The following is a 57,671-nucleotide window of genomic DNA, read 5'->3' on the forward strand; positions in this document are numbered from 1 at the left end:
GCGTGCTGCTTTAATTGGTATACGGGTTCATGAACTCCATTAACACTACTCCACTCACCAGGAGTGCCCATACGAGCACTGAGTCGTGGAATCATTAAGTCTTTCCATTGACCTTGCTTGTCGATATGCCAATGTTTAAGCATCAATGCGTGTTCTTCGTCAAATTGCACGGGAGTGCTTTCTTCTACGATAATAAGACCAACCAACCCCATCCCAAGTTGTTTAACGCTATTCATATGTGGGTGATACCAAAATGTGCCGGCATCTGGCGGCGTAAACTCATAAATGAATGTTTCACCTGGCATGATTGGTGGCTGACTTAAAAAGGGAACTCCATCCATTTCGATAGGAATTCTTAAGCCATGCCAATGAATAGTCGTCGGCTCTGATAGCTTATTCGTAAAACGAATTGTGACCTTTTCACCCTGTCGACATCGAATCGTCGGAGCTGGAATCTGTCCATTAAAGGCTAAAACATTGGTATCAAATCCCGCGACTAACTCAGCCATTGAAGGTTCAGCAGTTAAGTCATAGACATACTTACCTTGCCCACCAACAGACTGCTTCATAGAACAAGCGGGCAAAACAGTTAGTGCGGATATAGCGAGAGATGATTGAATAAACTTACGACGGGAAATATCCATATTTGTTGCCTTTTAGTAATAACGACCAAAATGTAACAAAATATTGAGAATAATTCTCATAAAGAAGTGGGGATTGTGCTGTTGGTTGTTTATAAAAGAGGCAGGGATAAGTGAGCACTTACCTTTCTAAGGCCAAATATCATCCAAGGCAAGAAGTGACAGCTTAAATATCACACATATAGAAAGCCAAAAGACCTCTATCTTCGACTCGATCTTCAAACTATTACGGAAGCGTTAAGGTTCGAATATCAACATATCCAAATAGGAAAAATTGGGTAAAAGCATTATGAGTCGGCGCTCAAAGTATTCCACCGGGATGACGTTCCATCTCCCAATATTGCTTCGAAGAAGCAACAGGCGTAAAAAAGCCCCAACATTTCTGCTGAGGCTTTGTATATAGAAGGGTTGGAGGTTTAGACTCCCAACATGCGCTGTTTTGGTAAGTCGGGGAATCCGCTGCTCTGCTAATCGCATATATTAGATTCAGAAAGCAAAAAGGCTCTAGCATTTCTGCTAGAGCCTTAAATATGGCAGGGGTGGAGAGATTCGAACTCCCAACACGCGGATTTGGAATCCGCTGCTCTGCCAATTGGAGCTACACCCCTAAAACTTTTTACTACTTCAGATTCGAAAAAACCTCGCACTAGGCGAGGTTATCGAATAAGTGGCGGAGTGGACGGGACTCGAACCCGCGACCCCCGGCGTGACAGGCCGGTATTCTAACCAACTGAACTACCACTCCGCAGTGGTCAACTCACTAAGTGAGCGTCCATATCTCCAGGTCGGTCAACCTAAAGATTTAATTTAAAGCCTGGCGATGTCCTACTCTCACATGGGGAAACCCCACACTACCATCGGCGCTATTGTGTTTCACTTCTGAGTTCGGCATGGAATCAGGTGGGTCCACAATGCTATGGTCGCCAAGCAAATTTTAAAATTCGGAAAACTGATTTAAAAGTCTCTTTCAAACTCATTCAAGGTCTGTCTTTGAGTCCACAAAACCCCTTGGGTGTTGTATGGTTAAGCCTCACGGGCAATTAGTACAGGTTAGCTCAATGCCTCGCAGCACTTACACACCCTGCCTATCAACGTCGTAGTCTACGACAACCCTTTAGGACACTTATAGTGCCAGGGAAAACTCATCTCAAGGCTCGCTTCCCGCTTAGATGCTTTCAGCGGTTATCGATTCCGAACTTAGCTACCGGGCAATGCCATTGGCATGACAACCCGAACACCAGAGGTTCGTCCACTCCGGTCCTCTCGTACTAGGAGCAGCCCCTTTCAATTTTCCAACGCCCACGGCAGATAGGGACCGAACTGTCTCACGACGTTCTAAACCCAGCTCGCGTACCACTTTAAATGGCGAACAGCCATACCCTTGGGACCGACTTCAGCCCCAGGATGTGATGAGCCGACATCGAGGTGCCAAACACCGCCGTCGATATGAACTCTTGGGCGGTATCAGCCTGTTATCCCCGGAGTACCTTTTATCCGTTGAGCGATGGCCCTTCCATTCAGAACCACCGGATCACTATGACCTGCTTTCGCACCTGCTCGAATTGTCATTCTCGCAGTCAAGCGGGCTTATGCCATTGCACTAACCACACGATGTCCAACCGTGTTTAGCCCACCTTCGTGCTCCTCCGTTACTCTTTGGGAGGAGACCGCCCCAGTCAAACTACCCACCAGGCACTGTCCGTAATCCCGATTCAGGGACCAACGTTAGAACATCAAAACTACAAGGGTGGTATTTCAAGGACGACTCCACCACATCTAGCGACGCGGTTTCATAGTCTCCCACCTATCCTACACATGTAGGTTCAATGTTCAGTGCCAAGCTGTAGTAAAGGTTCACGGGGTCTTTCCGTCTAGCCGCGGGTACACTGCATCTTCACAGCGATTTCAATTTCACTGAGTCTCGGGTGGAGACAGCGTGGCCATCATTACGCCATTCGTGCAGGTCGGAACTTACCCGACAAGGAATTTCGCTACCTTAGGACCGTTATAGTTACGGCCGCCGTTTACCGGGGCTTCGATCAAGAGCTTCGACCGAAGTCTAACCCCATCAATTAACCTTCCGGCACCGGGCAGGCGTCACACCGTATACGTCATCTTACGATTTTGCACAGTGCTGTGTTTTTAATAAACAGTTGCAGCCACCTGGTATCTGCGACTCTCGTCTGCTCCATCCGCAAGGGACTTCACTGATAAGAGCGTACCTTCTCCCGAAGTTACGGTACCATTTTGCCTAGTTCCTTCACCCGAGTTCTCTCAAGCGCCTTGGTATTCTCTACCCGACCACCTGTGTCGGTTTGGGGTACGATTCCTTACAATCTGAAGCTTAGAGGCTTTTCCTGGAAGCATGGCATCAATGACTTCACTACCGTAGTAGCTCGACATCGTATCTCAGCGTTAATGAAAGTCCGGATTTACCTAAACTTTCCGCCTACGTACTTGAACCTGGACAACCGTCGCCAGGCCCACCTAGCCTTCTCCGTCCCCCCATCGCAATTGTAAGAAGTACGGGAATATTAACCCGTTTCCCATCGACTACGCCTTTCGGCCTCGCCTTAGGAGTCGACTTACCCTGCCCCGATTAACGTTGGACAGGAACCCTTGGTCTTCCGGCGAGGGAGTTTTTCACTCCCTTTATCGTTACTCATGTCAGCATTCGCACTTCTGATACCTCCAGCAGCCCTTACAGACCACCTTCAACGGCTTACAGAACGCTCCCCTACCCCACATACCCTAAGGTACGTAGCCGCAGCTTCGGTGTATAGCTTAGCCCCGTTACATCTTCCGCGCAGGCCGACTCGACCAGTGAGCTATTACGCTTTCTTTAAATGATGGCTGCTTCTAAGCCAACATCCTGGCTGTCTGAGCCTTCCCACATCGTTTCCCACTTAGCTATACTTTGGGACCTTAGCTGGCGGTCTGGGTTGTTTCCCTCTCCACGACGGACGTTAGCACCCGCCGTGTGTCTCCCGGATAGTACTTACTGGTATTCGGAGTTTGCAAAGGGTTGGTAAGTCGGGATGACCCCCTAGCCTTAACAGTGCTCTACCCCCAGTAGTATTCGTCCGAGGCGCTACCTAAATAGCTTTCGGGGAGAACCAGCTATCTCCAGGTTTGATTGGCCTTTCACCCCTAGCCACAAGTCATCCGCTAATTTTTCAACATTAGTCGGTTCGGTCCTCCAGTTGATGTTACTCAACCTTCAACCTGCCCATGGCTAGATCACCTGGTTTCGGGTCTAATCCTAGCAACTGTACGCCCAGTTAAGACTCGGTTTCCCTACGGCTCCCCTAAACGGTTAACCTTGCTACTAAAATTAAGTCGCTGACCCATTATACAAAAGGTACGCAGTCACACCACGAAGGTGCTCCTACTGCTTGTACGTACACGGTTTCAGGTTCTATTTCACTCCCCTCACAGGGGTTCTTTTCGCCTTTCCCTCACGGTACTGGTTCACTATCGGTCAGTCAGTAGTATTTAGCCTTGGAGGATGGTCCCCCCATATTCAGACAGGATATCACGTGTCCCGCCCTACTCGATTTCACTGATTATGATGTGTCGGTTACGGGGCTATCACCCTTTATTGCGAGACTTTCCAGACTCTTCACCTGCATCATTAAAAGCTTAAGGGCTAATCCAATTTCGCTCGCCGCTACTTTCGGAATCTCGGTTGATTTCTCTTCCTCGGGGTACTTAGATGTTTCAGTTCCCCCGGTTTGCCTCCTGTTGCTATGTATTCACAACAGGATACGTGCTTGTGCACGTGGGTTTCCCCATTCAGAAATCCCAGACTCAAAAGGTTATTACTACCTAATCTGGGCTTATCGCAAGTTATTACGTCTTTCATCGCCTCTGACTGCCAAGGCATCCACCGTGTACGCTTAGTCACTTAACCATACAACCCGAAAGGGTCTTAGTGTATGGCAACTAACCAAGGTTTTTGGTTGTCATCAAGAAGGGTTAATTCTTGATGACTGTTTGCCGGACTCAATTGTGAATCAAACTAACGTTTGATTCGAATACAAGACACTTGAATGTGTTTGTTGTGTTTATCAATAAAGATAAACATTGAGAACTTTTAAATTTGATTGAATTACTCGTAAGTAATCAATCAGTCAGCTTTCCAAATTGTTAAAGAGCATGAGACTTTAAGAACCAGTGTTCTAAAATTCACATTTTCTAAAGACTCTCAGGGTCAAACACACCAACCAACGACAAAAGAAGTGGTTTGGATATGACTATAACCAAGAATATTTAGAGAATGGTGGGCGATACCGGGCTCGAACCAGTGACCCCCTGCTTGTAAGGCAGGTGCTCTCCCAACTGAGCTAATCGCCCACGATAGTTTTAATTCCTTCGCGGAGAAAGAATGGTGGGTCGTGCAGGATTCGAACCTGCGACCAATTGATTAAAAGTCAACTGCTCTACCAACTGAGCTAACGACCCAATGGTATCCCGTAGGGGAGTCGAACCCCTGTTACCGCCGTGAAAGGGCGGTGTCCTAGGCCTCTAGACGAACGGGACACTGGATATTGAAGAACTTGGGAGTTCTTCGTCTCTTTACTTTTCTAAACCTAATCAATCTGTGTGGACACTCATCGTGGTATCTTCGTATAAGGAGGTGATCCAGCCCCAGGTTCCCCTAGGGCTACCTTGTTACGACTTCACCCCAGTCATGAACCACAAAGTGGTGAGCGTCCTCCCCGAAAGGTTAAACTACCCACTTCTTTTGCAGCCCACTCCCATGGTGTGACGGGCGGTGTGTACAAGGCCCGGGAACGTATTCACCGTGACATTCTGATTCACGATTACTAGCGATTCCGACTTCATGGAGTCGAGTTGCAGACTCCAATCCGGACTACGACGCACTTTTTGGGATTCGCTCACTATCGCTAGCTTGCTGCCCTCTGTATGCGCCATTGTAGCACGTGTGTAGCCCTACTCGTAAGGGCCATGATGACTTGACGTCGTCCCCACCTTCCTCCGGTTTATCACCGGCAGTCTCCCTGGAGTTCCCGACATTACTCGCTGGCAAACAAGGATAAGGGTTGCGCTCGTTGCGGGACTTAACCCAACATTTCACAACACGAGCTGACGACAGCCATGCAGCACCTGTCTCAGAGCTCCCGAAGGCACACCTGCGTCTCCGCTGGCTTCTCTGGATGTCAAGAGTAGGTAAGGTTCTTCGCGTTGCATCGAATTAAACCACATGCTCCACCGCTTGTGCGGGCCCCCGTCAATTCATTTGAGTTTTAATCTTGCGACCGTACTCCCCAGGCGGTCTACTTAACGCGTTAGCTCCGAAAGCCACGGCTCAAGGCCACAACCTCCAAGTAGACATCGTTTACGGCGTGGACTACCAGGGTATCTAATCCTGTTTGCTCCCCACGCTTTCGCATCTGAGTGTCAGTGTCTGTCCAGGGGGCCGCCTTCGCCACTGGTATTCCTTCAGATCTCTACGCATTTCACCGCTACACCTGAAATTCTACCCCCCTCTACAGCACTCTAGTTCACCAGTTTCAAATGCAGTTCCGAGGTTGAGCCCCGGGCTTTCACATCTGACTTAATGAACCACCTGCATGCGCTTTACGCCCAGTAATTCCGATTAACGCTCGCACCCTCCGTATTACCGCGGCTGCTGGCACGGAGTTAGCCGGTGCTTCTTCTGTTGCTAACGTCAAGATGCGCAGCTATTAACTACACACCCTTCCTCACAACTGAAAGTACTTTACAACCCGAAGGCCTTCTTCATACACGCGGCATGGCTGCATCAGGCTTTCGCCCATTGTGCAATATTCCCCACTGCTGCCTCCCGTAGGAGTCTGGACCGTGTCTCAGTTCCAGTGTGGCTGATCATCCTCTCAGACCAGCTAGGGATCGTCGCCTTGGTGAGCCATTACCTCACCAACTAGCTAATCCCACCTAGGCATATCTTGACGCGAGAGGCCCGAAGGTCCCCCTCTTTGGCCCGTAGGCATTATGCGGTATTAGCCATCGTTTCCAATGGTTATCCCCCACATCAAGGCAATTTCCTAGGCATTACTCACCCGTCCGCCGCTCGACGCCCATTAAATCCTCCGAAGAATCAATAATGTCGTTTCCGCTCGACTTGCATGTGTTAGGCCTGCCGCCAGCGTTCAATCTGAGCCATGATCAAACTCTTCAATTTAAGATTTTGTGACTCAACGAATACTGACTTCAAAACTAATATTCATTCGAAAATGAACATGTAATTCTAAAGCTATTACCATTCCAACAGAATGGTAATGAATTGACTGTGCCGAATAACTACAAGTAGTTAAACGTATTGGTCACTCAGTTCATTGAAATCAATTTTGATTCCGAAGAATCTGTTTTATCTAACGATAAAACGTTTTGATATTCATCAACGAGTGCCCACACAGATTGATAGGTTTAAATTGTTAAAGAGCTTTTCCTTTTTGAGCTTCGCTCAAATCGGACGGCCATTTTAGCGATTTAAGTTTTAGTGTCAACCACTATTTTCAAAACTTTTTTCAAGCGCTTAGCTTGGCTAATTTGACCTGCTGATTCGTTTTGGTTTCTTACGAAGCCTTCCCGTTTCAACGAGGTCGCATTATAGAGATTTCGATCACACTGGCAAGCCCTTTTTGAAGTTTTTCTTACTTTTTTGATTGTTCGAGCGTTTTTTGTTCAAAACACCCCATTTTCACTAGTATTCCCCTTAATTAAGGGCTTAAGGTGCCTATATAAAGGAGGATTTATGAGTTCAATACGCAGTTATAAAGGAATATCCCCTCAGATTGGACAAGGTGTCTATATAGATACAAGTTCTGTACTGGTTGGTGATATCAAAATCGGTGACGACTCTAGTGTGTGGCCTTTAGTTGCAGCTCGAGGAGATGTGAACCACATTCATATTGGAGATAGAACGAATATCCAAGACGGCAGCGTTTTGCACGTCACCCATAAGAATGCAGAAAACCCAGAGGGTTATCCTCTACTAATAGGTAATGATGTCACTATCGGGCATAAAGTAATGCTGCATGGCTGCACCATTGAAGATCGTGTACTTGTTGGTATGGGAGCTATCGTGCTCGATGGCGTGGTTATTAAAGAAGATGTGATGATTGGTGCTGGTAGCTTGGTTCCGCCTAATAAGGTACTTGAAAGCGGTTATCTATATGTCGGAAGTCCAGTAAAACAAGCACGCCCATTAAATGATAAAGAGCGTGCCTTTTTACAGAAGTCAGCTGACAACTATGTTCAGAATAAAAACGACTATCTAAACTCTGTGCTGCCAGTCTAAAGCACTTTGATCTGAATCCGATTAGAGGAGTCATACTCCTCTTCTTCTATTAACTCTTCAGCTAGCTCTTCAATATCAAAACGTAACTCTGAAAAGATAACTAAAGCTTGATCGCCTTCTTCTATATCTTTACCTGCCAATCGAGACAGCTCTTCAATAGACATAACACACTCAATCAGTGCGCCAGACTGCTGTGCTGGGAAGATGATTGATTGATTTTCTTCATCCCAATCTTGGATATCAGGAAATAGAATTGATTGATTCATTTTTTATAAATACCTCATTACATCTCTAGGTTTTTACGTAGTTCTCTTAAAATCTGTTTTGTTCCCGGACGAAGGCCACGCCAAAGCATGAAGCTCTCAGCGGCCTGTCCTACCAACATACCCAAACCATCATAAGCAGCATGAACACCATTATCTAATGCCCACTGATTGAATACCGTGTTGCCCGATCCGTAAACCATGTCATAAACGGCACTATTCGAATTGAAGATAATCTCAGAAACTTCAGGAAGCTGACCACTTAGGCCAGACGAAGTCGAATTAATGATGACATCAAACCCTTCATTAACATCGCTTAACCCCATTCCTTTGATGTTTCCATGTGAAGAAAACATCTCGGCCAGAAGTTCAGCCTTTGAACTGGTTCGATTAGCGACTACCAACTGTTGTGGCTTTTGGTCGAGAAGAGGTTGAATCACTCCTCGAGCAGCACCACCAGCGCCAAGCAGAAGAACGCGAGCCCCTTCGAGCATAACTTGATGTTGAAGAAGGTCTTGAACTAAACCCTCACCATCGGTGTTATCACCAATGATCTCTCCATCATCAAGCTTCTTAAGTGTGTTTACAGCACCTGCTAGTTCAGCTCTTTCAGTCAGGCGATTAGCGAACTGATAAGCATCTTCTTTAAATGGCGCTGTGACATTACACCCTCTACCACCTTCACTAAAAAAAGCTTGAGCAGCAATGATGAATTCACCTTGTTCTGGCTGGAGAGCTGTATAGGTAAGTTGTTGGCTGGTTTGGCGAGCAAATAATGTGTGAATGAATGGCGATTTGCTTTGCCCAATAGGATTACCGAAAACGGCATAACGATCTACTTGCTGTGTCATATCCTTACCTAACAGAAATAATAAAAAGGGTCATCTATATAGATGACCCTATCACTATCCCTATAAGGAAGGAAGAACTACCAAACTCGAGGTTTGAGGTAGTCACTATAAAGCAGAGCTTCTGGTGAGCCTGCTTGTGGTTCATAGCGATATTCCCAACGAGCCAACGGCGGCATAGACATCAATATAGACTCTGTGCGCCCACCGCTTTGCAGACCAAACAGGGTACCACGGTCGTAAACTAGGTTAAATTCAACATAGCGACCACGACGATAAAGTTGGAAGTCACGCTCGCGCTCACCGTAAGACGTCTCTTTACGTCGTTCTACAATTGGTAGATAGGCGGCTGTAAAGCCTTCACCGACAGCCTGCATATAAGCAAAGCTCTTATCGAAACCCCACTCATTCAGATCATCAAAGAACAGACCACCAACACCGCGTGTTTCGTCTCGGTGAGGTAGATAGAAATACTTATCACACCACTCTTTGTGTTCTTGGTAAACGTCCTCACCAAATGGTGCGCACAGATCTTTAGCGGTTTGATGCCAAGATTGGCAATCTTCATCGACAGGATAGAATGGTGTTAAATCAAAACCACCACCGAACCACCAAATCGGGTCTTCCCCTTCTTTTTCCGCAATAAAGAATCGAACGTTCGCGTGCGAGGTTGGGATGTATGGGTTTTTAGGGTGGATAACTAATGAAACGCCCATCGCTTCAAACTTACGTCCCGCTAATTCAGGACGGTGAGCGGTTGCTGAAGCTGGCATCGCCTTACCTGCTACGTGAGAGAAGTTAACCCCACCTTGCTCAAAGACCGCACCGTTGGTCATCACGCGAGTTCGACCACCGCCACCTAAGCGATCGCCAGGTTCGCGCTGCCATGCATCTTCTTCAAACAGTGCAGTACCATCAGCTTGCTCAAGCTGTTGGCAAATCGAATCTTGTAGGCTCAGTAAAAACTGCTTTACTGCTTCTTTATCAATTGCTGACATCTTTCTTCCTCTGCAGGGTTTAACCCTGTCTTAATATTTTCGACGTTTTTGCATCTCTAATTTCGCTTGGCTTCTCACGACCACCCGTTTGACCTTCGAGAATAGCCACCAAATGTTGACCCAGTTGCTGTTGAACTTCTTCAGTCGTCATACAAGGTGGTTCACCTGTCAGGTTAGCACTGGTCGAGGTTAACGGCTTACCGAATTCATTACACATTCTTTGAACCAAAGGGTGATCCGTCACGCGTACCGCGATCGAATCAAATTGACCGCTTACCCAGTCAGTAACTTTACTGCTGGTTGGCATAATCCAAGTGACCGGGCCTGGCCATGTCGCTTTAACCGTCGCTAATTGGTCATCGGTTAGTTGGCTTTCGTCAATATAAGGCAACAACTGCTCGTAACTTGCAGCAATTAGGATCAACCCTTTTTCCATCGGTCGTTGTTTTAAGTCGAGCAGTTTCTTAATGGCTTGTGGATTATCGGGATCACAACCGACCCCAAAAACGCCTTCTGTCGGGTAAGCAATGACTTCACCTTGTTGTAATGCCTGCAAAGTATGTTGAAAGTTATCCAAGGGTTGCCTCATTAATTCTGTTATCGAACTCGCTAAGTGTACAAATTATCATTCACTGTGACTAAAGCTATTTGTTTATAAAATGTATCAATTAACAACTTAGACTGACGCAAACGTTTTCCTTAAGCAATTTTACCCGTATAATGCGCGCAAAATATCTAATCACTAATTAAATCGTACCTGAAGGAGTTTGAGATGACTGTCGGTATTATCATGGGTTCTAAATCTGATTGGCCAACAATGAAGCTAGCTGCAGAAATGTTGGATCAGTTTGGCGTGGCGTACGAAACAAAAGTGGTTTCTGCTCACCGCACACCTCAGTTGCTTGCTGACTACGCAACCAGTGCGAAAGAGCGCGGTATTAAAGTGATTATTGCTGGTGCTGGCGGTGCTGCGCATCTTCCGGGCATGGCTGCAGCTTTCACAAGCGTACCTGTTTTAGGTGTTCCTGTTCAGTCTAAAGCACTGAAAGGCATGGACTCACTGCTTTCTATCGTACAAATGCCAAAAGGTATCGCGGTAGGTACTCTGGCTATCGGTGAAGCTGGCGCAGCCAATGCAGGCATCCTAGCCGCTCAAATCATTGGTACACACAATGAAGAAGTGATGGCGAAAGTAGAAGCGTTCCGCTCTGAGCAAACAGAAACGGTTCTTGCTAATCCAAACCCTGCAGAGGACTAATTCCCATGCATGTTCTTGTGTTAGGCGCGGGCCAACTTGCTCGCATGATGTCCCTAGCTGGGGCACCGCTGAATATTGAAATTTCTGCTTTTGATGTTGGCAGCAAAAATATTGTTCACCCATTAACGCAAGCGATTCTAGGCAACGGCTTAGACAATGCGATTGAGCGTGCGGACGTCATTACTGCAGAGTTCGAACATATTCCTCACGACGTGCTTGAGGTATGTGAACGCAGCGGTAAGTTCTTACCGACAACAGAAGCAATCAAAGCTGGCGGTGACCGTCGTCTTGAAAAAGCCCTGTTAGACGAAGCAAACGTGAAAAATGCTAAGTACTACGTGATTAACTCTCGCGAAGACTTTGACGCTGCGATTGCTCACGTAGGCTTGCCAATGGTCTTGAAGAGCACACTTGGCGGCTACGATGGCAAAGGCCAGTGGCGCTTAAAGACATTAGATAATGTTGAGTCAACTTGGACAGAAATGGCTGAGTGCATTGCAGCAACAGACAACCAAGCGATTGTGGCTGAAGAGTTCGTTCCGTTTGACCGCGAAGTATCACTTGTCGGTGCTCGTGGCGCCAATGGCGAGATCCAAGTGTACCCACTGGCTGAAAATGTTCACACCGACGGCGTATTGAGCTTATCGACAGCGATTGATGACATTGAACTGCAAGAGCAAGCAAAAACCATGTTCACCGCTGTTGCAGATCGTTTGGATTACGTTGGCGTGCTAGCGTTAGAGTTCTTTGATGTTAAAGGTTCACTGCTGGTTAACGAAATTGCACCACGTGTTCATAACTCGGGCCACTGGACGCAACAAGGCGCAGAGACTTGTCAGTTTGAGAACCATCTACGTGCCGTATGTGGGATGCCATTAGGCAGCACTAAACTGATTCGCCCAACTGCAATGATCAACATCCTTGGCGAAGATACTCTACCTGAAGCAATTCTTGCTCAAGGTGGCTGTCATGTTCATTGGTATGGCAAAGAGAAGCGTGCAGGTCGTAAGATGGGCCACATTAACGTGAGCGCTGACTACAACGCAGAGCTGCAAAGAGCGTTATGCTCACTGGCAGACATTCTCGACAAACAAGCATATCCAGCTGTGCATGAGTTTGCTGAGCAGATGAAGTAAACCTACATTGTGGATTTGATATAAAAATGGCGCTCAGTGAGCGCCGTTTTTTTGTCTATAACATCAGGTTATTGAGATTGAATGTGGTGACACTTGCGATCAGCACATTGTTTCTTGGTTCCATTGGCTGTTTTCTTCTCAAGTAACAACGGGAACTGACACTCTTCACAACGACCGATAATAGGTGGTTGGTTTACGGCGAACTTACACTTTGGGTAGTTATCACAAGCATAGAAGGTTTTGCCATAGCGAGATTTACGCTCAACCAAATGGCCTCTGCCACACTCAGGACAAGCAACAAGTGGCTGCTTTTCAGGTTGTTCTTTTGGTTGATCCAAAGATTCGATGTGATTACACGTTGGGTAGCTACTACAACCAATGAACATCCCAAAGCGGCCTTGCCTTAATACCAATTCGTTTTGGCATTTAGGACACGGCACACCCAGCTCTTTCACCACGTGTCCATCGTTTTGATGCAACGGCTTGATGTAATCACAGCTCGGATACTGCTTACAGCCTAAAAATGGGCCGTGCTTGCCATGGCGAAGCTGAAGCTCTCCACCACACTGTGGACATGGTTCATGCTCTAGTGCATGTTCATGTGCTGAAAAAAGCTGATTATCAATCTTACTACTCATGACAAGCCTGTATTAATGCAAGATACCTTGCTCTTTGGTGTACAACAGCTCTTCCATTTGCGTGTAAGCACTTTCATTACCCGGTACATTAAATAGCACCATTAAGATAATCCATTTCAGATCATCCAATTCAAATTCGTTGGTCTCAAGTCCCATCACACGATCAATCACCATTTCACGAATCTCTGTCGTGAGTACGTTGATCTGTTCAAGGAACAGTAAGAAACCTCGACACTCCATATTAATACGTGAAATCTCTCGACTGGTATAAATACGCATCGAGGTATTGGAACACACACTAATCGCCGCTTGGTTCTCGGTATCTTGCAATGCAGCAAGATCTTCTAACCAATGGAGGGCCTTATAAATATCATCTTGGTGAAACCCTGCTCGAAGAAGTTCATCTTCCAGCTCATCTTGATCCACCTGCAATTCAGAATCGCTATGGATGTAGGTTTCAAACAAGTACATCAGTATGTCCATCATCATAGCTTAGCCTCTCCCCTTTCGAATATAGCCACCGGAAACTGCAACAACATGCCCTGAGAGCTCAAGCTCTAAAAGCTGCATCATGACCTCATGCACAGGTATATGGGTTCTCTGTGCCAAAATATCAACGGGTGTCGCCTCTAATCCTACGTTAGCTAACAGCTGTGGAAATGGCAATTGTTCATTTTCACTCTCATTCGGCGTAGGCTCGAACAAACTGGGCTGCTGATCTATAGACCAGTCTAACAGACTCTTTATTTCGATCAGAACATCTTGAGCATTTTGCACCAAACATGCACCAGCTTTAATTAAGCTATTGCCGCCACGGCTGGTAGGGCTATGAATAGAGCCTGGCAGCGCAAACACCTCTCGACCTTGCTCCATGGCATAGCGAGCTGTAATCAAAGAGCCACTCTTTTCAGCTGCCTCAACCACCAAAGTTCCGAGCGATAACCCACTTATAATACGGTTACGTCGAGGGAAATGTTCAGGTCGTGGCTTTGCGCTTGGGCGAAACTCTGAAATCAGCGCCCCATTTTCACAGATCCTATCGGCTAAGTTTCTGTGCCGCGCTGGGTAAATTGAATCCAAACCTGAACCTAAAACCGCGAAAGTCTCCCCTCCTTTATCCAGAGCACCATCATGAGCGTAACCGTCAATACCCAACGCTAAGCCACTGGTGACAATTAAACCGTTTTGGACAAACTCTTTGGCGAAGGACTTCGCGGTTTGCAACCCGTCGAGGCTGGCATTACGACTGCCAACCATAGCGATTTGAGGCTCAATCAGTTTTTCAACGTGACCTTTAACGAAAAGCACGCTCGGCGCAGAGGCGGTCTCATTCAGCAGTTTGGGATAATGCGAGCAATTCGGGGTAATGATGTGATGGTTGGGTTGTCTTGCTTGCCACGCTAGGCAAGCCTCCATTTCTCTTGGGGCTTGCTCTCTAAAATAGGAGATTTGCTTGGCAGACAAGCCAATCGCTTGCAGTTGCTGGCTTGAGTAGCCAACAATATTAGAAGGGGAATCAATGCTCAGCAGTCGAGAAAGTCGCTTGCCACCCAATTGCGGTACAAAACTTAGAGTTAGCCAAGCACTCAGTTGTTGCTCATTCACTCGGTACCCTTAACCTCTTCCGTCAACGCAAGATCCAAAGGCGATACCGCCAGAATGTCATTACTAACCGGCTTGGAGCTTTGAGTGATCAAGGCCAAACTAAAATACTCGTAAGGGCGAATGACCATCAAACTACCCAGTGACGTACTTGGCAATTGCACCTTATCGCTCGCAGCTGATTCTTTATAGCTGTATTCACCTTGCTTACCAAACACCACAGCCCCGCTCTCACTAAGGGTGAACATAGAGCCCTGGCGAAGGTTGTCTTGTGAGCCTTTGTTAATAACGACGACCTGATTCTTTGCACTGTATTGGCTGCCATCTAACGAACCCAAGATATTAGCAAACTGACCCGCCGCACTAGGCGCTGGATAAAATGTGGTTGAGAGCTTCACCTGATCAACGCCAAGCTCGGGTAACACAAGGTCATTAAGTAACACCTCTTGCAGTTGAGTCTCTATCTGTAAACTACTGAACTCAGCATCCACCTCTTTCAGGCGCGCCGTGGCGACCAAACGCAAAGAGGTCATACTCGCTTGAGGTTGTTGTCGTTGATAAGTTTCGACAGAACGGTAAATACCCCATTTTTGATGTTGTTGGTTACCCGAAATAAATAGTCGGTCTTCACCTGATAAGAAACGCTTGCCATCACTCGTCCCTAATACTCGTTGCGCCGATTGAATATCTTGCTGCTCAACCAAGCGATCAGATTGTAGATACGGTAGAACCAGCCCCTCATTAACGGTAGGCACCGCCTTCTTCTCAGAGACACGAATCTTAGGGCTTAACTTGATGACAGGTTTAAGGCTCAATACAGGCTCGCCATTAATCCAAACCAGAGACAATTTATCTCCGGGGTAAATAAGGTGAGGGTTTTCGATCTCAGGATTGACCTGCCACAACCTCGGCCACAGCCATGGGCTATCGAGATACATCGCGGAGATATCCCACAAAGTATCGCCCTTCACCACCACATACGCTTCGGGTGCGCCTTGTTTAATGGTTAAAGGTTGTTCACTATTTTCAGCCATAGTGGCGAACGAAAGCGAGGCACAAATAAGAGATAAAGCGGGGAAAAAATGACGCATGACCTAGGTTCCTTGGTCTGAATATATGACATCTGATTAGAGAATTACCTTCAGGATGCTGTCATTTGACCTCTAAAATGTCTAGAATTGAGCCAACAAGGTTTAAGCTGTTTCGGCACAGTTCAATATTTCGAGTGTATATGTCTGTATTACAAGTATTAACATTACCAGATGATCGTCTACGTACCGTGGCGAAACCGGTAAAAGAAGTTACCCCAGAGATTCAAAAGTTCGTTGATGACATGATTGAAACCATGTACGACGAAGAAGGTATCGGCCTTGCTGCAACGCAAGTAGATTTCCACCAGCGCATCGTTGTTATCGATATTTCAGAAACACGTGACGAGCCTATGGTTCTGATCAACCCTGAAATTACCGACAAACGTGGCGAAGATGGTATCGAAGAAGGCTGTCTATCTGTACCAGGCGCTCGAGCTCTAGTACCTCGCGCTGCAGAAGTAACGGTTAAAGCATTAGACCGTGAAGGCAACGAATTCACATTCGACGCTGACGACCTTCTGGCTATCTGTGTTCAGCACGAACTTGACCACCTAGAAGGCAAGTTGTTTGTTGATTACCTATCGCCACTAAAGCGTAAACGTATTCAAGATAAGCTAGCGAAGATTAAACGTTTCAACGAGAAACAAGGTTAATAACCGCTGCTATTACTAAATTAAGAAGGAAGTCTACCTTGGGTCAATCTTTAAGAATTGTCTTCGCAGGTACTCCGGATTTCGCCGCCCGTCATTTGGCGGCGTTGTTGTCTTCGGAGCATGAAGTTATTGCTGTTTACACACAGCCAGATCGTCCAGCAGGCCGCGGTAAAAAACTGACTGCGAGCCCAGTAAAAAACATCGCACTTGAAAACAATATTCCGGTTTACCAACCAGAAAATTTCAAGTCAGATGAAGCTAAGCAAGAGCTAGCAGATTTGAATGCTGACATCATGGTTGTTGTCGCTTACGGCTTGCTTCTTCCACAAGCTGTACTAGATACGCCTCGCTTGGGTTGTATTAACGTGCATGGCTCTATCCTACCGCGCTGGCGTGGTGCTGCTCCGATCCAACGCTCTATCTGGGCGGGCGATAAAGAGACTGGCGTAACGATCATGCAGATGGATATCGGCCTAGATACCGGTGATATGTTAAGTATCGCGACGCTACCAATCGAAGCAACAGACACCAGCGCGTCAATGTACGAAAAGTTGGCTGGCCTTGGTCCTGATGCTCTTGTTGAGTGCTTAGCAGACATCGCTTCTGGTAAAGCTATTGCTGAGAAGCAAGACGATGAACTTGCTAACTACGCGAAGAAGCTGAGCAAAGAAGAAGCTAAAATTGATTGGAATGACAGTGCAGAACACATCGAACGTTGTGTGCGCGCTTTCAACCCATGGCCAATGAGTCACTTTGCGATTGTTGATAGCAGCTCTAATGATGAAAAAAGCATTAAAGTTTGGCAGACACGTGTTGATGAAGAGTCGACATCTGCGCCAGCTGGCTCAATCATCAAAGCAGATAAGACTGGTATTTATGTTGCGACTGGCGACAAAGTACTAGTATTGGAACAGCTACAAGTTCCAGGCAAAAAAGCTATGTCAGTTCAAGACATCTTGAACTCACGTGCAAGCTGGTTTGAAGTTGGTACTCAACTTTCTTAACCGCTTTAAAGCTACTCAATATGTACTTAAAAACGTGTAGCTTGTAAAAACACTATTTAGAAAACCTTTACGAGGGCAGAGATGCCCTCATGTATTCAAATAAATATTCGGTACCCCTCATGAATGTTCGCGCTGCTGCTGCAAATGTCCTATTCCAAGTTGTCGATAAAGGCCACTCTCTTTCACACGCTCTCCCTGCGGCTCAAAAAACGATCCGCCCGCGAGACCATGCTCTACTGCAAGAGATTTGCTACGGCGCACTTCGTTACCTGCCTCGCTTAGAGTCAATCGCTAACGAACTGATGGAAAACTCGCTTAAGGGTAAAAAGCGCGTATTCCACCACCTGATCTTAGTAGGCATTTACCAGTTGAGCTTTATGCGCATTCCTTCGCATGCTGCCGTTGCTGAAACAGTTGAAGCAACCAAAACACTGCGCGGCCCAAGCCTCAGTGGTTTGATTAATGCAGTGCTTCGCAGCTACCTGCGCGATCAAGAAGAGCTAGATGAGAAAGCCGTTAGCCACAATGCGGGCAAATACAGCCATCCAAGCTGGATCCTAAAAATGCTTCAAGAAAGCTACCCAGATCAGTGGGAGCAATTGGTTGAAGCAAACAACAGCAAGGCACCAATGTGGCTGCGTGTAAACCGCCAACACCACACTCGTGACGAGTATGTTGAACTGCTTAAAAACGAAAACATTGAATACACACTGCACCCTGAAGCGGCTGATGCCATAAAATTAGCGTCACCTTGTGATGTTACTTTGCTTCCTGGTTTCGACCGAGGCTGGGTATCAGTACAAGACGCTGCAGCTCAGCTTTCCGTTGATTTCCTAACACCAAAAGATGGTGAGCTAATCCTAGACTGCTGCGCAGCACCTGGCGGTAAAACTGCACACATTCTTGAACACACTCAAGACACTGAAGTGGTTGCAATCGACAGTGATATTAAACGCCTAGACCGCGTTTACGATAACCTTGAACGCCTACAACTACGTGCCGACGTAATCTGTGGTGATGCTCGCTACCCTGAAGAGTGGTGGACTGGCAGTCAGTTCGATCGCATCCTACTTGATGCTCCATGTTCAGCGACCGGTGTAATCCGCCGTCACCCTGACATTAAGTGGCTACGCCGTGCCTCTGATATTGATGCACTAGCAGAGCTGCAAAGTGAGATTTTGGATGCAATGTGGCGCCAGCTAAAAGAAGGCGGCACCATGGTTTATGCGACATGCTCTATCACGCCGCAAGAAAACGTGCTGCAAGTGAAAGCATTCTTAGAGCGTACCGAGAACGCAACGCTAGTTGGGTCTGATATCGAAAAACCGGGCCGTCAAATACTGCCTGGTGAAGAAGATATGGATGGCTTCTACTACGCAGTTCTAGTAAAACAGGCATAACAACTAACAGCGGCTAAGAATTTATTTCTTAGCCGCTGTTTCTTTCTAGTGCATTATCAAAGCGAAATGAGAGCACTAGAATTACAACGGCAAAAAATAAGAGAAAGGCTATGAAGATCATTATTCTAGGTGCTGGACAAGTTGGCGGTACCCTTGCTGAAAACCTAGTGGGTGAAAACAATGACATCACAATCGTCGACCGTAATGCCGACCGACTTCGTGAACTTCAGGACAAATACGACCTTAGGGTTGTAAACGGTTATGCCAGCCACCCGAACACACTACGTGAAGCGGGCGCGCAAGATGCCGACATGTTGGTTGCCGTAACCAACATGGATGAAACCAACATGGCCGCATGTCAGGTTGCCTTCTCTCTGTTTAATACGCCAAACCGAATTGCCCGTATCCGCTCTCCACAGTATTTAGAAGAGAAAGAAGCACTCTTCAAATCAGGTGCAATCCCAGTCGATCACCTAATTGCACCCGAAGAGCTCGTCACCAGCTACATCGAGCGCTTGATTCAATACCCAGGTGCACTACAGGTTGTGAGCTTTGCTGAACAGAAGGTTAGCCTAGTAGCAGTAAAAGCTTACTACGGTGGACCATTGGTTGGTAACGCACTGTCTGCTTTGCGTGAACACATGCCGCACATTGATACTCGTGTAGCCGCTATCTTCCGTCAAGGTCGCCCTATTCGCCCACAAGGCACTACCATCATTGAAGCCGATGATGAGGTTTTCTTTGTGGCAGCAAGTAACCACATTCGCTCAGTAATGAGTGAACTGCAACGCCTCGAGAAACCGTACCGACGCATCATGATTGTTGGCGGTGGTAACATTGGTGCAAGCTTGGCAAAGCGCCTAGAGCAGAGCTACAGCATCAAGCTTATCGAGCGCAGCTACACTCGCGCTGAGAAGCTATCTGAAGAATTAGAAAACACCATCGTATTCTGTGGTGATGCTGCCGACCAAGAACTGCTGACCGAAGAGAACATCGATCAGGTAGATGTGTTCATCGCTCTAACCAATGAAGATGAAACCAACATCATGTCAGCAATGCTGGCGAAGCGAATGGGCGCCAAGAAGGTAATGGTACTGATTCAGCGTGGTGCTTACGTAGACCTTGTTCAGGGTGGTGTGATTGATATTGCTATCTCGCCACAGCAAGCGACCATTTCTGCGCTGCTTACTCACGTTCGTCGTGCTGATATCGTAAACGTATCATCTCTACGTCGCGGCGCTGCAGAGGCGATCGAAGCGATTGCTCACGGTGACGAAACCACCTCTAAAGTTGTTGGCCGAGCGATTGGCGATATCAAACTGCCACCGGGTACCACTATTGGTGCGATTGTTCGCGGAGAAGAAGTACTTATCGCACACGATAGAACCGTAATCGAACAAGATGACCACGTAGTGATGTTCCTAGTGGACAAGAAATACGTACCTGATGTTGAGTCTCTATTCCAACCGAGCCCGTTCTTCTTATAGCCTTGTTCTCGTAAGCATCGTTCTCGCAACTTTCTTTTTGTGGGAACGACGCTCCGACACAAAGCGATGGTCTATTAAGCTATGGTCAACTTTCGTCCGATATTATTAGTAATAGGGTTAGTGTTATCAAAACTCGCCCTTTTCATGTACATCCCTACATTGGTTGCCTTTTTCACAGGCACCGGTGGCTTCCTCGAGTTTGGTCAGTCGGTAGTGATCACGCACATAGTGGCGTTTATCTGCTTGAGTTTAGGCCGTTCAGCTAAGTTCCGACTTGGGGTGCGGGACATGTTCCTGATCACCTCTCTGGTCTGGACAATTGCCAGCGCCTTTGCTGCACTGCCGTTTGTCTTCATCAACCACATCAGCTTTACAGATGCCTATTTTGAAACTATGTCTGGTATCACCACGACGGGTTCAACCGTATTAAGCGGCTTAGACAGCATGGCACCGAGCATTCTGTTGTGGCGTTCAATACTGCAATGGTTAGGTGGCATCGGCTTCATCGTTATGGCGGTAGCAGTTCTACCAATGCTCAACGTTGGTGGTATGCGCCTGTTCCAAACCGAGTCATCCGATTGGTCAGATAAAAGCAGCCCACGAGCAAAAACAGTCGCGAAGAACATCGTGGCGGTTTATTTGGTTCTGACTGGCTTATGCATCATTAGCTATCTGTTTGCAGGCATGGGCATCTTTGACGCGATCAATCACGCGTTCACCACGCTATCTACTGGTGGCTACTCAACATCAGATGGCTCGATGAACCACTTCTCTAACAGTGCTCACTGGGTCGGAACCCTGTTCATGTTCCTTGGCGGTCTGCCGTTCTTACTGTTTGTTAGCGCACTGCGAGGCAGAAAACTCTCAATACTCTACAAAGATGCGCAAGTCAGAGGCTTCACTTACCTATTCTTAGTCACCAGTGCCGTGATCTCCACATGGTTGGTTATGAGAGATGGCTACACAGTCATGGATGCGATGCGTGTTTCGATGTTCAACATCGTATCCGTGGTCACCACAACCGGTTTCGGCTTAGAAGACTTCACCGCGTGGGGTGCACTGCCAACTACCTTGTTTGCATTCCTAATGATGGCGGGCGCTTGCTCGGGTTCAACCTCTGGCGGTATCAAAATCTTCCGTTTCCAGATCGCGATGACCATGCTCCACAAACAAATGATGAAGCTAATTCACCCATCGGGCGTGTTTGTTCAACGCTACAATCAGCGACCTGTGAATGACGATATTGTGCGTTCACTCGTGGCATTTGGTTTGATGTTCTTTATCACGATTATCTTAATTGCAGGCGGCTTAAGCGCAATGGGACTTGATCCTGTGACCAGTATATCTGGCGCGATCACAGCCGTTGCCAACGTTGGTCCAGGCATGGGTAGCGTGATCGGCCCAACGGGTAACTTTGCTCCACTGCCCGACGCCGCTAAATGGTTATTAAGTTTAGGTATGTTGATGGGTCGACTTGAGATACTGACGCTAATTGTTCTATTTTTCCCTGCCTTTTGGCGACGCTAATTACGCGAATATTTAAGGAAACACAGATGAAATCATACCTACTTATCGCAAGCGCACTGCTTAGCAGCTCTGCATTCGCCGACCAAATGGTGACTCTGCAAAATGGTAAACAGATACTGCTAAAAGATGACTTTACGTGGCAATACGTGGCACAGGAACAAACGGAAACGGCAACAACATCAGAAATCGCAGTGCCTGTTGCAGCAGCGCCGGTTGTAGCTGTCCCAATCGCGACGAATGTGCGTGGTACTACGATTGTTGTTGATAGCAAGAAGCCAAGCTTACAGCTATCTCAATCAGGAGTGGATGTTGTACTAGGTGCAAGTCGCTATGAAGACGGCGAGCTGATCATCCCTACGGCTATTACTAACCAAGGCACACAGGCTGTGATCTTAGTGTCTTTGAAATTAGGTGTATATTCACCAAATGGTGAGTTATTAGAAGAGAAAACAGTAGCGGTTTGGAAGTCGATAAAGCGTATGGCAGATACCTACCTTCGACCAAAAACCGATGCCGAAGGTACGTCGCTTAACCTAGCTGTTGATCAATACCCAGAGTATCAAATCAAAGCTGAAATCATGTGCTGACTCGCTAAACCGGTGTCACGTACAAGTAGATAGCAAAGAAATGGCAAGCGCAGCCCGCCAACACAAACAAGTGCCAGATGGCATGGTTATAAGGGATGCGTTTTGCCACATAGAAAATTACACCCAGCGAGTAAATCACCCCGCCAACTGCCAGTAACACCAAACCACCTATATCGATGTTCATCGCCAATTGATAAACCACAATCAAAGATAGCCAACCCATCGCTAAGTAAATGAACAGCGATAGACGCTTAAATCGGTACACGAATGCTATCTTCATGATAATACCGACCAACGCAATTCCCCAGATAACCGCCATCAAGCCCATTGCGAGTGGGGTTCTTAAACCGACCAATAAAAAGGGCGTGTAGCTGCCTGCGATCAGTAAGTAAATCGCACAATGATCGAGGGTTTTGAGTAAGCGCTTGGTTTTTTCGGTAGTGATCGAGTGGTAAAGCGTAGAAGCAAGAAACAGAAGGATAATGCTGCTGCCATACACCGCCATACTGGCAACCGTTAGCATGTCGGCTTGGTAATCAAACGCACGAATCAGTAACAGGATCAGGCCCACTACGCCAAGTACGACGCCCAAACCATGGGTTATCGCATTAGCGCGTTCTTCGATGTCACTGTATTCGCTGGCTGATGATGCAGACATGAGTATCCTACTAGAGTAAATGTTCGATTGACCCAGTATTACACATTAAGCTTACACGTGTAAGCTTAAATTTTTATGACAAAATGACTTCTAAGATGTGCGATAAGCTAACCGCTGTGACTAGGTGAATATATGCGATTCAACTAAGACGCACTTTCTAAATACTCGACCACCATCTTACCGGCATCTTCTGGTGAGGTATCAAGCGGGACGCTTAATTGACGCTGTAGCTGACCAATACCAAGCAAGCTCGCTAACATGCCTTTGGCACCATCGCGATTTCTATCAATCTCAAACCACAGCTTGAGTTCTGTTTCATCATGGTGTGCAACCACCTCCAATTCACGCCAACGACCATGATAAGGGCCAGTCGTCGGAACAAATTCGAACTCTTGCACAAACGGTAACTCGAAACCTTCCACCGCTTCACACTCGACTTGGCGAATACGTAGCCCTTGAGCTTCAAGTGCGTTAAAGATGCCATCGAGCAAAGGATCCGGGCGAACCGTTAAAACATCCTTATCAGACGGGTCAATCGCCATCGCAATATCGAGCCCTGTCTCTAACCAAACCTTGGAATCACCAATTGTCACAGGGGTATTCAATGGCACATCGAACTCACATTCAAAATCGCGAGTTTCACCCGGCTGAATAACAAAAGCATACGGTAGACTCCATTTAGCCAACGAGTATGTCTGGTGCATTCGGCGTTTATGACCGCCTTCTTGCCTTTGGGAATTCATAGTGACTTCTTTGACATAGCGGCAACACAGATTGAGATCGATATTGTCGATCTCCTGTGGCTGAGCACCACCGTAGACATGCACAATAATGCTCGCCTTCTTACCTGGGTAAAGCACTTCCTGTTGCAATACAGAGTCCACCTTGGCAGACCCAATTCCAAAACTTGCTAACGTTTTCTTCAAGAACGACATATGCACCTCCTTTAAAGCATCATCTTAAGCCTGAAAGAGGTTCAAACTCAAATATACTGCTCACACTATTTTAGCTCTAATATCGTTTAATTATCACTCAGGCGTCGATCGATAACTGAGATAGTGATAATCTAAGCCTTGATATGCATGCATATCATTATCCTGATTTATTTTTCGGATTGGCGAAAGCCAGAAGAGTGACTCTTCAAGTAATTGAAGCGAAGCTCATGATAAATCAGGCCATTAGATTGGCAATGGATATGCCTGACCGTTAGGTAAATTAATGCGCCCAACAGCTGTCAGGTTCTCGCACACCAACCGTAGTGCGATGCGTCGTCGTAGTGGCTTTGTTGCTGCTCCAACGGCTAAGAAATTGGCTCCTACAATGACTCTCGTTCAGAAGACTGCTTTATTAGCACCGACTGCAACAAAAGTAATTAAAGCCGCTTAACGAAAAGCGCAGTTTTTACTGCGCTTTTTTCTTGCTCTGTCCCACCTTGAAATGTCTTTACACATTGGTATTCCCTACCCGATTTGATACCTTAACCACAAATCATTATAAAATTTGTGGAGAAGTAAAGTATGAAGTGTCACCGCATTGAGGAACTGCTTGAACTGATGGAGCCTGAGTGGCAGAAAGATCAAGAGCTTAACTTATTAGAGTTCATCATTAAGCTATCAAAAGAAGCGGGCTACCAAGGTAAGCTTGAAGAACTGACTGACGATGTTCTGATCTATCATCTAAAAATGCGTAACAGCGAAAAAGATGAAATGATCCCGGGTCTAAAAAAAGACCAAGAAGATGACTTCAAAACAGCGATTCTTAAAGCGCGCGGTATCATCTAACCGGCTTAAAACGATCACCCAAACTTTCAATAAGCGACCACTCGGTCGCTTATTTTGTTTCTGTTCGCTATTTTTTCGTCACAACTGTTACCACTTTTGTTGTTAAAGGTTGATAGCGTTAAAGAAATGACAACAAGATTGCCGCTATAATCGCCACCCATAAGAATCTTCTAAAATAATAAGAGTCAGTGTTAAGTCAGCCCATGCACCAAACTCAAAGCTTAGGTTCTCTAACACCATATTTTAAAGCAATGTCGTCAATACTCTCGCAGAAGGGTATAGCCACCAAAAGGATAGTCCATGAGTCAGGATAAAATCGATATCAAAGATGTGACTCCTAAAACCTTTAATCCCAAGACACATAAAGGTAATGGAGATCGATTTAACCCAAGTAACCGAATCTATGTTCGAGAAAGCAAAGGTAAATTCCAACAACTGCGCCGTTATGGCGGTTGGTTCTTACTTTTACTTTTTGCGCTTATCCCATGGATCCCATTTGGTGAGCGACAAGCGATCTTGCTGGATATAGGCAGCCAACAGTTCAACTTCTTTGGTACAACCCTATACCCACAAGATCTGACGCTACTCGCCATCCTCTTCATGATTGCGGCGTTTGGCTTATTCTTCATAACCACCTTCTTAGGACGAGTCTGGTGTGGCTATTTGTGCCCGCAAACCGTCTGGACCTTCATGTACATCTGGTTCGAAGAGAAACTGGAAGGCGCGGCTAACAAGCGTAAGAAGCAAGATTCAAACAAACTCACCGCCAACTTGGCGATCAGGAAAACACTCAAACACATCGCATGGTGGGCTATTGCTATCGCAACCGGTCTCACTTTTGTTGGCTACTTTATTCCAATCAAAGAGTTAGTGGTTGGCTTCTTTACCTTTAATTCCACTTTTTGGCCTGTGTTTTGGGTACTGTTCTTCGCAGGTTGTACTTATGCCAATGCAGGTTGGATGCGCTCGATTGTTTGTCTGCACATGTGTCCGTATGCGCGTTTCCAATCGGCTATGTTCGATAAGGATACCTTCATCGTAGGCTACGACACTGAACGTGGTGAAAGCCGTGGCCCTCGTTCACGTAAAGTCGACCACAAACAACTCGGCTTGGGCGACTGTATTGACTGTAATTTATGCGTGCAAGTGTGCCCAACGGGGATTGATATTCGTGACGGCCTACAATACGAGTGTATTAACTGTGGCGCGTGTATTGATGCCTGTGACAACACCATGGAACGTATGGGTTATGAGAAAGGTCTGATCAACTACACCACAGAGCATAGGCTTGAGGGGCACTCAACCAAGGTCATGCGTCCTAAGCTCTTGGGCTATGGCGTAATACTGATCGTTATGTTGGGTCTATTTTTCGCACAAATCGCAAGTGTTGACCCTGCCGGTTTAAGCGTTCTACGTGATAGAAACCAGCTATTTAAGATCAATAGCCAAGGGCTTGTCGAAAATACTTACAACTTGAAAGTCATCAACAAAACTCAGCAAGAGCAAGAGTACAAGCTTGATGTCAGCGGGCTACCAGATTCTATCTGGTACGGTAAACAAACCATTACCGTAGAGCCAGGTGAGGTTTTAAACCTTCCTATCAGTTTGGGAGTCGATCCAGAAAAACTGAGCTCACCAGTTTCGACAATTCAGTTTATACTCTCGGATAATGAAGAGTTTACGATGGAAGTCGAAAGCCGCTTTATCAAGAAGCTCTGATACCAGTCACCTTAGTGCTAGGTATAACAACCCAATAAATGGAAAAAGGCTCAGTAATGAGCCTTTTTTATTATATGACGATGCAAGCCTTTAACTTTGATAACCTAACCCCTGACTTCATGTGGTACGCACTGGAGAGCATTGGGGTTCGCGCTGAATCCGGGCTTCTCGCTCTTAACAGTTACGAAAATCGGGTCTACCAATTCACCGATGAAGATCGCAAACGCTACGTTGTTAAGTTTTATCGCCCGCAGCGTTGGAACAAAGCACAGATCCAAGAAGAACACGACTTCGCGTTAGAACTGATCGAACAAGAAATGCCAATCGCTCCGCCAATGCGTATCAATGGTGCGACCTTGCACGAATACCAAGGCTACCTGTTTGCACTGTTTGAAAGTGTCGGTGGCCGACAGTATGAAGTGGATAACCTAGACCAATTGGAAGGTGTAGGTCGTTTCCTTGGCAGAATTCACAAGGCGAGTGCAGGAAGAACATTCCAACATCGTCCGACCATCAGCTTAGATGAATACCTTTATCAGCCACGTAAGATTCTAGAGAACTCTCAGTTTATCCCAACGCATCTAGAAAACGCGTTCTTCAATGACGTCGACCTTCTAATTAAAGAATTAGAGAGCCAGTGGCCGAGCAATACTGAGAATATCCGCCTGCATGGCGATTGCCACCCGGGTAATATTCTATGGCGCGACGGACCAATGTTCGTTGACCTTGATGACGCGCGTAATGGCCCTGCGGTTCAAGACCTGTGGATGCTACTTAACGGTGAGCGCCAAGATAAGCTGATGCAACTGGATATTCTGCTAGAGAGCTATCAAGAGTTTTGTGATTTTAATCCCTCGCAACTGAAACTAATCGAGCCACTACGCGGTCTACGTATGGTGCATTACATGGCATGGTTGGCGAAGCGATGGCACGATCCGGCGTTTCCTTTGGCTTTCCCATGGTTTAATGACCCGAAATATTGGGAGCAACAAGTACTTGCTTGTAAAGAGCAAATTGCTACCCTGCAAGAGCCACTACTTTCGTTAATGCCTCAGTGGTAAACGCAATCGCAACATACAACTAGATAAAAATTCAAACATAATGGAGATTGGATAAATGAAAAAGCTATTCGCATTTTTCTCATTGATCATGTTGAGCCTTTCAGCTCACGCTGCGAAATTTAACGAAGGTGAACACTACAAAGTTCTCGATCTAGAAGCATCAAAAAAACCAATGGTGACAGAGTTTTTCTCTTTCTACTGCCCACACTGTAATAGCTTTGAGCCTATCATCCAGCAGCTAAAACAACAGCTACCAGCTGACGCGAAGCTACAGAAGAACCATGTTTCATTCATGGGTGGCAACATGGGTCTGCCAATGAGCAAAGCTTACGCGACAATGATTGCGCTGAAAGTGGAAGACAAAATGGTACCAGTGATGTTTAACCGCATTCACAACATGAACAAGCCACCACGCGATGAAGCAGAACTACGTCAAATCTTCCTAGATGAAGGCGTTGATGCTAAGAAATTCGATGCGGCATACAATGGCTTTGCAGTCGATTCAATGGTTCGTCGTTTCGACAAAGCATTCAAAGACAGTGGCTTGTCAGGCGTTCCAGCTGTTGTAGTAAACAACCGCTACCTGATTGACGCTCAAGGCATTAACTCTCTCGATGAGTACTTCGAGCTGGTTAACTTCTTATTAAAGAAGTAAGGTAATGATTAAAGGAAGCTTCGGCTTCCTTTTTTTTGCTTGTTCAAAAATCATCATTGATAAATAATTAACCTGGAAATTTAAAGCTTTACTGCTATTAATAACCCGTCCTAAGAACCGGTGGGCAAGGAGCCCTTGAATGAAAATAAAAATAACTCTTCTCGCATTGAGCGTTGCAGCCTCTCCCGCTTTTGCCAAGCTTGCTGATGAAGCAGGCTTCAGTGGTGAAATCTCTATCAACACCGGTTTTACTTCTTCAACCTCAAATTTTAATACCGATGCTGACAGCACTATTTCATCTAACGAACAGAAGGCTTCTTCGGAAAGCTCATTCCTTGTTGCACCTTTAGGCAGCGTTGCTTACACCTTCGGTGAAAAACTAAACCACCAGGTTTACACAGGTACAGCGCGAGATGACGTAGCAACGGGTACTGTGGTACTTGAATTGGGTTATAAATACCAACTAGAGTCAGGCATGACCATCGACGCTTCCCTTCTGCCAACCATCATGTCTGGTGAGACTTGGGCAAACCCATACGAGGTTGGTACGGCTCGAAGTAAAACAGACGAAACGGGTAATGCGTTTCGTTTGAAGCTAAGCAGTATTGCGGGTTCAGCTTTCTCGCTAGACATGGCCTATGCGACCAAAGACGTGAAAGATGATCGAGTTGAAGAAGCTCTACAACGTGATGCAGAAACTGTCTACCTGAAAGGTCAGTATCGTCAGCCAATCAGTCGTACCATGATGTTAGTGCCATCATTGATTTACCAATCAAGTTCTGCCGATGGCAAAGCTGCCTCTTATGAACAGTTTGGCGGTGAAGTGAGTTTGTTTGGCGGTATGGGTCGTCACCAGTACGCACTAACAGCGGGTTATAACCAACGCTCTTACGATGCAAGCAGCCTTATTTACGATAAGCGCAGTGATGACAACATCAACCTGTTTGCCGCGTATGAATATGAGCAATTCATGAACTGGGATAACTGGTCGTTTGTTTCTCTTGCGGGCTATGGCACCAGCGACTCGAACATTACCTTCTACGATGAATCACAATACATCGTCTCAGTTGGCTTGAACTACAAGTTCTAATCACTGGTAGCCTCTAGCTCTTAGCAACCAATGACTAACAACAAGCCACTAACAACGAAAGCCTGCGTAACAGCAGGCTTTCTTGTTTTTATACCAATCGTAGTAAATAAATGACCCGTTGTTTACTACGATTGGCATGACTATACAGCTTGAGCCGAGAGTTGTTTCAAGAGTCGATCCATCGCTCGATAGCCAAGCGCCTCTGATAAATGCTTCTTTTCAATCTGCTCATTACCCTCTAGGTCTGCAATAGTTCGCGCTACCTTGATGATTCGATGATAAGCACGAATCGATAAACCCAATCGGTGCAGCGCCGTTTCTAAAAACTCCGCATCCTCGCGTCGTAATGGGCAATACTTTTCAATTTCTCGGCTGCCTAACAGCGCATTCGATTTATGGTTCCTAGACAGCATCAACTGGCGCGCTTGTTTGACTCTTTGCTTTACCACTTGAGTCGTTTCACCACGATCGCCACCTTCAGCCAACATCCCTTTGGGCAATAGTGGGATCTCCAATGACATATCGAACCTATCAAGCAGTGGCCCAGACAATCGATTGAGATAGCGCAATATGATCTGTGGATTAGCTCGCGCTTGATTGCCTTCGTAATAGCCTGTCGGGCTTGGGTTCAGCGCACCCACCAATTGAAAGCGCGCGGGGAAACGTGTCTTGCCTGCTACACGTGAAATAATGATCTCACCTGATTCCAACGGCTCTCGCAGTGAATCGAGCACCTTGCGTTCAAACTCCGGCATTTTCCTAATATTGGTATTTCATAACCAAATTTAGTCAAAGTTTCTCAAAAACATGTTACTTCGAACTTAAAGTTTCATGCGGTTTTAGGTGTTCAGGTATCAATGTTTGATACTGTCACACCAATCAAACCTACCTTCCCTAACCCGACTAAAAACGATATGAGACTAATTAAGGATGAAATTTGATTATTCACTTTTCTGAATAAGTATTTATCTTATTTTGGAAAAGTGTCGTGTGGTGAGGTGCTGATAAGCTAAAACATTTTTGCCCCATTATTGCTGAGCTCATTACTATCTATCCGTTCGATAATCATAATTTGACCATCTTTTCCTGATGTAGGTATGGTATATAGGACTTATCACATAAATTTAGGCGGAGCTTAAGGTGAATAAAGAAACCAAAAAGAATTTTGATAAAGTATTTCAGGCTGCGTTAGCACTGTTTGGTAGTGAAGAAGCTGCTAATCACTGGCTTAAGCACCCAGTTCGAGGACTTGGTAAAAAACGACCAATTGATATGCTTTCGACAGCCGAAGATACCAAGGCTGTACTCAATTTGATTGGCCGTTTAGAGCATGGAGTGTTTTCGTGAGCTTTGTTGCTACAAGCTTTTGCCCCTAAACGTGTTTAGAGCATAAGAAACTATCAATAGATTAATTTGTGTGTAAAGTTATTTTAGTTCCAGATACGACAAAGCCACAGGTAATTCCTATGGCTTTGTAAACAGCTACAGAAGGTTTGTCATTCAAACCGAAGAGGGAACACATTCTGTGTGCAGCGTCGGGGGTTTATCACCAAAGTATATGGGAGGGAAAGCACCTAGACTTATCGTATGTCCTCGGTGGTCTGCTTTGCAATTAAGCCAAGTTCAATTCGATACAATTACTTCTGGCCAGACAGTAAATAGTAACTCCAAGAAAAAGCAGGGATACCCGAGGCTCTCAAAGTTAGTTTAAAGCTAAGAACCGTATGTGGCAAGCAAACTTCTGCCCCAAAGTTTGTTTGGGTATATCCAATTGCTTTGTTCTTATGCCGCTTCTATCAAAGAACTATCTGACAAAACTATCATAAGGTTCTCAAACGTTATCTTATGATATTAAGCTTCTTCACTTTCTTCAGATGTTAGTTCTCTCTTTGGCTCTTCAAGAACGAACTCCTCTAGCCTACCAATGTCAAAATGTTCCCAAATGTTCTTTATCGCCTGATTTAAGTCGACAGAGTACCCCCCCCAATCAACGGCTATCAAAGTATCTGTATTTGCCTCAAACCAATCTACAGTGCTTTGTGATTCAGCATTTTCAATTAAGTGAATAACAACACTCTTAGAAGCGTCACCTTCAAAAGGTGGAAGATAAATATACTCCCCGAAGTTATTGACTAATATGTACTTTTTTTCAAAGGGGTATTGCTCATTTAATATGTTTGCAGAGATCTTGCGCTTTATTTTACCACATGATGTTTGTGGTAGAATGTTTAATATATTTATCACAAAATCTGCGGTCTCTTTATCATTAAAATAACTTTCCTGATTTTCTATGATGCTAGCAGTTACAAGTGAACTTTTAATCAGTTTCTTGTCATTAGTGGAGTACCAATTGACAATTTCTTGCAATTGGGGAGACCTATTTTTAATGGCCCCGTACCAAAAGTCTTTATCGCGCTCTTTTGAATCAAACCAATTGATTATGAATTCTTGCCAAGATAAGTCAATTGTTAGAGCATCTATTAGAAACTCAGGTGTCCACTTAAGAACAGCATGTTTATCACTACCTAAAACAAACCTTTCCCACCCAAATAACTTTTCTAGTGTCTCTTTTAGCATCTTCTCATCTAGATAGTCTTTCATTTTCGGGTAATAGTTATCAGTAATCGAGCTGATTTTGAGAGCATTTACTCGATTCATTCCAATATAGCTGTAAATTAGCACCTTAATGTCGCTAGGTAAGTCATCATTATTCGTGGAAGAAAGTAGACTATCGAACCGATTAGCAAATGATAAGTAGTTCTTTAGGTAGGGCATAACCAAATTTTCTACATAGTAATGCTCTAAGATGTAATCTAGTAAATACGAGTCAGCATACGCCCTTGCTGCATTGTTTGAAGCCAAAGTTGATACGATAGCGAGTGCAGTCCATTTAGGGAGTATAGTTTTACTTTTGACTTCGGAAAGGCGGTCAACCAGTGCTTCAGATACACTTGTCGAGCAAAAGTCAGAACATAACAACACATGAGAATACTGGTGTTCAGTAAGTTCAATGTCAAAGTAACTACGTGATGACTTGAGGGCTTTATTTCCTTCTCCTGAAAAAGTAACTTCTCCAAGTTTATAAAACTCTGAAACTTTTTCTATTAGGCCAGATGTGAGCTGGAGATCACTGTCCAATACGAAGTTTAGTAGCTTGATTAAATCCATATTCTTAGGTTGGTTCTGAATATTCCATTTAGGGAAGTCTTCGATCAGATCCCAGAGAGTATTTACAAGCAACTCGGGGGTTGGTTTTTGGATGAAGTAAGGGGTGTTTGCGTATCCTATAACTGATTCGATATCATAAAGCTGAGGCAACAAAGTATCGAGGCTCTCTCCTTTACTGATATCGTCTTTTATAGTGTTGGACAGTTGCTTATGCTCTGAAATAAGCCTGTTGGTCGAAATGTCGTATTCAGCCTCTAGTATAGTTCTATATGATTCTATAACTACTTGGTTATAGCCAAGACAGTTTCCCTCTTCCTGCTTTAAATATGTATTTATGTTCGGTATCCATTTTGTTACCCAAGCACAATGTTCGTCGTTGTCAAAATTTGCTTCTGATAAAACGTTGACATACTCATAAGGATCTATAGTTCCCAATAATCGTTGAAAGGCTACATCAAATCCAAACAACGGGGTAAGTTCAAAAAGATCTTCAAAATCAGAACGTGATATAGCGCTTTTCAAAGGCGACTCTAAGAGCTCACTTTTGGCGACATCAAAGCGAGTCTGATAGTGTATAGACATTATTTGTGAAGACCATTCATCATCAGTTAAGGTTTTTCTGAGTATCTTGTGTGTCAATGAAACCAGTTGCCTCGAATTCTCTTCTTTTGGATCATTGTTTGAGGAAATTATATCCCTAAATGATAACTTGTTTGAACGCTGTGCCAATAGATATGCTGAGCAAGCTACTGGCGAAACGACTTCAGGGTTTGAAGCGAGTGCTACAGCAATTTCATTGATGTGTGTTTTCAGAAAACGAGGAGTGATCTGTTTGTGTTGTGTGACCCAAACATCAATAATCTCAGCGCAGAGCTCTAGGCCACTGTAATTTGGAAGTGTTTCTCTCCAGTAATATTCAAAAGGTTCTCTCCAACCAGCGGATACAACTGGCGGGGTTCGGAATTTTACAGGCAACCTTTTCAATATAAACTCTGACCCATCTGCTACATCATTATCAGATAAAGCAGCAGCAACATGTTTTTCAGAAAAAGGGACGATTACACGTAGGTTATCACCCTCAAATGACGTAAATGTCTCGAGATCACTCCAAACCTCTCGTACTTTCTCATTATCAACGCGGTCCAAGTTGTCAATGACCAATATGACATGTTTATCAATTGGAATAGCAGATACAATCTTTTGGAAAGCTTGTTTTAGTTCGCTAGCACCAACCTCTCTAGTGACATGCAGTTTTTCAGTTATTTTGTCTTCCGAGTTTCGTTTGAAAATATCACCAATATTAGGAACCTTCCTATCATCTTCATTTTGATTCTGTTCTTGAGTGCGCTGGTAACGCATCAATAACGCTACAGCAATGGGTGATAAACCTAAAAACGTCGTGATAGTTTCTTCTACTCCGAATGTATATGTAGGAGCATCAGAAAGAAGGAAGCGAGCTGTGTTTAGAATGTGCTCTAGAGATTCCTTAGCGTACCTAACAGAAAACATTAGAGAAATCGCGAATGAAATAGTGTACCAGCTTAAGTTACTTGTAACTTTTTTAGTGTATGTTAAATCATTACCCAGCGCTCTATCTGCAGCTTTTTGCACTTTTCGTTTTGTTCTTTTGGCGTCAGGTGATGAATCGGAGCCAAATAGTTCAATAACGCAATCGCGAAAGTGTTTTATGAAAGATGCTTTTGTCGAAGAGTGATGGAATTGCTCAACATCAAATGTGATAAATTTATATTCTTCTCTAGGCAGCTTTTGTTCTAGTAAACGTAGTACTGTACTCTTTCCTGAACCAAGTTCTCCCTCTAGCCCGATGGCATGAATGTCCTTTTGGTTTAAAATTACATCTTTGATTGCATTTGCAGCATTACTATGACCGCTACTATCAAAAAGATCTTTATCTGCTGGTTTTTCTATTTGATATCTCATGACACACCTATTTACCCGTATGTGCATATAGTATCATCTGGTCGCTTATGCTTCACCAGCCGATATGTTTAAACCCTTCATATTCGAGAGCAAACTCTAGGTTATTCCTTTCTTCTGGTAGATAACTTGTTTCACTGTTTAGGCTCTATAAATCTAAATCGTCTCTGCCCCAAGTCGTGTTTAGAACGCAAGAGACCATCATGAGATTTATTTGTGAAACAAGCTGTTTCCCAATTGCCCAACAGGCTGTTGGACAAACTCTCAGACTCAATTGTGCAAGAGGTCCTTGCACAATTGCGAAACAACCTGTTTCGTGAATTATTTCTGCCCCATTTAGCGTTACAAATCCATCACGCAGGCTGCGTCACGCAACTTGCGTGATAACTTACCTTTGCCCCAAAACGTGTTTCAGCGAGTGTAACTTACATTATTTTTTGTTTGTTTTTTATTCACACCTTGAAAGATCCCAATGTTGCCCAAAGATCGTGAATGAGGAATACCCTCTGTTACAATAAGGATATAGTTATGGGTTTGAAACCAGGTCCAAAACCAATTGCTAAATCGACAGGAAAGCCTGATCAACGTCGACGGGACAATAAAAAAACTCCAGGAAATACTCCAGGGTTAAAGCCTAGTAAATCCTCAAAATGAGACCAAATTACTTATCAATCAAAGTAATTTGATCTCTAATTATGAGCCAGAATTAGCTGTTCTGGCTCTTTTTGCTAACAGTTGTGAAACAAAGTTACGTTAGGTTGACGAGAGACAGTTGGCTTTTCCTAGCTTTAAAGTGCTCCCATTGTTTGTTTCGGGCGACTGAACATTCATTTCACCAGAGTGCTATTTGACTTACTTTTCGTAACACCAGTAATGTGTCACTCAGGCAGAGGCGATTCAGTGCGGTATTTAAATTTCAGCCTTTTGAAAGGATTAGCAATGAGTTTGGAAGATAAATTGTGTGGTTGGACAGGTCCTTCTAGTGCAACGGAGAAGGAAAAGCAGGATAGAACTGAGCGTATGATTCGTGAAGCGATAGATTCACACATACCATTCGATGGCTGCTCCTTAAAAGTCTTTGCAAAAGGTTCTTATGCCAATAACACTAATGTGCGTTCAGATAGTGATGTAGATATAGCTGTAGAATGCACAGATGTTCTATATTGGGAAGAATCAGAGAAAGATATTCATCCACCAGGAGACTCTTACGAAGGTATTTGGACTCCGACAAAATTGAGAGCTGAACTTATCTCTGCATTGGCAGCAAAGTTTCCTGGGCAAGTGGATTCGTCGGGGTCTACTGCGATACAGATAAATTCTAGCTCAGCGCGGGTGGATGCTGATGTTGTTCCATGTTTTAGTTTTCGTTATTACATGAAACATGATTCGAGGGATGGAACTAAAATATTTAAAAAAGATGGTAGCGATCTCGTCAACTATCCAATCCAGCAAAAAGAAAATGGTACAGCAAAAAATAACGCAACTAATTATGCTTACAAAAAAGGTGCTCGTTTACTTAAAAGAATTGAGAATGTTATGGCGGCAGATGGAACATTCCGAGAATTACCGTCTTTTTTCATGGAGTGTTTAGCCTACAATTGCCCAAATTCGGTATTTTCGCATTCAACATGGACTGAGCGGCTACGAGCCATGCTGTTATATATTTGGGATAATCTGCAAGGTGACGAGCCTGATGAGAATCGTTGGCTCGAAGTAAATGAATGTTTTTACCTGTTCCACTCAGGTCAAGAATGGACTAGAAAGGATGGCCGTGATTTTGCTATAACGGCCTGGAATTACTTTGGGTTCGAATAATGCTCACTAGACTGCATATATCTTCATTCATTGGCCTCACTATCGGAGTCTGGTTGATAGCTCTTTGGTTTCAAGGGATGCCTGTATTAAGTGCTGATTTCGTGAAGCCTTTTGGTACAGTTGTCGGTGCTATCACACTCTTTGTCACACTATTCAATAAATACCTTTGGTCATGGAAAATATTTAAAGGTTGGTATGTTAAGCGTCCAGATTTACGAGGAACATGGAAAGTTGAGCTGAAAAGTAGTTGGGTTAACCCTGAAACAGGGGAAAAAACGGACCCAATTTACGGTTACGCAGTTGTTCGACAGTCTTTAACAAATCTAAGCCTGAGATTAATGACTAAAGAGTCTCAATCAGTTCTTGTTGCACATAGTATTGAGCAACAAGAAGACGATGATTTATTCAAACTCGTTGGAGTGTATAGAAACGAACCAAAAATTGAGCTACAGGGTGTTAGGAGTGAAATCCATCACGGTTCTTTCGCTCTTGAAATTCATGGTTCTCCAGTAGAAGAGCTTGACGGGCATTATTGGACAGATAGGGCAACGAAAGGTGGCATGAAGTTATTCAATAAAGTCGACAAACTCTACGCAACATATGAGCAGGCTGAGCGCGAGCTGGACAACTAAAAAAGGCGTGCCTACGGGAAACGTTTTCCGTAGAGAGCGGCTTTAATGGTACTTGAGTAAATTAAGGCACAACCATGGATAAGTACACATTTATATCTGAAATGACTAAAGCATTAGCATGGCCAGCGACATTGATTGTTGTTCTACTACTTTTGCGTAAGCCTCTGATTTTATTAATACCGTCCATGCGTAAATTGAAGTTCAAGGAATTGGAGATGGAGTTCTCAGAACAGGTTCAAGCATTGAAGTCTGAAGCTCAACTTGATGAAACTTCTGGTATTGATACTCCAGCAATGAACATTCTCTCTTTTTCTACACGAGCAGCGGTATTGGAAGCGTGGATGGAACTGGAAAGTGTCGCAGCATCATTAGCTGCTTCTTTTTGGAGCACATCAAATACGTCTCCGTTTAAAAACTATGCGAAGCTTGGACATTACCTCCACCAGAGCGGTGTATTGAACGAAGCACAGCTTAAATCATTTGATAAACTCCGAAAACTACGGAATCAACTTGTGCATACAGAAGAAGTTGAACTCACAGAAAATGATGCGAAGGCTTATATTATGATAGCGTCGAGTCTAGTTAATCAAATTAAGGCACACTGATCTGCTCCAGTGATTATGTACACTCGCATGGGCGAGTTTGCCATACTTCAGTTAATTTATTTTTTGCTAAATTAGCAAAAGCGCAACTAGGAAGTATCCAAAAACGTGTTGTGTGACCGCTTGCTGATGAACTTTACTGTGACGAAGAGACAATACTTTTATCTATATCAGACTGAAAATCCCCTAACAGTCTCTTCATCTCACCGAGCGCTGCGGTAGGTGTTAGCACCTTCCTTGCAATCTGTTCTTCTAACAACTCAATCTGACGTTTTACTAGGTCAACACTCGACTTTAGAAAAACAGCATTATAAACCTCTGTGTAGCCGTTGATATCAGTAAAGGCGAGGTCAATATAGATATCTAAAGAACTAAGATTTGTATGACCAGTCCACTGCTGAAGCTGCATTTTAAATGTTTGCGTATGCAGCAAATGCTTTCGGAAATCATCTTTATCATTCACTTCTTTAGAAGCCAGAATAAGCCCTTTGAGCTTATCTGTAATGAATGCATGCCTCCATAAATGAGGATGCAACTCACCCTCAATGGCAAGCTCTTTTTTCCATAAGTTCAAGTAAGTTGTCCATGAGTCAGCAGATAAGCATCGCCCTGTTTTTAGGCTAATAAATAGGTAATCATGCTGAACTTTCTTCTTCCTCATTACCTTTTTACGCACTTTGATGTAATCCGCAATCACTGATAGCAAAATGTGTGGTACGGGAATCTTTCGAGTGGTGTTATCGTCCTTACGCTTTAAGGTGGTAAGGGTAATCATACCTGTGCGTCTTGCTTCCTCATAATCGGTCACTTTAATTAAGCTAAGCTCCGTTACACGAGCACCTAATTGCTCCATTGCGGTGTATAACGCCATGTCTCTTCTGCGTTTATCTTTGTTTTTCTGAGTCTTGATAAACTCCCACACACGCAAGGCCGCATCTTCTGAAACTGGGTGGCGTTTCTTGATCTCACTTTTTGTTGGCACGGCGGTATGGGTGACTTTAACACCCTCAACAAACCCTTTATAGCCCTCCTGTTTGCGCTTATATGGCTTTTCAAGAATCTGAATTGAGTTACCTTTATCCTTGCCTATAAAAGCACTCAAATCGTGAAAATCTTGGACAAACTTCAAAAACTCAAGACAGGTACGAGCAATAGTTCTAACCGTGTTGTTACTGCGAGCAAGTTCACCTAGAGGCGTTTTCTCTGCTTGTAACGACTGAATAAACAGTGTGAATGTTGCGTCGGTCAGTTGGCTAAATCGGCTCAGCATTGGCTGTTTTTCAAGAAAATGTACCAAATGAATTATATGGTGTGTAAACCCACGAATTGTGTCTCTTTTATGGCCTCTCAGCATCATCTGGTGAATATAAGCATTGGCTTCATAGCAAGGTGCATGATTACTGTAAGTAACAAAAGGGATGTCTAGGAGCTCACGAAAGATAAGCTTGCCATCAAACCCAAGATGACTCCACTGTTCAAAGTCTTTAAGCTTGCGAACCGCCATTAAACCTCCCCATTCAACGTGTAATTTAGCTCCGCTTCAATCTTCTTATTATGAACTAGGTAAAGTTCCTTTCGCTCTTCCACTGTTCCTTCATGCACTGCGAGTTGTTTTAGCTTGGAGCGCAATTCTGAAACAATAACGGTCAGTAAAAAATTGCTGCGCTGCGCTGCATCCAGTTTCGATTCAAGCTCTGCGACTTTATGCTTTAAACCCACTGCGGTTTGCTTGTTGCCTTTGGAAGCTTTCTCAGCGTGATGCGCAGCTTCTATCGCCAACTTTGCATTAATTCGCAATTCATCTAATGATAAGAACCCTCTATCTAAGAGTGCTTCTGAGATACTTTTGATCGTGTTTAGCGAACACGAAGTGATATTCCGCTCTTGGTTCTGATATTTAGCTATGGCCGATTGTGACTTTAGCGCTTTTTGTAGTTCTTCATCATTTTTAAACTCAGCAGGAGTTGCGAGGATTTCTTTCAGTAGCTTTTCTGTTTCAAGTACCTTGGTTTGGTTTTTCTCTAAAACTCTCATTGTCCCAACCCTCTATCAAGGTCTTTGATTTTTAAAATTAGATTAAAGGTTTGAGTGGTGTTCCCATCGCAATCTTCGACGGTAAAGAATTCTGGCTCAAGCGTGATTATCCCCTCTTCTAGAAGGTGGATAACCTCCGTTTCAATGTCCTGCTCTTTTTGAAGTTGACTAATGTGAGGTACGGTTAGATAAGATTCATCATCGTAATCTTCTACCGCTTCACTCACCGACTCTATTGTGAGTGGTATTGAGCTATCACCAGTCATTCGCTCTGCAATCATTTTGCGAACACCTTCTATTCCTTCGAGTTTGGCAAGTTCAGAGGTGGAATCGACAACACCACGGACAATTACACTGGCTTTAACCCCGTTTAGTACTGCCCCTGTCTCCGACTCTGAGATGTAGTGGTATAGATGTTCCATATCTGAATGTCCAAACATCCAACGCAAAGCATCCATACCATCAAATCCCCCAGACCAGAAGAACGCTATAGCAAAGAAGCGTCTTAATTGGTGTTGACGAACATAATTACGGCGGTATTCACCGTTATCGTACGCTACTAAGTCCGTTTCTAAGTAATCACACAAATCATCAAGGTGTGCATTAAAGGATGCGGGTACTACATGACTTAACTGGCAATATATTGAGTTTAAATTGTTAAACAGAGACAAATTTCCTTTGGATAGATTTAACTCGCTCGCTTTGATGTTAAATTGCTCTAGTTGCCAAACGAACCTTGCGATAGATAAAGGAATCGGTCTTTCTATTGTGGCATTTACCCCTTTTGAGCCTGTTTTTTTTACCTTAAATTTCAGACTGTACTCTGCTTTTTCACCCTCTGAAAAAGGATTAACATTAGGTGATAGGTTGCCATGTGATTTCATTTTGATTAATTCATCTTGCCTTCGAGCCATGATTACACCCACCAAGACCTGTATAGAGCCTTGCAGTACTGAGAACAAATCAAACAAGCTTTCGTTGGCTCGAATACGTTCGTGTCGCTTTTCAATGCTTTCAGTAAAGCTTTGAACCTGTTTTATTCCTTTTTTCAGGTATTCACAACTCAAGCAATCGATCGCTTCCGTTTCAAGCCAGTGACCACGATGCGAACCAGACATATCTCGATGCAATTCTTCATTCCAAGCTAGGCTCCCTTGTGATGGTCGAAGTGTATTGGAATGTTTTGCAGCAGATTTGCTTCTTGCTTTAGATAGCAGAGTTAACGTTTCATCCAGCAAAGTAACAGAGCCTTCCTCTGTAGGTAGATGTTCTTTGGCAAACTCATAGCACTGACAAATTAAATTAAACACAAATTTAGGCGGTAAAGTGCGAGTACGTCCTGCTTTTTTTAAGCTAACTAACCTACTAATGTGATCTGCACTGACACGCTCAGACAGAATTGAGGAGCTTGCTGCATCTTCACGCTCAAGGTTGGTATGAATCAATCGAATAGCTTCAATCCATGTCGAGATTGTTCTTCGATTCGTGCCTGATGAAGTATCTTTATTATCAACTGCACGATACTCTGACCCTCGTTTTGCCTCTTTGAGGTGAAGCTCTGGGTAACTGGGTAACTTAATGTTTTGATGAAGCATCTTGCCATCAAACAATAGTTCAACGAGCACAGCGCTATTGCCAGTGTATCTAATGGCTTCTCCAGATTGGTAATAACCTTGCTCAAAAAGCCACGCACACACCTTTTCTCTCTCAGCTAGAGATAAGGCAATTTCATCTTGAATAATGTTTCGTGAAATGTAGGGATACTTATCTTTAAACGCTTGAGCATCTGCATCTGAAATACTCTGAGACACATTATCCAGTAATACTTGAGTGCGCTTATCAATCTCGTACACGCCTTGGAAAATTCCGTTCTCGGCGTAGTTCGTCAATATGTTCAGCCAATAATCATCATTCACATTCAGGAGGTGGTATTTTGCCAGTTTTAGTCCTTTCGAGTGCAGCAAAATAGCATTGATGAGAACGATAACTTTGGTAACTTTTTTATAAGCCGTTATAGGGCTATTAATTTTTCCACCATTTTCTAATGGGTTATCTGCTGCTGTGATCCAGTATTTAAAACTGTTTAATAGTTTTTGATGCTTCGTATCCGTGAGCTTCTTACCATCGTCCAAGTAAACTTTGTCCCAATGTATCATTTTTTGGGTTTTGCTAAATGTTAGGACCCATTTGTTTGCAGGAAAGCTGGACTCTAACCATTCAGGCTGTCTGTCATCATAGCCGTAGATGCCTGCATGGATATTCGTGATGATATCTAATGCTCGATAGTCATCATTTGCTACTGAAAAATTTATGATTTGCTCAAGAGCCTCTGCACTTAGACCATTCAAGAGCGAATGGTCTAGCACTATGCCTTCAATGAGATTTGCAATAGAGGAATTGTCGATAGCAACACTTAACATAGCAGCGCCCCTTTAATTGAGTCAGCATCCAGTGCGTTATTGGTTGCAATATCAAGCGCTTCCATCAAATTATCATCAGCGTCATGCCTGCCTGAACTTAAAGTGTCTAAGACAAACACTGCTGATTGATACCAGTGATAAACAATGTCTAAAAAAGAATCCTCATCGTTGCTACTTTCAACAACAAGGCGTATTGCCATTAATAACTGCAAAAGAGAGGCGGATATTGTGTAGGTTAATTGGTCGAATACTAAATACTTTGAGGTTTCATTATCAATAGTGGCCTGCTGAACAAAACCATGATCGAAATGCTCTGGAATATTGCTGATACCATGGTTATTTAAGAACTCTTCGATGTCTTGAGCACTCATGTTCACAGCATCAAGTCGGTACACCGAATATTTCATGGCTTCAAGTAAAATAGCGTTCTGAAACTGACGTATCCAACGTGCATTAAAGAAGTCCATCAGTGGGTTTGGAAGATAAGAGGTCAGTAGATTTACATCTTTCTTTTTATGGCCAAGCGCCTCCGCAACGGCATCCATCGAGCGCGTTGCCAAGTAAATTTGAAAACCTCGGTGTCGTCTAATCGAGCGCAATGAGTGAATCTCAGAAATTGATTGGGCATCTGCTAGAGTGATATTACTGCTCTTATCAAAAAGCGAGTTGTCTTGAAGCCAATCATAAAAATCATTTGCCGAGGAAAGAGTGTTATTGAGGCTACTTGGGCGCACCGCGTTGGAAACGGTAGCGGTCAAAATCATCTTTCGCCAATTAACATCCCCCTTATCCTTTAAGTATTCACGACTCATGCGAGTGTGTTGTATCAAGAACTCTACTATGGATTTAGAAAGCGCATTAAGCACAATTTCTTGTTGTGCATTGGTAGTTCCTTTTCGTGATTTGTAACTCACCGCAATGTACTGGTTACCCACTTTCTTGTAGCCCACCATATTGCCACTTGCATCAAATAAGTCCCATTTAGCTAACCAAGAAGGCGTTATCAGAGGGTGCTCCATCACAAGAAGGGTTAAAAGAGCATTTAGTGTTGATTTGGTAGGTAAATTTAACTCAGTTTGAAGTTGGCTAGCATTACCAGCAAACCCCAAAAATGATTGATAGTTTGAGCTTTTAGGCGCTATACCGTGTTCATAAAATGTTGCAACCGTATTATCTAACTTATCTTCACCGACAAAGCTGTAATATTGAAGGTTGCCTAAAGTGTCACTCAGTGGCTTAACTGAACCTGTGCTCTGAAAAGCTTTATTTCTACCTTCTCGCTCTAGAAACTCCTCCAACTTCAGGAGGCATATATGCCTAATGTGCGCCATATCTCTATCTACACGTTGTTGAATAATTGAAACAGCCTCTTCATCTTTAATTTTGATTGGTATATTAGCAAACCACCTGCTGCTTTCTGACTGCGTTGCATTACCACCAATTGAAAAAGTGGGCGCTGCACCTTTCGGGTCTTTCCAAGCTGGAACGATGAATGGTTTGTGGGGTTCAGCTAAAACACCAGTATTTATAAAGCACTCTGTATAAAAGTTAATGATATTTCGCCACTTAGTGTGGAAACTCCTTGGGCAGTTCTGGGCGGCTTGGGAACGAACAAATAGCACCTTAAACACTTTGTGGAAAAAGGGCTGCACATGGTTGCGGCTCAGGAGGGCTTCTATTTTTAATTCGTCCCTTTCGTTATAGACTGTGGATATACCGGCAAAAAGGGTTTTGAGTGTGACTAACCCCTGAGCTAGAGATGTTGATTTTTGTGTATAAGCATAGTTTTTTAGAGCGAGATGAATCTTGTTTGTAAACGCTTCACCAAAATTCACATAAAGCATATCTAGGTGAACCTCAAAGCTTTTCCCTTCTTTTGATACCACTTGCCAGCCATTTAGGTAGTCAGCTTTTCTTTTATCTATATTAAGCTTTCGAAACTGTGCTAGACAGCTCGAAGCTCCTTCTGTCATTTTCAAGGTAGACAAATGCACTTCATCGAGAGTTAGTTGCTTATCTTGTGCAATGTGGCGAAAAATATTTTTTAATTCGCTGCATAGGCTATATCTGCGATGGATAGTGATATCATCACTGCCATAAATAAAACCAATGAGCGACTGGAAGTGTGCATTAAGTGAGTTTGAGTCATTCAATATTTCCAATGCAGTGTAGTTACCTTGTTCAACCAAGTAGCAGTAAGCCGCATAAATATTCAATACTTGCTGTATTCGTGTTTTTGAGACTGAGGATTCAGCAGCAAGTGTTAGGTAGTTAGAGTATTCGACTGACAGTGCCGTATTTAATAAAGAAAGCTCATTTAGTGTTTTGACGTTCACAATCGCATCCCACAAATTGACAACTAACAACCACTCTAGTTATCTGAGTAATTATTATCAATATAAAATAGAAATGTGGAAACACAAAAAAACCATATAAATCAACTTACAGTGTTAATTTTGATATTTTTTTATTATTGGGATTACGGGTATCTCATCAAGAAACAATAATCCGTTATGCGCCAAAGATATCTCTCCGGGGCGAGGTACAGAACCACCACCTACCAACGCCGCCATCGAACTGGAATGATGAGGGGATCGAAAAGGTCGCTGCTTCCAGTTGTACTGATTGATCTCTTGCTGCGTTAACGAAGCCACCGAAGCAGTTTCCATTGCCTCGTCATCACTCATTTCAGGCAGTAGGTCGCGCAATCGAGACGCCAACATAGTCTTGCCGGTTCCGGGTGGGCCAAGAAAAAGTAAGTTGTGGTTGCCAGCAGCAGCGATCTCCAATGCTCGCTTGCCTTGCTGTTGACCAATGATGTCCTGCAAATCACGATGTTCAACTACATCGACCTGATGTTGCTCTGTCCGGTATAACCCAAGCTGAGCCTGACCACACATATCCGCGCAAACCTCCAACAACGTTTGCGCTGACTTATGTACCCCCTTGCCAACTAGAGCTGCCTGATCGCCATTGTGATGCGGTACCACCAAGCACCGCTCAACACTATCCGCCGCTAATGTGGCTGGTAGAACTCCTTTGACTGAGCGTAATTCTCCCGATAACGCCAACTCACCAATAAACTCATGTTGGGCTATTTTTGATGTGGGTAGTTGATCGGACGCCACCAAAATCCCCAGAGCAATTGGTAAGTCAAAACGCCCTCCTTCTTTGGGTAAATCGGCAGGAGCCAGATTGACGGTGATTCTTTTCGATGGGAATTCAAAGCGAGAATTAATGATGGCACTCCTCACTCGATCTTTCGATTCTTTAACCGTAGTCTCAGGTAAACCCACCAGCGTAAAACCGGGCATTCCGTTGCTTATATGCACCTCAACGGTCACTTCTGGCGCCTCTACACCCACACTAGCTCGGCTATGAATTATCGCGAGTCCCATAACTTTCCTTTGTCTTTGATTTAAAAGTATTCACTCTGGATATTCATTGCTCACCAAAGCGATAAGGTTGTTATATAGCGTGGTGGAATGGTGTTTTAATGTGAAAAAAGAATGACATTTTCCTTGTCATGCGGCAGATTTGTGTGATAACACTAGAGATGTAGACAATTACTTAAGACAATAAACGAGAAAACTCGAATTTTATGATGTTTAACGCTCGCATTTACGCACTGATTAACCTGATTATCGTAGTCATTATTGAGACTACGCGGGGGCGAGTGGGAAAAAAGTAACCACGAATTAGAAAAAACCCCCGCACTGAAAAGTCCGGGGGTTTTTTCTAATTTAACGATTCGATTTTTATATTTGAAACATTTTCGGCTTTGCCGATTTACAGGAAGAATGGGAGCACAAGATGTGCATAGACAATGGAAACAGTTACCAAAATATAGGTAATACGGGGAAATTCCGATGAAAGGCGCAGAACTAGTTGTATCCGCACTAAAACAGCAGGGTATTGAAACCGTATTTGGTTACCCAGGTGGTGCCATCATGCCAATCTACGACGCACTTTATGACGGCGGGGTTGAGCATATCCTGTGTCGCCATGAGCAAGGTGCTGCAATGGCAGCTATCGGTATGGCACGTGCAACACAAGACGTCGCTGTTTGTATGGCAACCTCAGGCCCTGGCGCGACTAACCTAGTCACAGGTCTTGCTGATGCCTTTATGGACTCCATCCCACTCGTCGCTATCACTGGTCAAGTTGCTAGCTCCCACATTGGTACCGATGCATTCCAAGAAATGGATGTGATTGGTATGTCTCTGTCATGTACTAAACACAGTTACCTCGTTACCGATATTGAAGATCTTGCTCCAACACTGGCTGAAGCATTTATCGTTGCAAAAGCAGGGCGTCCCGGTCCGGTTATTGTCGATATCGCTAAAGATGTTCAGCTAGCAGAGTCCCCTGTAAAAATTCTTCCTGAATTTACACCACCAGCTATTCCTGTTGTGACAACGGATGCTATTGAACAAGCTCAGTACTTCTTGTCTCAAGCGACTCGTCCTGTTTTATACGTAGGTGGTGGCGTTCAACTGGCGAAAGCAACCGATGCAGTTCGTGAGTTTTTACGTCTAAATCCAATGCCTGCAGTAAGCACACTAAAAGGCTTAGGCACCATTGAGCGTGACGACCCACACTACTTGGGTATGCTGGGTATGCACGGCACCAAAGCCGCTAACCTAGTGGTTCAAGAAAGTGACCTGTTAATTGTTGTTGGCGCTCGTTTTGACGACCGAGTAACCGGCAAGCTCGATACCTTTGCACCGCACGCTAAAGTTATCCATATCGATATCGATGCCGCTGAATTTAGCAAACTGCGTCTTGCTAATGCGCCAATTCGTGGTGACATCAACAAGATCATGCCTCAACTGGAACTAAGCCAAGACATATCTTCTTGGGTTCACCACTCTGAAGGGCTACGCAGCTCATTCAAGTGGCGCTACGACCACCCAGGCGACCTTATCTTCGCACCTCTGTTGTTGAAACAACTGTCAGACATGATGCCTGCGAGTTCTATGGTTTCAACCGATGTTGGCCAACATCAGATGTGGGCAGCTCAGCATATTCAACCTCGCGATCCACAAAACTTCATCACTTCAGCGGGCCTAGGCACTATGGGCTTTGGCCTACCTGCAGCTATGGGTGCATCGGTTGGTCGTCCTGATGACCAATCTATACTTATCTCAGGTGACGGCTCATTCATGATGAACGTGCAAGAGCTTGGTACGCTGAAGCGTCGCCAAATCCCAGTGAAGATGGTGCTGCTTAACAACTCTCGTTTAGGCATGGTTCGCCAATGGCAATCTCTGTTCTTTGATGGCCGACACAGTGAAACTATCTTGGATGACAACCCAGATTTCGTCATGCTGGCAAAAGCGTTCGATATCCCGGGCAAAACCATCACGCGTAAAGAAGAAGTAGAGCCAGCATTAAAAGAGATGCTTGAGAGCAAAACCGCTTACCTACTTCATGTCCTTATCGACGAAGAAGAAAACGTATGGCCACTAGTACCGCCAGGTGCTTCAAACAGCGAAATGTTGGAGAACACATAACATGAAAAGATACTTATTAGACATCAAAGCCGATGATAAACCAGTACTGTTAGAACGTGTTCTTCGTGTTATTCGTCATCGTGGCTTCATCGTTAAGCAAGTGGCTGGTACCCAAAACCACGAAAGCAAAGTCGCGAGCGTTGAGATCATTGTCGACAGTGACCGCCCGATTTCTTTCTTAGTTAATCAGATCGAAAAGCTGTGGGATGTACGCACCGTTGACGTTATCTCTATCAGTCGTAATGAATTGCCAAACAATAACTTACAACAAAAAATAAGTGCATAAGGAACCGCAAACATGACAGCTAAAACAGCAGACTATATTTGGTTTAACGGTGAAATGGTTCCTTGGGCAGAGGCAAACGTTCACGTCCTGACTCACGCAATGCACTACGGTACTTCTGTATTTGAAGGCGTTCGTTGCTACAACACGCCAAAGGGTCCGGTTATCTTCCGTCACCCAGAGCACGCAAGACGCCTAAAAGACTCAGCGAAAATCTACCGCTTCCCAATTCCTTTCACTGAGGAAGAAATTATGGAAGCGACTCGCGAAACGCTACGTCAAAATAAGCTAGAGTCAGCCTACATCCGCCCTCTCGGCTTTGTCGGCAACGTTGGCTTAGGTGTTTGCCCTCCTGAAAACACAGAGATGGATCTGATCATCGCCGCTTTCCCATGGGGTTCTTACCTAGGTGAAGAAGCGCTAGAAAATGGCGTAGATGCGATGATCTCAAGCTGGAACCGTGCAGCGCCAAATACTATCCCAACTTCAGCAAAGGCTGGTGGTAACTACCTATCATCACTGCTCGTTGGTGGTGAAGCTCGTCGTCATGGTTACGATGAAGGTATTGCTCTGAGTGTTGATGGCTACCTTTCAGAAGGTGCAGGCGAGAACATTTTTGTTATTCGTAACGGCATTCTTTCTACACCACCAGCAACAAGCGCGATTCTGCCGGGTATCACTCGTGACTCGATCATGACACTAGCAAAAGACATGGGTTATGAAATCCGTGAAGAGAACATTGCTCGTGAAGCCCTGTACCTTGCTGACGAAGTCTTCATGACAGGTACAGCGGCAGAAATCGTTCCGGTTCGCAGCGTAGACAAAATTACAGTAGGTGAAGGCAAACGCGGTCCTATCACTGAAAAAGTTCAAGCAGCTTACTTTGGTTTATTTAATGGCACTACTGAGGATAAGTGGGGTTGGTTAGATTACGTTTATCCAGCAGACCACACGTCAGATAACCAAACACAAACCACTAAGTAAGCAACAGCCAAATATTTTATAAGGATTTAAGCAATGCCAATCTATCGTTCAGCAACGACTACCCACGGACGCAACATGGCTGGTGCGCGCGCTTTATGGCGTGCAACTGGCGTTAAAGATGATGACTTCGGTAAGCCAATCATCGCGGTTGTAAACTCTTTCACTCAATTCGTACCAGGCCACGTTCACCTTAAAGATATGGGTCAACTGGTTGCAGGTGAAATCGAGAAAGCAGGCGGTATCGCTAAAGAATTCAACACCATCGCAGTCGATGATGGTATCGCAATGGGCCACGGCGGCATGCTGTACTCACTGCCATCACGTGAGCTTATTGCTGATTCAGTAGAATACATGGTCAATGCACACTGTGCGGATGCGATGGTGTGTATCTCTAACTGTGACAAAATCACGCCGGGAATGATGATGGCAGCAATGCGCCTTAACATCCCAGTGATCTTTGTATCAGGCGGCCCAATGGAAGCAGGTAAAACCAAGCTTTCAGATCAGATCATCAAGCTCGACCTTGTTGACGCGATGATTCAGGGTGCTGATCCAACGATTTCTGATGAGCAAAGTGAGCAAGTAGAACGTTCAGCATGTCCAACCTGTGGTTCATGTTCAGGTATGTTCACAGCAAACTCAATGAACTGTCTAACAGAAGCACTTGGTCTATCTCAGCCTGGTAACGGTTCTATGCTGGCGACGCACGCAGACCGCGAAGAACTGTTCATCAATGCCGGTAAGCGCATCGTTGATCTAACCAAGCGTTACTACGAGCAAGACGACGAGTCAGCACTGCCACGCAACATCGCAAACCGCGCTGCCTTTGATAATGCGATGGCGCTTGATATCGCAATGGGTGGTTCTAGTAACACCGTTCTTCACCTTTTAGCGGCCGCTCAAGAAGGCGACATTGATTTCGATATGGATGATATCGATGCGATGTCTCGCCGTGTTCCACACCTATGTAAAGTGGCGCCTTCAACACCGAAGTACCACATGGAAGATGTTCACCGCGCTGGTGGCGTAATGGCGATCCTTGGCGAACTTGACCGTGCAGGTCTATTGAACAACCAAACTCGCACCGTGCTTGGTCTAAGCATGCAAGAGCAACTTGCTCAGTACGACATCATGCAGACAGAAGACGAAGCGGTGCTTAAGTTCTTCCGTGCTGGCCCTGCGGGCATCCGTACAACTAAAGCTTTCTCACAAGATTGCCGTTGGGATCGCCTTGATGACGATCGCAAAGAAGGTTGTATTCGTACCAAAGAGAACGCATTCAGCCAAGAAGGTGGCCTAGCGGTACTTTCAGGTAACATCGCGGTTGATGGTTGTATCGTTAAGACTGCGGGTGTTGATGAAGAAAACCTTAAATTCCAAGGTCCAGCAATCGTATTTGAAAGCCAAGATACAGCGGTAGAAGGTATCTTAGCGGGTAAAGTTAAAGCAGGCGAAGTCGTGGTTATTCGCTACGAAGGTCCAAAAGGTGGTCCAGGTATGCAAGAAATGCTGTACCCAACCACTTACTTGAAATCAATGGGCCTAGGTAAGTCATGTGCTCTACTGACTGATGGTCGCTTCTCTGGTGGTACATCGGGTCTGTCTATCGGCCACGCGTCTCCAGAAGCAGCAAGTGGCGGTGTGATTGGTCTAGTTAACACTGGCGATATTATCACTATCGACATCCCTAGCCGTTCAATCACGCTTGATGTACCAGAAGCTGAACTAACAGCACGTCGTGAAAAACAAGATGCACTAGGCTGGAAACCAGAAAACCGTCAGCGTGAAGTGTCATTCGCACTGAAAGCTTACGCGAGCATGGCAACCAGTGCCGACAAAGGCGCAGTGCGTGATAAGTCTAAGCTTGAGGGCTAACTATGAGTGACGACACCTCCAGTCCCAAAAAACAAAGTGGCGCAGACTATCTGCGCCAAATCCTGAGAGCGCCGGTTTACGAAGCGGCGATTGTGACACCTCTGCAAGATATGCCACGTTTAAGCGCTCGTATCGGTAATCAGGTTCAGCTAAAACGAGAAGATCGTCAACCGGTACACTCGTTTAAGCTGCGCGGTGCTTACAACATGGTTTCAAGCCTTTCTGAACAACAGAAAGCCGCAGGTGTTATCGCAGCATCCGCAGGAAATCACGCACAAGGTATGGCGTTATCTGGCTCTAAGTTGGGTATTCAAACCACAATCGTGATGCCAAAAACGACGCCGGATATCAAGGTTGATGCGGTACGCGGATTTGGTGGCAAAGTGGTTCTGCACGGCAGTAATTTCGATGAAGCAAAAGCGGAAGCGGAACGCCTATCGGCTGAACATGGCTTCACCTTTGTTCCTCCTTTCGATCACCCACTGGTGATTGCAGGGCAAGGCACTATGGGCATGGAGATGCTGCAGCAAAACGGTCACATGGATTATATCTTTGTGCCGGTTGGTGGTGGTGGCTTAGCCGCTGGTGTTGCAGTGCTTATCAAACAACTGATGCCAGAGATTAAAGTGATAGCGGTAGAGCCTGAAGACTCGGCTTGCTTGAAAGCAGCACTGGATGCGGGTGAACCCGTGGTACTGGATCAGGTCAGCATGTTTGCTGATGGTGTTGCGGTTAAACGCATTGGTGAAGAAACCTTCCGTCTTTGCCAACAGTACATTGATGGTCATATTACAGTCTCTAGCGATGAAATCTGCTCTGCGGTAAAGGACATCTTTGAAGACACTCGTGCGATTGCCGAGCCTTCAGGAGCGCTTGCTCTGGCAGGCCTTAAGAAGTTTGCAGAACAAAACCAACTGCAAAATAAGCAACTAGCAACGGTACTTTCTGGTGCGAACACCAACTTCCACGGCCTGCGTTATGTCTCTGAGCGTTGTGAATTGGGTGAGAAGCGAGAAGGTCTACTTGCGGTGACGATTCCAGAACGACAAGGTGCGTTCCTAGAGTTCTGTAACATTATTGGTGGTCGAGCGGTGACTGAGTTTAACTACCGCCACAACGACGAAAGCCTGGCGAATATCTTCGTAGGTGTACGTCTACAAGGTGGACAAGAAGAACTCGAACACATCATCAATGACTTACGTGAGGGTGACTACGCGGTTGTCGACTTGTCTGATGACGAGATGGCAAAGCTTCACATTCGTTACATGATTGGCGGCAAACCATCGAAGCCATTGAAAGAGCGTCTTTACAGCTTTGAGTTCCCTGAATACCCAGGTGCATTGATTAAATTCCTTGATACCTTAGGGACTCACTGGAATATCAGCCTGTTCAACTATCGTAACCATGGTGCCGATTACGGTCGAGTGCTGTGTGGCTTCGAACTCGGTGATGATGATTTGGCTCAGTTCTCTACGCACTTAGAAGAACTCGGCTACCAATGCAAAGATGAAACCGATAACCCTTCCTACAAGTTCTTCTTGTCTTAAGAGTTTACGACCGAATCAAAAAAGAGCGAGTATTTACTCGCTCTTTTTATTGGTGCTGATTCAGCTCAAGCTTGAAAAGGATCCTCTTGCAAAGAGATCATTAGATCGCCTTGCGATGATCCAACCAATCTTGGTGAAGTTGTTCACTCGATCCTAGGTACTTGACCATCCATTCGATCAATTTATGGTTATCGTCTTTTCGCCATACCAAACAACAATGACTCTGCGGGCTCGGCTCAGGCAGTATTTTCTCCACCAGCAAGCCTTGTTCAATAATAGGCGCGGCAATGTGCCTTGGCATATAACCCACCCCTACACCATTTTTAAGGCATTCTATTGCGCTATACCAGTTAGGTAATAGAAGACGTCTCTGACTTGCATAATGGCCAGTGTGACGCTTAGGTAGCACGCTGGAGGTATCATCCAAACAGATCGCTGGATATTGACTGACAAAGGCTTCATTGAGGTTTTGTTCTCGCACACAAGGGTGACTGGGTGACATGACAAATGCCCAATCTAACCGCCCCATATCCTTAACTTCAAAGTCACCGCCAACCGGAATCGCCGAAGTGGCGCCAATCACGATATCCGCCCTGCCCTGAGCAATGGCTTCCCAAGAACCGTTAAACACTTCCATGTTGATCTGTAGCTCTGCAAACTCAAAGGTTTGATAAAACTCTTCAATCATTGGCTTCATCTTGTCGAGCTTAACCACGTTATCAAGGGTTAGACGTAGGGTTTTCTTCCAACCACGCGCAGCGCGGCGAGTTTGCGCACTGAGTTCTTCCATTTGCCTCAGCAGTTGGCGAGCCTCTTCAATAAACAACTCCCCAGCAGGCGTCAGTTCTACTTTTCTTGGTAAGCGTCTGAAAAGTAAAACATCAAGCTCTTGCTCTACCTGCCTTACCCCATAGCTGATCGCCGATGGAACTTTGTGCAATTGCTCAGCAGCCGCAGTAAAGCTGCCCAAGCGAGCAACGGTATCAAGCATTTCTAACGAGGATTTAGAGAACATAAGCCTTCAAATTTTTTGATTGATAACTACATATTTTAGCGTTTTATTTTATCAGCTCTGAAAAATAGAATGTCAGCATAAATAAACAGGGACTTTCACTCCTGATTATCTAACAATTTTTTTGATGATAAAAACATCACTACTTTTAGCTTAATGGCATCTTATGAATATTTCTAAATTTCAATTGGTCTACCTTGCAGTACTTTCAATGCTTGGTTTCATCGCGACTGATATGTACCTTCCAGCGTTCAAAGCAATGGAAGTCGACTTTGCAACCGGGCCAGAGCAGATCGCCTTGTCTCTAACCGTATTCCTTGGCGGTATGGCACTAGGTCAGCTTCTTTGGGGCCTAGCAAGTGACAAATATGGTCACCGCAATACGCTGGCAGTCGGTCTAGTAATATTCACAGCCGCTTCATTTGGCTTAGCATTCAGTACCGAAGTATGGCACCTACTGACACTGCGCTTTATTCAAGCGATCGGTGTATGTGCGCCTGCGGTAATTTGGCAAGCAATGGTAATCAAGCGTTACTCTCAGAGCAGTAGCCAGCAAATTTTTGCGACTATCATGCCTCTAGTGGCGCTATCTCCAGCGTTAGCACCTCAACTGGGTGTGTTGCTAGCAGACAGCTTTGGTTGGCACAGTATCTTTATCACATTGACGCTAATGGGCGCATTGTTGATCGCAACGACAATGGCTCAACCAAAAGAAGCGCCGGAAGTAAAACAGACATCGATCAAGACTGATATTAAAACGCTACTTAAGTCTAAGCCATACATGGGCAATGTGTTGATGTTTGCATCGGCGTCAGCAGCGTTCTTCGCTTACCTAACGGGTATGCCAGAGATCATGGCTCAGCTCGGTTATGAAGCAAAAGACATTGGCTTGAGCTTCATTCCACAGACAATCGCCTTTATGGCTGGTGGCTACTTCGGTAAGCAAGCAGTGAAAAAGTACGGTGATGGTGTCGTATTACGAAACCTGATTGGTTTGTTTAGCGTTGCTGCGTTACTGATTTTCATCGCATCACAATGGGAACTGACGTCAATTTGGCCTCTACTGGCACCGTTCTGTCTGATTGCAGTAGCAAACGGCGCACTTTACCCAATAGTAGTAAACCGTGCTCTATCAAGCGCAAAACAGAGCCCAGCAACGGCTGCAGGCCTACAAAACAGCCTTCAGATCAGTATTAGTAGCTTATCAAGCGCACTCGTTGCTGCAATGGCGAGCCAAGCACTTAGCGCTACGGGTATTGCTGTGGTGATTTGCTTAGGTACTTTGTGGATTGGTTACATCGTTTCGAACAAAGAACTGTCTGACCACTTTGTTGCGCCAGATAACTCTCGCGTAGTGGCAGAAGATAAGCAAGACTAGCTTCTAGCTTCTAGCTTCTAGCTTCTAGCTTAAGAAAACAAAAAAAGAGCGAGATTACTCGCTCTTTTTTATATCTAGATAAATAAGAAAAAGCCAGTAGCGGTACTACTGGCTTTCATTAAAATCATCTTATTTATTAAGGGACTACTTTTTCTTAGTCGGACGCTGCCAGTTGGCAATCTTGCGCTCTTTCGCACGGCTAATAACAAGCTCGTTCTCTGAAACATCACGAGTCACCGTTGAGCCTGCACCGACAGTTGCGCCGTTGCCAATAGTAACAGGTGCGATTAATTGGCTGTCTGAGCCAACAAATACGTCATCGCCAATGATGGTCTTAAACTTGTTCGCGCCATCGTAGTTACAAGTGATAGCACCCGCACCCACATTTACACGTTGACCGATCTCAGCATCACCTAGGTAAGTAAGGTGATTCGCTTTAGAACCCTCACCAAGACGAGTGTTCTTCACTTCAACAAAGTTACCTACATGTGAATTGTTACGCATGTCAGCACCTGGACGTAAGCGAGTGAATGGACCAACCGTACAGTCTTCACCAATTGTCGCACCTTCGATTACGCTATATGGACGAACGATAGTGTTGTCATCAATCTCACAGTCTTTAAGTACACAACCGGTGCCGATAACCACGTTATCACCAATGCTTACGCTGCCTTCAATGATTACGTTGGTATCAATCTCAACATCCATACCACATTGAAGCTCACCACGTAGGTCAAAGCGGCTTGGGTCGCGCAGCATTACGCCTTGCTTCAATAACTTGTCTGCTTGCTCAGCTTGGTAAGCACGCTCTAGACGAGCCAGTTGAGAGCGATCGTTAACGCCTTCCACTTCAATTGGGCTTACTGGGTGTACTGCTTCAACGGCACGGCCTTCATCGTGAGCGGCTGCAATAACGTCAGTCAGGTAGTATTCACCTTGTGCGTTGTCATTGCTTAGGCCTGATAACCAACGCTTCAGATCACCACCTGTTGCGACCATAACGCCGGTGTTGATCTCTTTGATAAGCTTCTGCTCATCGGTTGCATCTTTCTGCTCAACGATTGCCACAACAGGGCCATTGCGACGAATGATACGACCGTAACCCATAGGGTTATCTAGAACGACAGTAAGTAGTGCGATACCACCGTTTGGTTGAGCGTCTAATAGGTTTTCAATGGTTTCTGGCGAGATCAGTGGAACATCACCGTATAGCACCAATACTTTTTCATCATCAGCGAAATGTGCAGATGCCTGATCAACAGCATGGCCAGTACCTAGCTGCTCAGCTTGCAGTGCCCAGTTTACAGATTCTTCAGCTAGGGTAGCCTTCATCTGATCACCACCGTGGCCGTAAACCAGGTTGATGTTTTGAGCGCCTAGACCATTACATGTATCAATAACATGCTTCACCATTGGCTTACCTGCAAGCGTGTGCAGAACCTTTGGTGTGTTTGAATACATGCGAGTGCCTTTGCCCGCCGCGAGAATTACCGCGCTAAACTTCATTGTAAACCTATCCAACGTTATTTTTATTAAGCCGATATTGTAACCGTTTTTGGCCAAAAAATTAAATCGCAATAACCATTTAACCAGTAGTGATACGTAAAAGAAGCATTTTTGAGAATCCGAAAATGCAAAAAGGCGACCCTTAGGTCGCCTTTATCTCAGAGTCAGTAATCTTATAAAAGATTAACGACGCTGTTTTGTCAGTTCGATAACTCGTAACTGAGCAATGGCTTTAGCCAGTTCACCGGCCGCTTGTGCGAAGTCTATGTCGCCATGCTGATTTTGGATATTCTCCACAGCCTTGCGTTTAGCTTCTTCCGCCTTTGCTGCGTCTAGTTCTTCACCACGGATAGCTGTATCAGCCAGTACAGTCGCTGTACCAGGTTGAACTTCTACCATACCACCAGAAACATAAATGATTTCTTCGTGGCCGTGCTGCTTAACAATACGCACCATACCAGGCTTGATAGCGGTCAGCAGTGGAGTGTGACCATGGAAAATACCAAGTTCACCCTCACTACCGGTCACCTGAAACGTTTCAACAAGACCAGAGAAAAGTTGTTTCTCTGCGCTTACAACGTCTAGGTGAAAGGTTATTGCTGCCATATCGCCTCCTAGTTAGCCTTATAGCTTCTTAGCATTCTCAATAGCTTCGTCAATTGCACCACAGTACATAAACGCTTGCTCTGGAATGTCATCGTATTCACCAGATAGAAGACCTTGGAAGCCACGTAGAGTCTCTTTAAGAGGTACGTAAACGCCTGGGTCACCTGTAAATACTTCCGCTACGTGGTAAGGCTGAGTTAGGAACTTCTCAATCTTACGAGCACGAGATACGACTTGCTTATCTTCTTCAGATAGCTCATCCATACCTAGGATAGCAATGATATCTTTCAGCTCTTTATAGCGCTGAAGTGTAGACTGAACGCCACGAGCGATGTCGTAGTGTTCTTGTCCAACTACCAATGGATCCAGTTGACGTGAAGTAGAATCTAGCGGGTCGATCGCTGGGTATAGACCCATAGATGCGATATTACGGTTAAGTACTACCGTTGCATCTAAGTGAGCGAACGTTGTTGCTGGAGACGGGTCAGTCAAGTCATCCGCAGGTACGTATACCGCCTGTACAGACGTGATAGAACCAGCTTTAGTTGACGTGATACGCTCTTGTAGAACACCCATTTCTTCAGCTAGTGTAGGTTGGTAACCTACCGCAGAAGGCATACGACCTAGAAGTGCTGATACTTCAGTACCTGCTAGTGTGTAACGGTAGATGTTATCAACGAACAGTAGAACGTCACGACCTTCGTCACGGAAGCGTTCTGCCATTGTTAGACCAGTCAGTGCAACACGTAGACGGTTACCTGGTGGCTCGTTCATCTGACCGTAAACCATCGCTACTTTTGATTCTTCAGGTTTTTCGATGTTTACAACACCTGCTTCCTGCATCTCAAAGTAGAAATCGTTACCTTCACGAGTACGCTCACCTACACCTGCAAATACAGATAGGCCTGAGTGTTGAAGTGCGATGTTGTTGATAAGTTCCATCATGTTAACG

At 44.9% G+C, this 57,671-nt stretch carries 45 protein-coding genes, 5 tRNA genes, 3 rRNA genes and 2 pseudogenes (2 of these 55 running past the window's edge); 25 read left to right on the top strand and 30 right to left on the bottom strand.

Annotated features, from left to right (window positions below):
- The 9 genes from AC3CKG_RS16115 to AC3CKG_RS16155 form a co-directional block, all read right to left on the bottom strand.
- Window positions 1–644, bottom strand: the 5' end (the start) of a protein-coding gene (locus tag AC3CKG_RS16115) for a multicopper oxidase family protein (RefSeq protein WP_488528581.1). The gene continues 739 nt to the left of window position 1, outside the view; 644 of the gene's 1,383 nt are visible here — the first part of the coding sequence; it begins with the start codon at window positions 642–644; its stop codon lies off the left edge, out of view.
- A gap of 528 nt (window positions 645–1,172) precedes the next feature.
- Window positions 1,173–1,249 (bottom strand) — tRNA-Trp (locus AC3CKG_RS16120).
- A gap of 60 nt (window positions 1,250–1,309) precedes the next feature.
- Window positions 1,310–1,386: transfer RNA gene (locus AC3CKG_RS16125), tRNA-Asp, on the bottom strand.
- 67 nt (window positions 1,387–1,453) lie between these two features.
- Window positions 1,454–1,569: ribosomal RNA gene (rrf, locus tag AC3CKG_RS16130) — 5S ribosomal RNA — on the bottom strand.
- Between the two features lie 91 nt (window positions 1,570–1,660).
- Window positions 1,661–4,554, bottom strand: a 23S ribosomal RNA gene (locus AC3CKG_RS16135).
- A 367-nt stretch (window positions 4,555–4,921) separates the two neighbouring features.
- A tRNA-Val gene (locus AC3CKG_RS16140) sits at window positions 4,922–4,997 on the bottom strand.
- A 32-nt stretch (window positions 4,998–5,029) separates the two neighbouring features.
- Window positions 5,030–5,105 (bottom strand) — tRNA-Lys (locus AC3CKG_RS16145).
- A gap of 2 nt (window positions 5,106–5,107) precedes the next feature.
- Window positions 5,108–5,183, bottom strand: a tRNA-Glu gene (locus tag AC3CKG_RS16150).
- A 90-nt stretch (window positions 5,184–5,273) separates the two neighbouring features.
- Window positions 5,274–6,828 (bottom strand): 16S ribosomal RNA (locus AC3CKG_RS16155).
- Together the 16S, 23S and 5S rRNA genes with 5 tRNA genes alongside form the textbook arrangement of a ribosomal RNA operon.
- A 573-nt stretch (window positions 6,829–7,401) precedes the next feature.
- Here AC3CKG_RS16155 and AC3CKG_RS16160 point away from each other — a divergent pair.
- Window positions 7,402–7,947, top strand: a complete 546-nt coding sequence (locus AC3CKG_RS16160; protein WP_488528582.1) for a gamma carbonic anhydrase family protein — start codon at window positions 7,402–7,404, stop codon at window positions 7,945–7,947.
- Here the strand turns inward: AC3CKG_RS16160 and AC3CKG_RS16165 are convergent.
- The 4 genes from AC3CKG_RS16165 to tsaC form a co-directional block, all read right to left on the bottom strand.
- Window positions 7,944–8,213 (bottom strand): DUF1488 family protein, encoded by a 270-nt coding sequence (locus AC3CKG_RS16165; RefSeq protein WP_139685456.1) that lies wholly within the window; start codon window positions 8,211–8,213, stop codon window positions 7,944–7,946. The two genes, AC3CKG_RS16160 and AC3CKG_RS16165, sit on opposite strands and share 4 nt — an antisense overlap.
- A 17-nt stretch (window positions 8,214–8,230) precedes the next feature.
- A complete protein-coding gene (gene aroE, locus AC3CKG_RS16170; RefSeq protein ID WP_479264497.1) occupies window positions 8,231–9,061 on the bottom strand; it encodes a shikimate dehydrogenase in 831 nt (276 codons plus the stop codon).
- A gap of 77 nt (window positions 9,062–9,138) precedes the next feature.
- Window positions 9,139–10,056: an oxygen-dependent coproporphyrinogen oxidase gene (gene hemF, locus AC3CKG_RS16175; RefSeq protein ID WP_488528583.1), complete on the bottom strand. Its 918-nt coding sequence runs from the start codon at window positions 10,054–10,056 to the stop codon at window positions 9,139–9,141.
- A gap of 19 nt (window positions 10,057–10,075) precedes the next feature.
- Window positions 10,076–10,633 carry an L-threonylcarbamoyladenylate synthase type 1 TsaC gene (tsaC, locus tag AC3CKG_RS16180; RefSeq protein WP_029222950.1) on the bottom strand — a complete coding sequence of 186 codons (558 nt, stop codon included), beginning with the start codon at window positions 10,631–10,633 and terminating at the stop codon, window positions 10,076–10,078.
- Between the two features lie 195 nt (window positions 10,634–10,828).
- Between tsaC and purE the strand changes: the two genes are divergently transcribed.
- Window positions 10,829–11,314: a 5-(carboxyamino)imidazole ribonucleotide mutase gene (gene purE / locus AC3CKG_RS16185; protein WP_004735777.1), complete on the top strand. Its 486-nt coding sequence runs from the start codon at window positions 10,829–10,831 to the stop codon at window positions 11,312–11,314.
- 5 nt (window positions 11,315–11,319) lie between these two features.
- The gene (locus AC3CKG_RS16190) at window positions 11,320–12,450 is read left to right on the top strand and encodes a 5-(carboxyamino)imidazole ribonucleotide synthase (RefSeq protein ID WP_488528584.1); all 1,131 of its coding nucleotides are present in this window, start codon (window positions 11,320–11,322) and stop codon (window positions 12,448–12,450) included.
- A gap of 68 nt (window positions 12,451–12,518) precedes the next feature.
- Here AC3CKG_RS16190 and AC3CKG_RS16195 read toward each other — a convergent pair whose 3' ends face one another.
- From AC3CKG_RS16195 to AC3CKG_RS16210, 4 genes are read right to left on the bottom strand one after another with little or no spacing between them, the layout of a single operon-like run.
- Window positions 12,519–13,088, bottom strand: coding sequence for a DNA topoisomerase family protein (locus AC3CKG_RS16195; protein WP_488528585.1), 570 nt, complete (start codon window positions 13,086–13,088; stop codon window positions 12,519–12,521).
- A gap of 12 nt (window positions 13,089–13,100) precedes the next feature.
- The gene (locus AC3CKG_RS16200) at window positions 13,101–13,577 is read right to left on the bottom strand and encodes a DUF494 family protein (protein WP_009848094.1); all 477 of its coding nucleotides are present in this window, start codon (window positions 13,575–13,577) and stop codon (window positions 13,101–13,103) included.
- Between the two features lie 3 nt (window positions 13,578–13,580).
- Window positions 13,581–14,693, bottom strand: a complete 1,113-nt coding sequence (dprA, locus tag AC3CKG_RS16205) for a DNA-processing protein DprA (RefSeq protein ID WP_488528586.1) — start codon at window positions 14,691–14,693, stop codon at window positions 13,581–13,583.
- Window positions 14,690–15,781: a LysM peptidoglycan-binding domain-containing protein gene (locus AC3CKG_RS16210; RefSeq protein WP_488528587.1), complete on the bottom strand. Its 1,092-nt coding sequence runs from the start codon at window positions 15,779–15,781 to the stop codon at window positions 14,690–14,692. Before AC3CKG_RS16210 ends, dprA begins: the two co-directional genes overlap by 4 nt.
- A 140-nt stretch (window positions 15,782–15,921) precedes the next feature.
- Between AC3CKG_RS16210 and def the strand changes: the two genes are divergently transcribed.
- The 6 genes from def (at window position 15,922) to AC3CKG_RS16240 (ending at window position 22,439) form a co-directional block, all read left to right on the top strand.
- A complete protein-coding gene (gene def / locus AC3CKG_RS16215; RefSeq protein ID WP_004735769.1) occupies window positions 15,922–16,434 on the top strand; it encodes a peptide deformylase in 513 nt (170 codons plus the stop codon).
- Window positions 16,435–16,472: 38 nt separating this feature from the next.
- The gene (gene fmt / locus AC3CKG_RS16220) at window positions 16,473–17,438 is read left to right on the top strand and encodes a methionyl-tRNA formyltransferase (protein WP_102281279.1); all 966 of its coding nucleotides are present in this window, start codon (window positions 16,473–16,475) and stop codon (window positions 17,436–17,438) included.
- Between the two features lie 119 nt (window positions 17,439–17,557).
- Window positions 17,558–18,838 (top strand): 16S rRNA (cytosine(967)-C(5))-methyltransferase RsmB, encoded by a 1,281-nt coding sequence (rsmB, locus tag AC3CKG_RS16225; protein ID WP_009848098.1) that lies wholly within the window; start codon window positions 17,558–17,560, stop codon window positions 18,836–18,838.
- 110 nt (window positions 18,839–18,948) lie between these two features.
- On the top strand, window positions 18,949–20,325 hold the full coding sequence (gene trkA / locus AC3CKG_RS16230; RefSeq protein WP_004735766.1) for a Trk system potassium transporter TrkA: 1,377 nt from the start codon (window positions 18,949–18,951) through the stop codon (window positions 20,323–20,325).
- A gap of 81 nt (window positions 20,326–20,406) precedes the next feature.
- Window positions 20,407–21,852 (top strand): TrkH family potassium uptake protein, encoded by a 1,446-nt coding sequence (locus AC3CKG_RS16235; protein WP_017109660.1) that lies wholly within the window; start codon window positions 20,407–20,409, stop codon window positions 21,850–21,852.
- 26 nt (window positions 21,853–21,878) lie between these two features.
- A complete protein-coding gene (locus AC3CKG_RS16240; RefSeq protein ID WP_488528588.1) occupies window positions 21,879–22,439 on the top strand; it encodes a DUF3157 family protein in 561 nt (186 codons plus the stop codon).
- A 4-nt stretch (window positions 22,440–22,443) separates the two neighbouring features.
- On the opposite strand, the gene trhA is transcribed toward AC3CKG_RS16240, so the two are convergent.
- Together trhA and AC3CKG_RS16250 are read right to left on the bottom strand one after the other, a co-directional pair.
- Window positions 22,444–23,097 carry a PAQR family membrane homeostasis protein TrhA gene (trhA, locus tag AC3CKG_RS16245; protein WP_017107564.1) on the bottom strand — a complete coding sequence of 218 codons (654 nt, stop codon included), beginning with the start codon at window positions 23,095–23,097 and terminating at the stop codon, window positions 22,444–22,446.
- A gap of 143 nt (window positions 23,098–23,240) precedes the next feature.
- Window positions 23,241–24,032, bottom strand: a complete 792-nt coding sequence (locus AC3CKG_RS16250; RefSeq protein ID WP_065104219.1) for a sporulation protein — start codon at window positions 24,030–24,032, stop codon at window positions 23,241–23,243.
- 283 nt (window positions 24,033–24,315) lie between these two features.
- Between AC3CKG_RS16250 and AC3CKG_RS16255 the strand changes: the two genes are divergently transcribed.
- The 6 genes from AC3CKG_RS16255 (at window position 24,316) to AC3CKG_RS16280 (ending at window position 29,403) form a co-directional block, all read left to right on the top strand.
- The gene (locus AC3CKG_RS16255) at window positions 24,316–24,483 is read left to right on the top strand and encodes a hypothetical protein (protein WP_004735761.1); all 168 of its coding nucleotides are present in this window, start codon (window positions 24,316–24,318) and stop codon (window positions 24,481–24,483) included.
- Window positions 24,484–24,614: 131 nt separating this feature from the next.
- Window positions 24,615–24,878 carry a YihD family protein gene (locus tag AC3CKG_RS16260; protein ID WP_017107562.1) on the top strand — a complete coding sequence of 88 codons (264 nt, stop codon included), beginning with the start codon at window positions 24,615–24,617 and terminating at the stop codon, window positions 24,876–24,878.
- Between the two features lie 300 nt (window positions 24,879–25,178).
- The gene (gene ccoG / locus AC3CKG_RS16265; RefSeq protein ID WP_017109665.1) at window positions 25,179–26,597 is read left to right on the top strand and encodes a cytochrome c oxidase accessory protein CcoG; all 1,419 of its coding nucleotides are present in this window, start codon (window positions 25,179–25,181) and stop codon (window positions 26,595–26,597) included.
- Window positions 26,598–26,671: 74 nt separating this feature from the next.
- Entirely contained in the window at window positions 26,672–27,658 is a 987-nt protein-coding gene (locus AC3CKG_RS16270; protein WP_488529254.1) for a serine/threonine protein kinase, read from the top strand.
- A 55-nt stretch (window positions 27,659–27,713) separates the two neighbouring features.
- Window positions 27,714–28,313: a thiol:disulfide interchange protein DsbA/DsbL gene (locus tag AC3CKG_RS16275; protein WP_102548827.1), complete on the top strand. Its 600-nt coding sequence runs from the start codon at window positions 27,714–27,716 to the stop codon at window positions 28,311–28,313.
- Between the two features lie 139 nt (window positions 28,314–28,452).
- Window positions 28,453–29,403 carry a DUF2860 domain-containing protein gene (locus AC3CKG_RS16280; RefSeq protein WP_488528589.1) on the top strand — a complete coding sequence of 317 codons (951 nt, stop codon included), beginning with the start codon at window positions 28,453–28,455 and terminating at the stop codon, window positions 29,401–29,403.
- Window positions 29,404–29,543: 140 nt separating this feature from the next.
- On the opposite strand, the pseudogene AC3CKG_RS16285 reads toward AC3CKG_RS16280, so the two are convergent.
- Window positions 29,544–30,161, bottom strand: a pseudogene (locus AC3CKG_RS16285) (magnesium chelatase subunit ChlI family protein); the annotation flags it as partial.
- 382 nt (window positions 30,162–30,543) lie between these two features.
- On the opposite strand from AC3CKG_RS16285, the gene AC3CKG_RS16290 reads away from it, so the two are divergent.
- Complete coding sequence (locus tag AC3CKG_RS16290; protein ID WP_488528590.1) at window positions 30,544–30,750, top strand: antitoxin Xre/MbcA/ParS toxin-binding domain-containing protein; 207 nt, start codon at window positions 30,544–30,546, stop codon at window positions 30,748–30,750.
- A gap of 504 nt (window positions 30,751–31,254) precedes the next feature.
- Here AC3CKG_RS16290 and AC3CKG_RS16295 read toward each other — a convergent pair.
- Window positions 31,255–34,512 (bottom strand): P-loop NTPase fold protein, encoded by a 3,258-nt coding sequence (locus AC3CKG_RS16295; RefSeq protein ID WP_488528591.1) that lies wholly within the window; start codon window positions 34,510–34,512, stop codon window positions 31,255–31,257.
- A 936-nt stretch (window positions 34,513–35,448) separates the two neighbouring features.
- Between AC3CKG_RS16295 and AC3CKG_RS16300 the strand changes: the two genes are divergently transcribed.
- From AC3CKG_RS16300 to AC3CKG_RS16310, 3 genes are all read left to right on the top strand, one after another.
- Complete coding sequence (locus AC3CKG_RS16300) at window positions 35,449–36,324, top strand: nucleotidyltransferase domain-containing protein (protein WP_488528592.1); 876 nt, start codon at window positions 35,449–35,451, stop codon at window positions 36,322–36,324.
- 77 nt (window positions 36,325–36,401) lie between these two features.
- Window positions 36,402–36,956: a Cap15 family cyclic dinucleotide receptor domain-containing protein gene (locus AC3CKG_RS16305; RefSeq protein WP_488528593.1), complete on the top strand. Its 555-nt coding sequence runs from the start codon at window positions 36,402–36,404 to the stop codon at window positions 36,954–36,956.
- A 74-nt stretch (window positions 36,957–37,030) separates the two neighbouring features.
- A complete protein-coding gene (locus tag AC3CKG_RS16310; protein WP_488528594.1) occupies window positions 37,031–37,561 on the top strand; it encodes a hypothetical protein in 531 nt (176 codons plus the stop codon).
- A gap of 133 nt (window positions 37,562–37,694) precedes the next feature.
- Here AC3CKG_RS16310 and AC3CKG_RS16315 read toward each other — a convergent pair whose 3' ends face one another.
- From AC3CKG_RS16315 to AC3CKG_RS16335, 5 genes and pseudogenes are all read right to left on the bottom strand, one after another.
- Entirely contained in the window at window positions 37,695–39,062 is a 1,368-nt protein-coding gene (locus AC3CKG_RS16315) for a tyrosine-type recombinase/integrase (protein WP_488528595.1), read from the bottom strand.
- Window positions 39,062–39,592, bottom strand: coding sequence for a hypothetical protein (locus AC3CKG_RS16320; RefSeq protein ID WP_488528596.1), 531 nt, complete (start codon window positions 39,590–39,592; stop codon window positions 39,062–39,064). The genes AC3CKG_RS16315 and AC3CKG_RS16320 overlap by 1 nt, the downstream gene beginning before the upstream one ends.
- Window positions 39,589–42,012, bottom strand: a complete 2,424-nt coding sequence (locus tag AC3CKG_RS16325; RefSeq protein WP_488528597.1) for an integrase — start codon at window positions 42,010–42,012, stop codon at window positions 39,589–39,591. The genes AC3CKG_RS16320 and AC3CKG_RS16325 overlap by 4 nt, the downstream gene beginning before the upstream one ends.
- Window positions 42,006–44,348, bottom strand: coding sequence for a hypothetical protein (locus AC3CKG_RS16330; protein WP_488528598.1), 2,343 nt, complete (start codon window positions 44,346–44,348; stop codon window positions 42,006–42,008). Before AC3CKG_RS16330 ends, AC3CKG_RS16325 begins: the two co-directional genes overlap by 7 nt.
- Before the next feature lie 147 nt (window positions 44,349–44,495).
- Window positions 44,496–45,410 (bottom strand): annotated as a pseudogene (locus AC3CKG_RS16335) (YifB family Mg chelatase-like AAA ATPase); the annotation flags it as partial.
- Between the two features lie 471 nt (window positions 45,411–45,881).
- Here AC3CKG_RS16335 and ilvG point away from each other — a divergent pair.
- The 5 genes from ilvG to ilvA are packed head-to-tail and all read left to right on the top strand — an operon-like array spanning window position 45,882 to window position 52,217.
- On the top strand, window positions 45,882–47,528 hold the full coding sequence (gene ilvG / locus AC3CKG_RS16340; protein WP_102281292.1) for an acetolactate synthase 2 catalytic subunit: 1,647 nt from the start codon (window positions 45,882–45,884) through the stop codon (window positions 47,526–47,528).
- A 1-nt stretch (window position 47,529) separates the two neighbouring features.
- Window positions 47,530–47,814, top strand: coding sequence for an acetolactate synthase 2 small subunit (gene ilvM / locus AC3CKG_RS16345; protein ID WP_017111739.1), 285 nt, complete (start codon window positions 47,530–47,532; stop codon window positions 47,812–47,814).
- Window positions 47,815–47,826: 12 nt separating this feature from the next.
- Window positions 47,827–48,795: a branched-chain amino acid transaminase gene (locus AC3CKG_RS16350; protein ID WP_017107538.1), complete on the top strand. Its 969-nt coding sequence runs from the start codon at window positions 47,827–47,829 to the stop codon at window positions 48,793–48,795.
- Window positions 48,796–48,828: 33 nt separating this feature from the next.
- Window positions 48,829–50,670 (top strand): dihydroxy-acid dehydratase, encoded by a 1,842-nt coding sequence (gene ilvD / locus AC3CKG_RS16355; RefSeq protein WP_017107537.1) that lies wholly within the window; start codon window positions 48,829–48,831, stop codon window positions 50,668–50,670.
- A 2-nt stretch (window positions 50,671–50,672) separates the two neighbouring features.
- Window positions 50,673–52,217 (top strand): threonine ammonia-lyase, biosynthetic, encoded by a 1,545-nt coding sequence (ilvA, locus tag AC3CKG_RS16360; RefSeq protein ID WP_017087280.1) that lies wholly within the window; start codon window positions 50,673–50,675, stop codon window positions 52,215–52,217.
- Between the two features lie 100 nt (window positions 52,218–52,317).
- On the opposite strand, the gene punR is transcribed toward ilvA, so the two are convergent.
- Window positions 52,318–53,232: a DNA-binding transcriptional activator PunR gene (punR, locus tag AC3CKG_RS16365; RefSeq protein WP_065104226.1), complete on the bottom strand. Its 915-nt coding sequence runs from the start codon at window positions 53,230–53,232 to the stop codon at window positions 52,318–52,320.
- A gap of 163 nt (window positions 53,233–53,395) precedes the next feature.
- Here punR and punC point away from each other — a divergent pair, with 163 nt between their 5' ends.
- Window positions 53,396–54,607, top strand: a complete 1,212-nt coding sequence (gene punC / locus AC3CKG_RS16370; RefSeq protein ID WP_192854250.1) for a purine nucleoside transporter PunC — start codon at window positions 53,396–53,398, stop codon at window positions 54,605–54,607.
- A gap of 144 nt (window positions 54,608–54,751) precedes the next feature.
- Here the strand turns inward: punC and glmU are convergent, their stop codons facing one another.
- From glmU to atpD, 3 genes are all read right to left on the bottom strand, one after another.
- Window positions 54,752–56,113, bottom strand: coding sequence for a bifunctional UDP-N-acetylglucosamine diphosphorylase/glucosamine-1-phosphate N-acetyltransferase GlmU (glmU, locus tag AC3CKG_RS16375; RefSeq protein WP_029222948.1), 1,362 nt, complete (start codon window positions 56,111–56,113; stop codon window positions 54,752–54,754).
- A 183-nt stretch (window positions 56,114–56,296) separates the two neighbouring features.
- Entirely contained in the window at window positions 56,297–56,719 is a 423-nt protein-coding gene (locus AC3CKG_RS16380; RefSeq protein WP_017107532.1) for a F0F1 ATP synthase subunit epsilon, read from the bottom strand.
- A gap of 18 nt (window positions 56,720–56,737) precedes the next feature.
- Window positions 56,738–57,671 carry the 3' portion of a F0F1 ATP synthase subunit beta gene (atpD, locus tag AC3CKG_RS16385; RefSeq protein ID WP_017107531.1) on the bottom strand. Its footprint extends 470 nt past the window's final position, so only the last 934 of its 1,404 coding nucleotides appear in the window; the start codon falls outside the window, past its right edge; it ends in the stop codon at window positions 56,738–56,740.

This window comes from Vibrio sp. QJM3NY_15, from assembly GCF_057785995.1.

Excerpts from the sequence above, each read along its gene's own strand:
- ilvD (WP_017107537.1), top strand. The coding sequence starts at position 48,829 with ATGCCAATCTATCGTTCAGCAACGACTACCCACGGACGCAACATGGCT.
- AC3CKG_RS16270 (WP_488529254.1), top strand. The coding sequence starts at position 26,672 with ATGACGATGCAAGCCTTTAACTTTGATAACCTAACCCCTGACTTCATG.
- AC3CKG_RS16240 (WP_488528588.1), top strand. The coding sequence starts at position 21,879 with ATGAAATCATACCTACTTATCGCAAGCGCACTGCTTAGCAGCTCTGCA.
- AC3CKG_RS16190 (WP_488528584.1), top strand. The coding sequence starts at position 11,320 with ATGCATGTTCTTGTGTTAGGCGCGGGCCAACTTGCTCGCATGATGTCC.
- def (WP_004735769.1), top strand. The coding sequence starts at position 15,922 with ATGTCTGTATTACAAGTATTAACATTACCAGATGATCGTCTACGTACC.
- AC3CKG_RS16165 (WP_139685456.1), bottom strand. The coding sequence starts at position 8,213 with ATGAATCAATCAATTCTATTTCCTGATATCCAAGATTGGGATGAAGAA.
- punR (WP_065104226.1), bottom strand. The coding sequence starts at position 53,232 with ATGTTCTCTAAATCCTCGTTAGAAATGCTTGATACCGTTGCTCGCTTG.
- ccoG (WP_017109665.1), top strand. The coding sequence starts at position 25,179 with ATGAGTCAGGATAAAATCGATATCAAAGATGTGACTCCTAAAACCTTT.
- AC3CKG_RS16300 (WP_488528592.1), top strand. The coding sequence starts at position 35,449 with ATGAGTTTGGAAGATAAATTGTGTGGTTGGACAGGTCCTTCTAGTGCA.
- AC3CKG_RS16315 (WP_488528595.1), bottom strand. The coding sequence starts at position 39,062 with ATGGCGGTTCGCAAGCTTAAAGACTTTGAACAGTGGAGTCATCTTGGG.
- trhA (WP_017107564.1), bottom strand. The coding sequence starts at position 23,097 with ATGTCTGCATCATCAGCCAGCGAATACAGTGACATCGAAGAACGCGCT.
- trkA (WP_004735766.1), top strand. The coding sequence starts at position 18,949 with ATGAAGATCATTATTCTAGGTGCTGGACAAGTTGGCGGTACCCTTGCT.
- AC3CKG_RS16200 (WP_009848094.1), bottom strand. The coding sequence starts at position 13,577 with ATGATGATGGACATACTGATGTACTTGTTTGAAACCTACATCCATAGC.
- AC3CKG_RS16235 (WP_017109660.1), top strand. The coding sequence starts at position 20,407 with ATGGTCAACTTTCGTCCGATATTATTAGTAATAGGGTTAGTGTTATCA.
- AC3CKG_RS16320 (WP_488528596.1), bottom strand. The coding sequence starts at position 39,592 with ATGAGAGTTTTAGAGAAAAACCAAACCAAGGTACTTGAAACAGAAAAG.
- AC3CKG_RS16195 (WP_488528585.1), bottom strand. The coding sequence starts at position 13,088 with ATGAGTAGTAAGATTGATAATCAGCTTTTTTCAGCACATGAACATGCA.
- AC3CKG_RS16260 (WP_017107562.1), top strand. The coding sequence starts at position 24,615 with ATGAAGTGTCACCGCATTGAGGAACTGCTTGAACTGATGGAGCCTGAG.
- glmU (WP_029222948.1), bottom strand. The coding sequence starts at position 56,113 with ATGAAGTTTAGCGCGGTAATTCTCGCGGCGGGCAAAGGCACTCGCATG.
- punC (WP_192854250.1), top strand. The coding sequence starts at position 53,396 with ATGAATATTTCTAAATTTCAATTGGTCTACCTTGCAGTACTTTCAATG.
- AC3CKG_RS16380 (WP_017107532.1), bottom strand. The coding sequence starts at position 56,719 with ATGGCAGCAATAACCTTTCACCTAGACGTTGTAAGCGCAGAGAAACAA.
- purE (WP_004735777.1), top strand. The coding sequence starts at position 10,829 with ATGACTGTCGGTATTATCATGGGTTCTAAATCTGATTGGCCAACAATG.
- AC3CKG_RS16210 (WP_488528587.1), bottom strand. The coding sequence starts at position 15,781 with ATGCGTCATTTTTTCCCCGCTTTATCTCTTATTTGTGCCTCGCTTTCG.
- AC3CKG_RS16250 (WP_065104219.1), bottom strand. The coding sequence starts at position 24,032 with ATGTCGTTCTTGAAGAAAACGTTAGCAAGTTTTGGAATTGGGTCTGCC.
- AC3CKG_RS16255 (WP_004735761.1), top strand. The coding sequence starts at position 24,316 with ATGCGCCCAACAGCTGTCAGGTTCTCGCACACCAACCGTAGTGCGATG.
- AC3CKG_RS16305 (WP_488528593.1), top strand. The coding sequence starts at position 36,402 with ATGCCTGTATTAAGTGCTGATTTCGTGAAGCCTTTTGGTACAGTTGTC.
- AC3CKG_RS16310 (WP_488528594.1), top strand. The coding sequence starts at position 37,031 with ATGGATAAGTACACATTTATATCTGAAATGACTAAAGCATTAGCATGG.
- AC3CKG_RS16325 (WP_488528597.1), bottom strand. The coding sequence starts at position 42,012 with ATGTTAAGTGTTGCTATCGACAATTCCTCTATTGCAAATCTCATTGAA.
- ilvM (WP_017111739.1), top strand. The coding sequence starts at position 47,530 with ATGAAAAGATACTTATTAGACATCAAAGCCGATGATAAACCAGTACTG.
- AC3CKG_RS16295 (WP_488528591.1), bottom strand. The coding sequence starts at position 34,512 with ATGAGATATCAAATAGAAAAACCAGCAGATAAAGATCTTTTTGATAGT.
- AC3CKG_RS16275 (WP_102548827.1), top strand. The coding sequence starts at position 27,714 with ATGAAAAAGCTATTCGCATTTTTCTCATTGATCATGTTGAGCCTTTCA.
- AC3CKG_RS16160 (WP_488528582.1), top strand. The coding sequence starts at position 7,402 with ATGAGTTCAATACGCAGTTATAAAGGAATATCCCCTCAGATTGGACAA.
- ilvA (WP_017087280.1), top strand. The coding sequence starts at position 50,673 with ATGAGTGACGACACCTCCAGTCCCAAAAAACAAAGTGGCGCAGACTAT.
- aroE (WP_479264497.1), bottom strand. The coding sequence starts at position 9,061 with ATGACACAGCAAGTAGATCGTTATGCCGTTTTCGGTAATCCTATTGGG.
- ilvG (WP_102281292.1), top strand. The coding sequence starts at position 45,882 with ATGAAAGGCGCAGAACTAGTTGTATCCGCACTAAAACAGCAGGGTATT.
- rsmB (WP_009848098.1), top strand. The coding sequence starts at position 17,558 with ATGAATGTTCGCGCTGCTGCTGCAAATGTCCTATTCCAAGTTGTCGAT.
- AC3CKG_RS16350 (WP_017107538.1), top strand. The coding sequence starts at position 47,827 with ATGACAGCTAAAACAGCAGACTATATTTGGTTTAACGGTGAAATGGTT.
- AC3CKG_RS16280 (WP_488528589.1), top strand. The coding sequence starts at position 28,453 with ATGAAAATAAAAATAACTCTTCTCGCATTGAGCGTTGCAGCCTCTCCC.
- hemF (WP_488528583.1), bottom strand. The coding sequence starts at position 10,056 with ATGTCAGCAATTGATAAAGAAGCAGTAAAGCAGTTTTTACTGAGCCTA.